This is a genomic window from Dysgonomonas sp. Marseille-P4677 (genome assembly GCF_016652235.1).
Taxonomy (GTDB): Bacteria; Bacteroidota; Bacteroidia; order Bacteroidales; family Dysgonomonadaceae; genus Dysgonomonas.
The window spans coordinates 1-57,671 of the sequence record NZ_JAEPKU010000003.1 but is presented as its reverse complement, the minus strand read 5'-3'; the positions used below and the strand labels follow the sequence as shown (position 1 = coordinate 57,671).

54 protein-coding genes (1 of these 54 running past the window's edge) are annotated in these 57,671 nt (G+C 37.3%); 18 read left to right on the top strand and 36 right to left on the bottom strand.

Annotation, left to right across the window (positions count from 1 at the left end):
• From traN to JGH11_RS20435, 13 genes are all read right to left on the bottom strand, one after another.
• Positions 1 to 784: the 5' portion of a conjugative transposon protein TraN gene (gene traN / locus JGH11_RS01635; protein ID WP_201109819.1), read on the bottom strand. 206 nt of this gene lie to the left of the window's left edge; the window shows 784 of its 990 coding nt (coding positions 1–784); it begins with the start codon at positions 782 to 784; its stop codon lies beyond the left edge, outside the window.
• Positions 785 to 831: 47 nt separating this feature from the next.
• Positions 832 to 2,184 carry a conjugative transposon protein TraM gene (traM, locus tag JGH11_RS01630; protein ID WP_201109818.1) on the bottom strand — a complete coding sequence of 451 codons (1,353 nt, stop codon included), beginning with the start codon at positions 2,182 to 2,184 and terminating at the stop codon, positions 832 to 834.
• Positions 2,185 to 2,187: 3 nt separating this feature from the next.
• On the bottom strand, positions 2,188 to 2,499 hold the full coding sequence (locus JGH11_RS01625) for a TraL conjugative transposon family protein (RefSeq protein ID WP_201109817.1): 312 nt from the start codon (positions 2,497 to 2,499) through the stop codon (positions 2,188 to 2,190).
• Between the two features lie 13 nt (positions 2,500 to 2,512).
• Positions 2,513 to 3,136 carry a conjugative transposon protein TraK gene (traK, locus tag JGH11_RS01620; RefSeq protein WP_201109816.1) on the bottom strand — a complete coding sequence of 208 codons (624 nt, stop codon included), beginning with the start codon at positions 3,134 to 3,136 and terminating at the stop codon, positions 2,513 to 2,515.
• A 54-nt stretch (positions 3,137 to 3,190) separates the two neighbouring features.
• A complete protein-coding gene (gene traJ / locus JGH11_RS01615) occupies positions 3,191 to 4,288 on the bottom strand; it encodes a conjugative transposon protein TraJ (RefSeq protein ID WP_201109815.1) in 1,098 nt (365 codons plus the stop codon).
• Between the two features lie 3 nt (positions 4,289 to 4,291).
• Complete coding sequence (locus tag JGH11_RS01610) at positions 4,292 to 4,921, bottom strand: DUF4141 domain-containing protein (protein WP_201109814.1); 630 nt, start codon at positions 4,919 to 4,921, stop codon at positions 4,292 to 4,294.
• 43 nt (positions 4,922 to 4,964) lie between these two features.
• A complete protein-coding gene (locus JGH11_RS01605) occupies positions 4,965 to 7,454 on the bottom strand; it encodes a TraG family conjugative transposon ATPase (protein WP_201109813.1) in 2,490 nt (829 codons plus the stop codon).
• A 12-nt stretch (positions 7,455 to 7,466) separates the two neighbouring features.
• A complete protein-coding gene (locus JGH11_RS01600; protein WP_201109812.1) occupies positions 7,467 to 7,787 on the bottom strand; it encodes a DUF4133 domain-containing protein in 321 nt (106 codons plus the stop codon).
• A gap of 3 nt (positions 7,788 to 7,790) precedes the next feature.
• Complete coding sequence (locus JGH11_RS01595) at positions 7,791 to 8,111, bottom strand: DUF4134 domain-containing protein (RefSeq protein ID WP_201109811.1); 321 nt, start codon at positions 8,109 to 8,111, stop codon at positions 7,791 to 7,793.
• A 204-nt stretch (positions 8,112 to 8,315) separates the two neighbouring features.
• A complete protein-coding gene (locus tag JGH11_RS01590) occupies positions 8,316 to 9,056 on the bottom strand; it encodes a hypothetical protein (protein ID WP_201109810.1) in 741 nt (246 codons plus the stop codon).
• Positions 9,049 to 9,525, bottom strand: coding sequence for a DUF3408 domain-containing protein (locus tag JGH11_RS01585; protein ID WP_201109809.1), 477 nt, complete (start codon positions 9,523 to 9,525; stop codon positions 9,049 to 9,051). The genes JGH11_RS01590 and JGH11_RS01585 overlap by 8 nt, the downstream gene beginning before the upstream one ends.
• Positions 9,526 to 9,530: 5 nt before the next feature.
• A complete protein-coding gene (locus JGH11_RS01580; protein ID WP_201109808.1) occupies positions 9,531 to 10,301 on the bottom strand; it encodes a ParA family protein in 771 nt (256 codons plus the stop codon).
• 496 nt (positions 10,302 to 10,797) lie between these two features.
• Positions 10,798 to 10,923 (bottom strand): hypothetical protein, encoded by a 126-nt coding sequence (locus tag JGH11_RS20435; protein WP_255561523.1) that lies wholly within the window; start codon positions 10,921 to 10,923, stop codon positions 10,798 to 10,800.
• Positions 10,924 to 11,339: 416 nt separating this feature from the next.
• Here JGH11_RS20435 and mobA point away from each other — a divergent pair, with 416 nt between their 5' ends.
• Genes mobA through mobC form a run of 3 tightly spaced genes read left to right on the top strand, consistent with a single transcriptional unit; the run spans position 11,340 to position 15,140 of the window.
• Entirely contained in the window at positions 11,340 to 11,774 is a 435-nt protein-coding gene (mobA, locus tag JGH11_RS01575) for a conjugal transfer protein MobA (protein ID WP_201109807.1), read from the top strand.
• A complete protein-coding gene (mobB, locus tag JGH11_RS01570) occupies positions 11,759 to 13,096 on the top strand; it encodes a conjugal transfer protein MobB (RefSeq protein ID WP_201109806.1) in 1,338 nt (445 codons plus the stop codon). Before mobA ends, mobB begins: the two co-directional genes overlap by 16 nt.
• 43 nt (positions 13,097 to 13,139) lie before the next feature.
• Positions 13,140 to 15,140, top strand: a complete 2,001-nt coding sequence (mobC, locus tag JGH11_RS01565) for a conjugal transfer protein MobC (RefSeq protein WP_201109805.1) — start codon at positions 13,140 to 13,142, stop codon at positions 15,138 to 15,140.
• A 133-nt stretch (positions 15,141 to 15,273) separates the two neighbouring features.
• Here the strand turns inward: mobC and JGH11_RS01560 are convergent, their stop codons facing one another.
• The 4 genes from JGH11_RS01560 to JGH11_RS01545 form a co-directional block, all read right to left on the bottom strand.
• Positions 15,274 to 15,624 (bottom strand): DUF2200 domain-containing protein, encoded by a 351-nt coding sequence (locus JGH11_RS01560; protein WP_201109804.1) that lies wholly within the window; start codon positions 15,622 to 15,624, stop codon positions 15,274 to 15,276.
• A 45-nt stretch (positions 15,625 to 15,669) separates the two neighbouring features.
• On the bottom strand, positions 15,670 to 16,218 hold the full coding sequence (locus tag JGH11_RS01555; RefSeq protein WP_370567549.1) for a DUF4256 domain-containing protein: 549 nt from the start codon (positions 16,216 to 16,218) through the stop codon (positions 15,670 to 15,672).
• Positions 16,219 to 16,295: 77 nt separating this feature from the next.
• Positions 16,296 to 16,727, bottom strand: a complete 432-nt coding sequence (locus JGH11_RS01550) for a VOC family protein (RefSeq protein WP_201109802.1) — start codon at positions 16,725 to 16,727, stop codon at positions 16,296 to 16,298.
• A gap of 187 nt (positions 16,728 to 16,914) precedes the next feature.
• Positions 16,915 to 17,295 (bottom strand): HU family DNA-binding protein, encoded by a 381-nt coding sequence (locus JGH11_RS01545; protein WP_201109801.1) that lies wholly within the window; start codon positions 17,293 to 17,295, stop codon positions 16,915 to 16,917.
• A gap of 240 nt (positions 17,296 to 17,535) precedes the next feature.
• On the opposite strand from JGH11_RS01545, the gene JGH11_RS01540 reads away from it, so the two are divergent.
• Positions 17,536 to 18,057, top strand: coding sequence for a very short patch repair endonuclease (locus tag JGH11_RS01540; protein WP_201109800.1), 522 nt, complete (start codon positions 17,536 to 17,538; stop codon positions 18,055 to 18,057).
• On the opposite strand, the gene JGH11_RS01535 is transcribed toward JGH11_RS01540, so the two are convergent.
• The 5 genes from JGH11_RS01535 to JGH11_RS01515 are packed head-to-tail and all read right to left on the bottom strand — an operon-like array spanning position 18,050 to position 26,932.
• On the bottom strand, positions 18,050 to 20,389 hold the full coding sequence (locus tag JGH11_RS01535; RefSeq protein WP_201109799.1) for an AIPR family protein: 2,340 nt from the start codon (positions 20,387 to 20,389) through the stop codon (positions 18,050 to 18,052). The genes JGH11_RS01540 and JGH11_RS01535 overlap by 8 nt on opposite strands.
• Positions 20,386 to 21,393 carry a PD-(D/E)XK motif protein gene (locus tag JGH11_RS01530; protein WP_201109798.1) on the bottom strand — a complete coding sequence of 336 codons (1,008 nt, stop codon included), beginning with the start codon at positions 21,391 to 21,393 and terminating at the stop codon, positions 20,386 to 20,388. The genes JGH11_RS01535 and JGH11_RS01530 overlap by 4 nt, the downstream gene beginning before the upstream one ends.
• On the bottom strand, positions 21,383 to 24,184 hold the full coding sequence (locus JGH11_RS01525) for a Z1 domain-containing protein (RefSeq protein ID WP_201109797.1): 2,802 nt from the start codon (positions 24,182 to 24,184) through the stop codon (positions 21,383 to 21,385). The genes JGH11_RS01530 and JGH11_RS01525 overlap by 11 nt, the downstream gene beginning before the upstream one ends.
• The gene (locus tag JGH11_RS01520; RefSeq protein ID WP_370567548.1) at positions 24,184 to 25,656 is read right to left on the bottom strand and encodes an ATP-binding protein; all 1,473 of its coding nucleotides are present in this window, start codon (positions 25,654 to 25,656) and stop codon (positions 24,184 to 24,186) included. The genes JGH11_RS01525 and JGH11_RS01520 overlap by 1 nt, the downstream gene beginning before the upstream one ends.
• The gene (locus JGH11_RS01515; protein WP_201109795.1) at positions 25,637 to 26,932 is read right to left on the bottom strand and encodes a DNA cytosine methyltransferase; all 1,296 of its coding nucleotides are present in this window, start codon (positions 26,930 to 26,932) and stop codon (positions 25,637 to 25,639) included. Before JGH11_RS01515 ends, JGH11_RS01520 begins: the two co-directional genes overlap by 20 nt.
• A gap of 236 nt (positions 26,933 to 27,168) precedes the next feature.
• Between JGH11_RS01515 and JGH11_RS01510 the strand changes: the two genes are divergently transcribed.
• From JGH11_RS01510 to JGH11_RS01495, 4 genes are all read left to right on the top strand, one after another.
• Positions 27,169 to 28,569: a DUF3945 domain-containing protein gene (locus JGH11_RS01510; RefSeq protein WP_201109794.1), complete on the top strand. Its 1,401-nt coding sequence runs from the start codon at positions 27,169 to 27,171 to the stop codon at positions 28,567 to 28,569.
• Positions 28,570 to 28,627: 58 nt separating this feature from the next.
• A complete protein-coding gene (locus JGH11_RS01505) occupies positions 28,628 to 30,718 on the top strand; it encodes a type IA DNA topoisomerase (protein ID WP_201109793.1) in 2,091 nt (696 codons plus the stop codon).
• Positions 30,719 to 31,064: 346 nt separating this feature from the next.
• A complete protein-coding gene (locus JGH11_RS01500) occupies positions 31,065 to 31,499 on the top strand; it encodes a DUF1896 family protein (RefSeq protein WP_201109792.1) in 435 nt (144 codons plus the stop codon).
• The gene (locus JGH11_RS01495; protein ID WP_201109791.1) at positions 31,489 to 37,140 is read left to right on the top strand and encodes a helicase-related protein; all 5,652 of its coding nucleotides are present in this window, start codon (positions 31,489 to 31,491) and stop codon (positions 37,138 to 37,140) included. The genes JGH11_RS01500 and JGH11_RS01495 overlap by 11 nt, the downstream gene beginning before the upstream one ends.
• A gap of 83 nt (positions 37,141 to 37,223) precedes the next feature.
• On the opposite strand, the gene JGH11_RS01490 is transcribed toward JGH11_RS01495, so the two are convergent.
• The 11 genes from JGH11_RS01490 to JGH11_RS01440 form a co-directional block, all read right to left on the bottom strand.
• Entirely contained in the window at positions 37,224 to 37,523 is a 300-nt protein-coding gene (locus JGH11_RS01490; RefSeq protein ID WP_201109790.1) for a helix-turn-helix domain-containing protein, read from the bottom strand.
• A gap of 191 nt (positions 37,524 to 37,714) precedes the next feature.
• Positions 37,715 to 38,254 carry a dihydrofolate reductase family protein gene (locus JGH11_RS01485; RefSeq protein ID WP_201109789.1) on the bottom strand — a complete coding sequence of 180 codons (540 nt, stop codon included), beginning with the start codon at positions 38,252 to 38,254 and terminating at the stop codon, positions 37,715 to 37,717.
• Positions 38,255 to 38,511: 257 nt separating this feature from the next.
• Positions 38,512 to 39,363 carry an RteC domain-containing protein gene (locus JGH11_RS01480; protein ID WP_201109788.1) on the bottom strand — a complete coding sequence of 284 codons (852 nt, stop codon included), beginning with the start codon at positions 39,361 to 39,363 and terminating at the stop codon, positions 38,512 to 38,514.
• Between the two features lie 190 nt (positions 39,364 to 39,553).
• Complete coding sequence (locus tag JGH11_RS01475) at positions 39,554 to 40,054, bottom strand: cyclophilin-like fold protein (RefSeq protein WP_236263822.1); 501 nt, start codon at positions 40,052 to 40,054, stop codon at positions 39,554 to 39,556.
• Between the two features lie 2 nt (positions 40,055 to 40,056).
• Positions 40,057 to 40,620, bottom strand: coding sequence for a sugar O-acetyltransferase (locus JGH11_RS01470; protein WP_201109787.1), 564 nt, complete (start codon positions 40,618 to 40,620; stop codon positions 40,057 to 40,059).
• A 4-nt stretch (positions 40,621 to 40,624) separates the two neighbouring features.
• Positions 40,625 to 41,620 carry an alpha/beta hydrolase gene (locus JGH11_RS01465; RefSeq protein WP_370567551.1) on the bottom strand — a complete coding sequence of 332 codons (996 nt, stop codon included), beginning with the start codon at positions 41,618 to 41,620 and terminating at the stop codon, positions 40,625 to 40,627.
• A 204-nt stretch (positions 41,621 to 41,824) separates the two neighbouring features.
• Positions 41,825 to 42,634, bottom strand: coding sequence for an AraC family transcriptional regulator (locus tag JGH11_RS01460; protein WP_201109785.1), 810 nt, complete (start codon positions 42,632 to 42,634; stop codon positions 41,825 to 41,827).
• A gap of 138 nt (positions 42,635 to 42,772) precedes the next feature.
• The gene (locus tag JGH11_RS01455) at positions 42,773 to 42,946 is read right to left on the bottom strand and encodes a hypothetical protein (protein ID WP_201109784.1); all 174 of its coding nucleotides are present in this window, start codon (positions 42,944 to 42,946) and stop codon (positions 42,773 to 42,775) included.
• A gap of 17 nt (positions 42,947 to 42,963) precedes the next feature.
• Entirely contained in the window at positions 42,964 to 43,758 is a 795-nt protein-coding gene (locus JGH11_RS01450; RefSeq protein WP_201109783.1) for a DUF4382 domain-containing protein, read from the bottom strand.
• Between the two features lie 259 nt (positions 43,759 to 44,017).
• On the bottom strand, positions 44,018 to 44,317 hold the full coding sequence (locus JGH11_RS01445; RefSeq protein WP_201109782.1) for a helix-turn-helix domain-containing protein: 300 nt from the start codon (positions 44,315 to 44,317) through the stop codon (positions 44,018 to 44,020).
• A gap of 8 nt (positions 44,318 to 44,325) precedes the next feature.
• Entirely contained in the window at positions 44,326 to 44,598 is a 273-nt protein-coding gene (locus JGH11_RS01440) for a helix-turn-helix domain-containing protein (protein WP_201109781.1), read from the bottom strand.
• A 561-nt stretch (positions 44,599 to 45,159) separates the two neighbouring features.
• Here JGH11_RS01440 and JGH11_RS01435 point away from each other — a divergent pair.
• Positions 45,160 to 46,380: a site-specific integrase gene (locus JGH11_RS01435; RefSeq protein WP_201109780.1), complete on the top strand. Its 1,221-nt coding sequence runs from the start codon at positions 45,160 to 45,162 to the stop codon at positions 46,378 to 46,380.
• A 64-nt stretch (positions 46,381 to 46,444) separates the two neighbouring features.
• Here JGH11_RS01435 and JGH11_RS01430 read toward each other — a convergent pair whose 3' ends face one another.
• Both JGH11_RS01430 and JGH11_RS01425 read right to left on the bottom strand, forming a co-directional pair.
• Positions 46,445 to 46,744: a helix-turn-helix domain-containing protein gene (locus tag JGH11_RS01430; RefSeq protein ID WP_201109779.1), complete on the bottom strand. Its 300-nt coding sequence runs from the start codon at positions 46,742 to 46,744 to the stop codon at positions 46,445 to 46,447.
• Between the two features lie 8 nt (positions 46,745 to 46,752).
• Complete coding sequence (locus tag JGH11_RS01425) at positions 46,753 to 47,031, bottom strand: helix-turn-helix domain-containing protein (RefSeq protein ID WP_201109778.1); 279 nt, start codon at positions 47,029 to 47,031, stop codon at positions 46,753 to 46,755.
• Between the two features lie 451 nt (positions 47,032 to 47,482).
• Between JGH11_RS01425 and JGH11_RS01420 the strand changes: the two genes are divergently transcribed.
• Entirely contained in the window at positions 47,483 to 47,989 is a 507-nt protein-coding gene (locus JGH11_RS01420; RefSeq protein WP_201109777.1) for a nitroreductase family protein, read from the top strand.
• Between the two features lie 26 nt (positions 47,990 to 48,015).
• Here JGH11_RS01420 and JGH11_RS01415 read toward each other — a convergent pair whose 3' ends face one another.
• On the bottom strand, positions 48,016 to 48,870 hold the full coding sequence (locus tag JGH11_RS01415; protein ID WP_201109776.1) for an AraC family transcriptional regulator: 855 nt from the start codon (positions 48,868 to 48,870) through the stop codon (positions 48,016 to 48,018).
• 84 nt (positions 48,871 to 48,954) lie between these two features.
• On the opposite strand from JGH11_RS01415, the gene JGH11_RS01410 reads away from it, so the two are divergent.
• The 8 genes from JGH11_RS01410 to JGH11_RS01375 form a co-directional block, all read left to right on the top strand.
• Complete coding sequence (locus JGH11_RS01410) at positions 48,955 to 49,746, top strand: PhzF family phenazine biosynthesis protein (protein WP_201109775.1); 792 nt, start codon at positions 48,955 to 48,957, stop codon at positions 49,744 to 49,746.
• Positions 49,747 to 49,822: 76 nt separating this feature from the next.
• Positions 49,823 to 50,086 (top strand): hypothetical protein, encoded by a 264-nt coding sequence (locus JGH11_RS01405; protein WP_370567547.1) that lies wholly within the window; start codon positions 49,823 to 49,825, stop codon positions 50,084 to 50,086.
• On the top strand, positions 50,061 to 50,435 hold the full coding sequence (locus tag JGH11_RS01400; protein WP_201109773.1) for a hypothetical protein: 375 nt from the start codon (positions 50,061 to 50,063) through the stop codon (positions 50,433 to 50,435). Before JGH11_RS01405 ends, JGH11_RS01400 begins: the two co-directional genes overlap by 26 nt.
• Positions 50,436 to 50,593: 158 nt before the next feature.
• On the top strand, positions 50,594 to 50,929 hold the full coding sequence (locus JGH11_RS01395; RefSeq protein WP_201109772.1) for a helix-turn-helix domain-containing protein: 336 nt from the start codon (positions 50,594 to 50,596) through the stop codon (positions 50,927 to 50,929).
• A 302-nt stretch (positions 50,930 to 51,231) separates the two neighbouring features.
• A complete protein-coding gene (locus JGH11_RS01390; protein WP_201109771.1) occupies positions 51,232 to 51,819 on the top strand; it encodes a BfmA/BtgA family mobilization protein in 588 nt (195 codons plus the stop codon).
• Between the two features lies 1 nt (position 51,820).
• On the top strand, positions 51,821 to 52,615 hold the full coding sequence (locus JGH11_RS01385) for a DUF5712 family protein (protein WP_201109770.1): 795 nt from the start codon (positions 51,821 to 51,823) through the stop codon (positions 52,613 to 52,615).
• 94 nt (positions 52,616 to 52,709) lie between these two features.
• Positions 52,710 to 56,732, top strand: coding sequence for an NACHT domain-containing NTPase (locus JGH11_RS01380; RefSeq protein WP_201109769.1), 4,023 nt, complete (start codon positions 52,710 to 52,712; stop codon positions 56,730 to 56,732).
• Between the two features lie 282 nt (positions 56,733 to 57,014).
• Positions 57,015 to 57,671, top strand: a 657-nt coding sequence (locus tag JGH11_RS01375; RefSeq protein ID WP_201109768.1) for an SIR2 family protein, incomplete at its 3' end; no start/stop codon positions are given.

Genomic DNA, 57,671 nt, shown 5'->3' with positions numbered 1-57,671 from the left:
GATAAATAACCGTTTCCTGTATTGCAGTACGCTTACTGACCTTTCTGTCTACAATTTTCATGCGTACAAAATCTATATCAAACGGAACGTTGGTTGCATTTTTAATCTGAGTATGCAGATACAACAGATTATTGTGCGAATAAATTCCTTTCAAAGAGTATTGGATACCAAAACGTTTTCCGCCGATGTGTTTGATATGGCGTTTATTGTCCTTGTAAATCGCACGGTTGATAAGGTACACGACACGGGGCGATTCATTTCCTAGTTCTTTCAGGTAGATATCAAGCGAATTGTTCGGACGATTGGTTGCAATACCATCGTGCATGAAGTCACACATCTCGACATTGAGTTTTTCCGGCTCATCCGCATACTTTACATTGAAGGTATAATAACTTCCTTCGTCCGTAATTACGGCCAGATTGGTTTCCGTTTCAAAACCTCTGATGGATGCTTTCACGCGGAGAATGTTTTCAGAATTTCCTGCTTTTCCCGCAATAATATTGTTAGAACCCAAGTCTACATAGCGGATTGATGAAGGGAAAATAACATGTACCGTTTTGTCGAAAGTTACTTCCAGTCCGTAAGGAGGAATCATTCTGTCGAAGGTTATTTTCTTTGTCAGACCTTCGTAATAATCGCCGAATGTTGGCTTCAAGACCTGTTGTAGCTCTTCCTGCATCTCTTCGGATGTTTGATGGATCGTTACAGCCGGATCATACTCAGTCTGTGCATGAACAGACAATACCGTTGTCGCCAAAGCGAGCATTAAATAAGACTTTTTCATTTTCTTGTTTTACTTTAAATTAATTTGTGGATAAATAGGTTTGATAATTAGTTTTGTTTTGGCAGAAGAAGCACTCTATAACCACCTTTCAGGTGGACTTTAACCTGTCGTATCTTCTTTTGCATATACTGGCTTACTCCTTGTATTGCTCCTTTGGTCAGATCTGCTGTTATCTGTTCCTGTGCATTGTCGGTTATCGTAAAACTTGTACCGACAGAGCTTCCCATATTGGCTGCGATTTCTTTGGCAGCCTCCAGTTCCAAAGAATTAGGAATGAATATCCCCCTTTGCCCGTCAGAATCACAGACAATGATTTCTACCGGAATAATCGTACCGCCCAGTTCTATGGCGTTTATGGAAATACCGAGCCTTTCGCCTTGCAGTGCGGCGGTACCCGTCAAAAGAGAATGGACAGGAATAACCGTGGTTCCGGCTATCATGGCTTCCGTCAACCTGATCCGTACACTCTGCCCGCTGATCAGGGTCTGGTCGTCGTGTATGACTGCTGATATGGTATTCTTTTCGTTCACCCCGATATTGGCATCCATTGTATTAAATCCCATGTTGCGAGGCTGGTTGAAGGTTGCGATAAATTCCGGATTGGAAATCTTTTGAGCCAAAGATGATACCGTCTGTTCCTGAACTTGTTTGATCACTGAGACTTGCGTTTTATCATTCCTGCCCTTATTATAAGAGGCATTGCTTTGCGTATTTCCCGCTTCAAGAGTAATCTCCTCCTGTTCTGCCGTTTGCTTTGGAGGTATTGATTGGCCTTGTCCGCCAGGCATGTATTTGGCAGCTAACTGATAGGATTTCTCCATGATAGCCAACTGGTCGTCAACAGCATCTTTTTTCACGGATTCTTCTTCCAGTTTGCGCTCTAATTCCTGAATACGCCATTCTAGAGCAAGTTGCGACTGTTCGTCCACTTCCGTGGCCGGCTCATCATAGAAGCTACTCAATGTATTGCTGATGTTCCGGTAAGAAGAAGCCGAATTCCTGACAGCATTTTCAGAAGGAGAACCGTTACGGTTGGTTTTGTCTCCCGTTATTTCTACTACATTCTCCTTTATCGTCTCCTTGTCTTCCCCAACGAGAGAAGAAAAATCTTCCAGCGATTTACGTTTGTTACTTCTGTTGAGCATTAGAGCTTCCTGTTCATAGGCTTTTTGCTTGTCGCCGATAAGCCCTGAATTGTTCGGGTCGGGTATTTCCGTATTAAAGCCTTTTCCCTGTTGATCCTTTTCCTTATCTGTCGAAGACGGGGCAAAAATCAGATACAATGCACCCAGAAAGATAATTCCGATGAGAGCGAAGAAACCGTATTTCTTCAGTTGCTGCTTCCGTTTCATCTGTTCCTGCTCTCTGGCAGGATCTGTTTTCTCATGTTCTTTTTTCATCGTTTATTGAAATTTTTGTTTGTACTGTCCTTTTCCTGTAGATGAATCCGGATAGATCGTGTCGCGCTGAACACCGGACTTCATAATGCCGACACCCTCGATATGCTGTACTTCGGGGATCTCCTTTTTCCCGTTCTTACGTCCCCAATTATATATGGTGGAGATCGTGAAATACAAATTGCCTATGGTGAAAATCAATAGCATTGACAGGATGACTGTTAGACGGGCATCGGGGGAAAGTCCTCCGCAAATCCGCCGTAGAAAATCACCGGCAGTGTACCCGATTTCTTTGAAAATATGCCTGATATATTTCATTTCCGGAGGTATATTAGCGGTCAACAGTCATGATGTCCTTATTTTCTTTTATGTCGAAATTCTCCATAAAGAAGCCGTGAGGGTTATTGTCCGAACGGGATGTGTTAAGCAACTGACAGGTAGTTATAAGGGAGCGTTCTGTCAGGTTACTTTCCCTGATTATGACTTGTCGGGCATAGGTGACAATCTGATACGGATATACATCGTAGTTACACTTAATACTGTCTACAATCACATTCTGAATGATATTTCCCGATATTATGCGATTATAATACCCTTTTTCAGCCATGTCTTTATAATAATTGAAGGCAGTTTTATCACAAAGCACCATTGCACGTTGTATATTGCTTTCTATTGCACTTTTATCGGGAGACAAGGTGAAAAACAATTCATGAAAACGTTTGACATGTTCCCGTGCTTCAACCGGACGATTTTGTGAAAGGTCTTGCGAAAGGGCAAGCATCAGTGATTTGCCTCCATCCAGCACATATATTTTCTCCCTCTGTTTTTCGGCAAAGCCGTAGGCGCACCATATGGAATATCCGGCGACTATTGCACACAGACAAAGAAATATGATACTGAAAAGCCTGATTTGCCGGAAACTTGTTTCGATATTTTTTAATGACTTAAATTCCATTATTCTTATTTGTTTCTAAAATGTTTGACTGTTATAAATGAATACCTGTAATATTTAGGGAGTCCTGGAAGAATCGGGCTGCCTTCCTGTAGAATAGTTCCGTCCCTGAGGCTGACTGCCGTTGCCTCCTCCGCTTCCGGAACTGCTATTGCCGGAACTCCCTCCGCCTTTTAATCTTCCCGTAATGTTTCCGCCTGCCGCACCTGCTCCGGCACCAGCCATTGACGCCGTTTTCGAAGCGGATTGATTGACATTTTTTCCGAAATTGCCCATTCCTCCTGCCTGAATAATCCATCCGGCAACAGTCGGAATCGTAAAGAATCCTACTATCCCAATGAGCAGGAAAACCACATACACACCGTCTGAAGCATCCAGAGAATAAGCCGGATCAGCTTGCATACGGGCAATATCACTTTCGAGCATACGGACTTGTAAGCGAGCCATTATGGAACTGAATAAATCCGATACGGGAAGCCACATATATACGCCTACATAACGGGTGAGCCACTGAATGAGCGTCGACTGGAAGCCGTCGAAGACGGATATGGCAAAGGCTATTGGTCCCAGAATGGCTAAAACTATCAAAAAGAATGTCCGTATCACATCAATTATCAGGGCTGCTGCATTAAAGAGAGTTTCCAGAAAAGAGCGAAACAGGCTTTGGAACCATTTCTTCATGTCGTAGAAAGCACGTTCAATGTACATTCCCGCCATCTCTGGTGTATCCATTATCCCGAGTTCTTCCAGCTTCTTGTCAAATTCATTCTGATCGACCAGATAGGCGGTTTCCTTATTTCGTTTTTTCTGTTCGATTTCGAGTTTGTCTTTCGTTTCTGCCAATGTTCTCATATCCAGTGTCTGCTGTCCTAAGATGCCATGTGCACCCTGTACGACGGGATTTAATATGCTGTTTATCGTTCCCAGAACCAGTGTAGGAAAGAACATTATGCAAATGCCGATGGCGAAAGGACGCAACAGGGGATATACATCAATCTGCTCTGCCCGTGCAATGCTTTGCCATACGCGGGAAGCGACATAAAGCAATGCTCCGATTCCGGCAATGCCTTTGGCGACCCCGATGAGGTCGCCGCACAAAGGCATCATGTCATTGTACAGATCACGGAGTATCTGATGGATATTGTCAAACTCCATAGATTACCAGTATCTGTCATTTTCATTTCCGTACAAATCCAGAACACGCTGGGTAGAGTTCTTTTCCTTTGCCCGAAGCAGGGATACGGAAATATTTTTATTGGTATAATATTTCACCAGATTACGAAACTCCAGCATCTTATTGTATGCCCCGTCAATAACTTCCATCCGTTCTTTGTCGGAAAGAGAGAGTGTACTGGCGTTCACAACCCCTTTGAGTTCCTGCAATATATCATCAGATTCGTTAAGCAGTTTTGTATAGCCGTTGGCTATGGCTGCCAGTTCCTCTACCGTAAAATTGTCATCGGTAAGCATCTTTTCAAAACTGTTCACATAGATATCGGTAATGTCGCCGACCATCAGGATTGTTTTCTGCACTTTTCTTGCATCCTTGACAAGATTATTTACTTTCTTGAGCGCATCGTAGTATTCCTTACCCTGATTATAAACCTTTTGAACCTCCTTGAAATTGTTTAGCATATTGTTTGCAGTACTCGATGTTTGTACAATTTCTTTGGTGGTATTGATAATCCCCTGTGCCAGATTGCCCGGATCGGCAACGACCCATTGTGCTTTGGCTTGTGTTAAGGCAAACATACAGCTTGCACATAACATGAAAATTTTTATTCTCATATCAACTTTGATCTTTAATAATAAATTACTGATTAATAAACTCTTATTCTTCCCCCTTCACGGAAAGCCGTTTAATGGCAAGTTCCAGATCTCCGCCTAACTGTTCGGCAAGACGGAAGACCTCAACTTTTTCTGTTTCTTCGGTAGTGTAGGTCAGGTATTCGCTTCGTGAAACTTCCGTTGCATATACAGCCGATTGCATTCCTCCCAGACCGATCCAGACCTCCTTGTAAAGTCTGCCCGGATCATTTGCCATATTGATGGAGAGTATTTGCCCGCGCTCTTTATCTGTCAGTCCGAGCATATTCTGGATACCATCGAATTTATTCATATACTTTCGCTGGTCAAGCAAAATCTTGCAATCGGAGTTTGTAATGATGGCTTCCTTAACAATCGGAGAATGGATTATATCGTCCACCTCCTGCGTAACGACTACAGCCTCACCAAAAAACTTACGGACAGTTTTGAACAGATATTTCAGATACATTGCCATTGAATCGGTAGCTATTGCCTTCCAGGCTTCTTCCAGCAATATCATCTTTCTGACACCTTTCAGACGGCGCATTTTGTTGATAAACACCTCCATAATAATAATCGTGATGATGGGAAAAAGCACAGGATTGTCCTTCACCTTATCAATTTCGAATACAATAAAACGCTTGTTCAGCAAATCCAGTTCCTGATCAGAGTTCAACAGGTAATCGTATTCGCCTCCCTTATAAAACGGTTCGAGGATAAAAAGGAAATTATCAATATCAAAATCCTTCTCCCTTACCTTTTTATCACTGATACTTGTACGGTATTCGCCTTTGATAAACTCGTAGAAGGTATTGAAGCAAGGCATGATACTCTTGTCATTCTTTATCAGGGTGATGTATTCGTTGACTGCATTGGACAGTGCCACACTTTCCGCTCCCGAAGGTTTTTCATGTTCCTGTTTCCAGAGGGTAAGGATCAGCGTTTTAATGCTTTCTCTTTTTTCAATATCGAACACCCCGTCTTCGGTATAAAACGGATTGAACGAGATTGGATTTTCTTCCGTATAGGTAAAGTACACTCCGTCATCTCCCTTTGTTTTATTATGAATCAGGTTGCATAAACCTTCGTAGGAATTACCTGTATCCACAAGCAAAACATGTGTTCCCTGTTCATAATACTGCCGGACAAGGTGATTCGTGAAAAAGGATTTTCCCGAACCGCTTGGCCCCAGAATAAACTTGTTTCGGTTCGTGATAATTCCTCTTTTCATTGGCAAGTCCGAAATATCCAAATGCACAGGTTTCCCGTTCCGGTCTGCCATTTTGATGCCGAAAGGAGAAAGTGAATCGCGATAGTTTGTTTCCTCAATAAAGAAACATAATGCCTGCTCCATGAAAGTATAGAAACTTTCTTCTGCCGGAAAATCGCCCTGATTGCCTGCTATCCCTGCCCAAAAGAGCGAGGGGACATCAATGGTATTATGTCGGGGCTTACATTCCATAAGAGCCAGCTGGCTTCCTACATCATTTTTAACACGCTTCAAATCTTCCTGATTATCAGCCCATGCCATAACATTTACATGGCAACGTACCGAAGTCAGTCCGAAGCTGTGTGCTTCGTTCAGGTAATCTTCAATCCATTCACGATTAATTTGGTTTGAACGGCTGTAGCGTCCGAGTGAGTGCATATTCTTCGCCTGCTTTTCAAACTTTTTTAAGTTTTCCGTATGGTCATCAATAAAAATATACTGATTCACCACATGATTGCAGGAAAGCAACACTCCGATGGGAGCTGCAAACGACAAACGGCAATCACTCCTGTCCGTTGATAGGCGTTCGTAGCGGCTGTCGGTATAAACCTTGCCCGGCAGATCATCCGTGTCACTTAATGTGTGTACGCAAAGGAAATTATCACCTATTTTCATTTCTCCTGCTCCGAGTGAAATATCTTTCAGTGAAACAGTATCTCCCATCAGGGAAAAGTATTTCTCAATAATCCCGACATCGTGTCCATCACCGGTGATCTCATCGGTTGTCAGACGTTTCAGGCTTATGAAACCCGAATCGTTCATTATCCGTTCAAACTGATCGACTGCTTCCAGAAATTTCTGAGCCGTTTCCTTATCCTGCATTTCCTTTGGCACGAGAAAACCACGGGTCAGAGCCGTGTAGTTACTTTGTTGTTTCGCTCTTTCTTTCGTTGTTTTTGTCAGAAACAAGTAACAGGTATGATTCAGAAACGGACGTTCATTAAAATGGCGTTCGTAAGATTTGCTCAGGAAACTCATGTCATCTTTATCCGTATTTGCCTTGTAGCTTTCCTCGGTAAACCAATCCTGTTTGCAAACGATGGAATAATCCGGCAGTACCTTGATTGCTTTCGCCCATGCGGAATGAATGGCCGTATATTCTTCAGTAGTTACCGAATAGACTTCGGGCAGTTCCACCGTAAAACCGACGGTTATATCTGCGTCCTTACTGATGATACAGCCATGCTCAACGGAAAGGATAGGAAACTTATTCTCCAATGTTGTTATTTTCGATGTATTTCTCATTCTTTACCCTCCTTATTTATTAATACGTGCGAAAAGTCGTTGCAACCGCCTCCTGTTACTGATATGCTGCGGATGGTTTTTCCTTGCCTGCACTTTCAAAAGTCCGTATTGTCCGTATTTGCCATTCAAGTGGAAAGTGGTCCATACGAGAACAGAACCGGAAATTGCACCAAACCCGACACATATCATTTGTGGAATGCCAATCATATAAATAACTACCGTTACCACAAAGACGGCAAGCAGGCCGCCGACGAATATAAAAAGGTATTGAGCCTTCAAACCCTTAAATTCAGCCGGACGGCCAATGCCCTTGTTGATATTAAATTCCACCATAGATTAGAGGAAGAATGAACGAAGAATTGTCGCGGTAACAATCAGGAAGATACACCCCCCGAACCAGCTGGCTGCGGTTTTACTTGTATCAGGATCGCCGGATTGAAATTTGGAATATACCTTAACCCCGCCGACAAGTCCCAGAACAGCACCAATGGCATAAATCAATTTGGTGATGGGATCGAAATAACCGGTAACCATACTTGTGGCATCATTGATACCGGCCATTCCGTTGCCTTGTGCGAAGCCACTGGCTGTTGTCAGAGCCAGTGCAACCAGTATAAAGAACTTTTTATGAACGCTGTTTTTATTTTTTTCAGACATAAAAATGCTTTTAAGTCAGGTAGCGGGGAACATCTTTTATCGTTCCCCTGCTTTCCCTGACATGGTTTAACTTTGAATTAATTTGTGGATAATTGTTAAGATGATCTGTGTTCCAACGGGGTGAATAGTCCCGACACAAGAATATCTTTCCGCGGTACATACATTAAACTCTTATTTTTTCATTTACACCTCCTTTCATATTTGTTACGAGATCTCATCAATATTGAAATTTTTATAATCCTCGGATTCATACATTTTTTGTTTTCTCGGGCTTGTTCTGATCCCTCGGTTTTGCCTCTCCGCCAGCTTCTGCTCATGCCTGTCCATAAGTTCCGTTATTCGTCTGGCATATTCGGGACGGACATCCTGCATCGACTTTACCAGTCCTGTATATTTGTTTTCTGATAAGACCTTTCCTGCCAATTCTTCGTCCTGCCCGCTACTGCCTTCCGGATTGCTTACCGTTCTTGCTGTTTTGCCCATATCGTTGAAGTCAATCCCGCTAGCTTCTTCCGGCATGCTTTTCATCCCAATGTCTTCGTCTTCCTGATTCAAATCAAGATCGGAAACATCCTCGTTTTCCTCTGGAATTTCAATACCTTCGCCTGTTTCATAATCGACGGTCTTCACCTTTGGATTTTGCGTTTCGGGGGCAAATGTATCTTCTTTTTCCTTACGATTTTCAGTTCCCGAATCCGTTGCAGTATTAGGTAGTGGTTGGCTCAGGACAAATTTGGTCTTTCCCAGGACAGATGGAAATTCCTCCTTTCTTTCGGGTTGCATCTCTTTTACTTTTCCTCCTTTATATCCTGCATTTATTTGAATCGAGATAGATATTTTCCGTTTCAACAACCTTTTCAAACAAGGATAAATGTAAAAGATCACAAGCAGTAGAATTGCCGTATAGACAATCAGGATTAATATGAGCTCATGTGTTTCAATCATCTTCATTGTTGTTTACTATGTTCTTGAAAATATCTCCTTCTTCTCTGTAATAAATGGCTTTCAGTTCGTCCATATGTTCCCTGATGTGCTGCATCATTACTGTATCAATAAATACACCGACTGTCATATTTCTATCACCAAGTTTATTGACAATCTTTGATATAAACTCGTGTACATCCTGACTGATATAGACACTTTGACGCTGCTTCAGCACTCTGGGTTTTAAGAAAGCATCAAGATATTCGCCGTTTTTCTTTCTCTTGTGGGTACGCTTCGGCACGACTTCTTTTTCTTCCTGATCACCGTATTTCCTGACAGCTTCTTCAGTCATTTCTATTTCCTGAGCAGGAAGATCAGTATTTTCTCTTTTGGGTAATGCTGAAGGTGTAGCCCTGCCGTCAAGAATACTCAAAAATTCTTTTTCGTCTATATCATCGACTTTACTTATCCCATCACTCCGTTTTGCCATATGCCTTACTGTTTAATGTTTATCAATTCTTCTATTTCATCGGCCAGTAAGTCAAGCTTGCTGCCTCTTATCAGTCTTTTATCGACCGGAAAGAGCGTAGACCTGAAAATCGGAGCAATCAGTTCGGTCATTTCATGACGATAACGTTTGGTGTCAGGCAGGAAATTTTTCATAACGGACAGTCCGAGTTCACCGATACCATCCTCATAGACCTTGTATAAATCGGATTTTTCACGGGCATCGACCATGTTCCACAAAAGGAAAAGTCCCCTTAGATGGCTCTTCCCTGTGCTTATTATCCGGTCATTAATAATACTGGCAAATTCCAGCGTAGACTGTAGTACCATCTTATCGGCTGAGATCGGAGAGAATATATAATCCAGCGATGCCAGTGTCTGAACAATTCCCTCGCTGTTCAGTGTTCCCGGAAGATCGATGAATATAATGTCCGGAATACCCCCGACATATTCGTCGATCATCCTTTTTGCAGTTTCTATGGCTTGGGGAGCCGGAGTTCGCTCAACCGGATAATTTCTTTTGCCAAGAGTCTTAAACTGGCTATACGACTTTTCTTTGTAATACGGGATCTTGCTCACAATTTCCTTATCCCTTTCCCTCATCTTGTAAATACTGTATTGCGGATAATCGCAATCAATAACGCCAACATTATACCCTTTTTCATAATGAAAGTAGCTTGCCATAAGTACCGTCAAAGCACTTTTCCCGATTCCTCCCTTTTGAGTAGAAAATGCAACCAATAGTGTTTTCTTTTCCATACCATTAAAAAATTAGTTTAATAAAACATTCCTTTATTACAGAAACAGGGATGCAGGGAAACCCTCCTTTACGTTGTTGTTCCTTTCTTTTAGTATCGGTTTCTTGCTTCGTTTCATCGCTCACTTATTTGATTTACTCTTTACGGATGTATAAAATCATAGGTGTATCCGTTTCAATCAGCATGGTTCCATATCCTTAATTCTCAAAAAACGTATTCCGTTATTTATGCAGCAGAATATGGATTGACATAAATGCAGAAAAAGAGAAATGCTCTGGTAATGAATGATTATTATGATTTTTCAAAAAAAGATTTTGATATAACAGTCCATCAGCAAAACAATAAACCAGTAAACCAACAGATCACTCATTTTTTTACAAACAACCCATACATTTCAATACTATTAAAAATTTCATTTCAGTAAGGAAGTAACTCCTGACTTCCCTGTTTCTTTGGTAAAGTAAATACATGATTTTTGTACAATGCTAACAATCAGGCTACTGTGGTACAGGTTGGCATCCTGTTGGTAGGATGTTTCTGTTTTCGGTAGTTGTTTTGGGAAAGTTGATATTCATTTTTACGTTGTATCCGGCAAAAGGTTTTGAGAAATTAAATAGAAACATCGTTTTTTGTTTTTAAACGGCAAAATACATTCTTGTTTGACTCCCCCGTTTTTTAGCCTTATTTCAAAATAAAACCTTTCTTTTTTCATATCTGTGAGTAGAAATAAGTAAAACTTTTTTCCGGTGGTAGTATTTGGCACCCGTTGGCTTATCTCTTATTTATCAACCTTATTTTCAATGGATTTAACTTTGTGCCGGAATAATTTCTTTTCAGGAACTTACTTGTACAAGCCGTAAGTTGACCCCCAAATCCGCACACGGATGTGGGTGGATTTCGATGTTCAGAAGGAACATGGCAAGGTATGTTTTAAGCAGCTTGAAATAAATTTCAGCAGCTCAAAACGCCTTGCCCCTCAAAGGAGGGGAAGAATTATTCCGGAGTCATAATTCATTAATAATTTTCAAAACAATTCCCGATGGATGAAACAAGAAAAAGGAAGGTCGGCAGGCTTCCTAAAAAAGACCCTGCCGTTTTCAGGTACACTATCAGTCTGAATACCGTACAGCATGATAAGTTTCTCTCGCTCTTCGAGCAGTCAAGGCAAACGGTAAAGGCTCATTTTATTACATCCTGTATTTTCTCACAACCTGTAAAAGTTGTACAGATTGACAAGGGAATGCAGGATTACTACATGCGGCTGACAACTTTTTACGGACAGTTTCGTGCGATAGGTACGAATTATAACCAGATAGTGAAGACGCTAAAATCCAATTTTTCGGAGAAAAAAGCACTCGCATTACTCTACAAACTGGAAAAAGTAACGATTGAACTGGTCGAATTGCAGCGGAAAATATCTGCCCAGATTGAAGATTTTGAACATAAATATTCCTCTTCATGGTTGCAAAAATAAATACGGGTAGCAACCTTTTCGGTACATTGTTGTATAACAACCGTAAGGTTGAAAACGATGTTGCCAGTATAATTCACTCCAATAAAGTGATGCAAAACAAGGATGGAAAATACAATATGTTTCTCTGCAATCAGTCCTTTGCACCTTTTCTTGCTGCCAACAGGAAGACTGAGGAACCGATTTTACATATATCACTCAATCCGCATCCCGATGATGTGTTAACAGACGAACAATTTACGGACATTGCTGATGAATACATGCAGAAAATGGGATTCGGTGACCAGCCCTATATCGTGTTCAAACACGAAGATCTGGAAAGAAAACATATTCATATAGTCAGTGTCAATGTGGATGAAACCGGACGTAAGATCAGCGACTACAATAACTATCACCGCTCCAAAAAGATAACGGAGGAACTGGAAACAAAATACAAGTTGCACCCAGCCGGAAAAATGGATTATCAGGAAGAAGTACCCCACTTAAAAAAGGTTGATTACAGTGCGGGCAATGTGAAGAAACAGATTGCTAATAACGTAAAGGCCTTGATGCAGTCCTATCGGTTTTCATCCCTGAATGAATACAGAGCCTTACTCTCCTTATACAATATTGGTGTGGAGGAAGTAAGCGGAGAGGCTCGCGGTAAACCTTATCGCGGACTGGTTTATTCTGCTCTCGATGGCGAAGGCAATAAGGCCGGTAGCCCGATCAAATCTTCCTCCATTGCCAGAAGTGTCGGGCATGCTGCGTTAGCTAAAAAGATAGCCTCTTCAGTGAAACTTGCCAAAGAAAAACAACTGACCGGACATACAAAAGCTGTCCTTGATACAGCTATCAGTAACTACCGTAACCGCGAATCTTTTGAAGCGGAATTGTTACGAAACGGAATAAGTGTTGTTTTCAGGCAAAACGAAGAAGGAAGGATTTATGGGGCAACATTCATTGACCACGAGACTCGCACAGTGGTCAATGGCTCAAAAATAGGTAAAGCTTATTCTGCCAATGTATTTCACAATCTTTTCCAGAACAGTGGTGAGAATGAAACTTTACATACTGGTCAGAGTGCAAGGAACGAAGAGAAAAATGACATTATGCTTCCTTTGCCGGAACTGAATATGGCAGCCCTGCCGGAAGCACAGGAAGATTCAGGACATCAGCTTTACAATTTTCCGGAAAACAGAGGTGACAGGCAACCTGATGATTCGGGTTTTGCCGGAATAACCTCTCTGTTGGAACAGCATGGAACCGACTTCGAAGCAGAAGCCTTTGCTCGGAAGAAAGAAGCGGAAACCAGACGCCGCAAGCGTCAGAGAAGACACCTGTAATCAATTAATCAATTAATCTATAATTATTTATTATAACTTTTTTATGCAGAACGAAGATGATTTGAGAGGACTCGCCAAAGTGATGGAATTCATGCGAGCCATTAGTATTTTGTTTGTTATTATTCACGTTTACTGGTTCTCTTACGGGTATATTCTTTCCCTGAACTTTAACCTGACGGTAGTGGATAGGATATTATTGAATTTTAACCGGACAGCAGGGCTTTTCTCCAATATGTTGTGGACGAAACTTTTTGCTTTCGTCTTTATGGGCTTGTCCTGTTTAGGAACCAAAGGAGTAAAGGAAGAAAAAATAACATGGACAAAAATATCCGCATTTGGTATTGCCGGTTTTATTCTGTTCTTCCTTAATTGGTGGATACAGGATCTGTTCCTTCCGCTGGCAGCAAATACAGCGTTGTATATTTTTACTTTGTCGTTGGGATATATCTGCATGCTGATGGCAGGACTGTGGATGAGCCGGCTTTTGAAAAACCGTATGTTCGATGACGTTTTCAATAACGAGAATGAATCATTCATGCAGGAAACCCGTTTGTTGGAGAACGAGTATTCAGTCAATCTGCCGACACGTTTTTTCTACAAAAAGAAATGGAACAATGGGTGGATAAACATTGTAAATCCCTTTCGTGCAACGATTGTATTGGGTACTCCCGGCAGTGGCAAGTCTTATGCTGTGGTAAATAATTTCATCAAGCAGCAAATCAATAAAGGGTATAGCCAGTATATTTATGATTACAAGTATCCGGACCTTTCAACGATTGCTTACAATACCCTTATAAATAACCGGAAAGCATATAAAGTGGAACCAAAATTCTTCGTTATCAACTTTGACAATCCGGCCGGAAGCCATCGCTGTAACCCGATCAATCCTGATTTTATGACCGACATATCGGATGCTTATGAAAGCGCCTACACCATAATGCTCAATCTCAATAAGACATGGATAACCAAGCAGGGAGATTTCTTTGTAGAATCTCCAATCATTTTACTTGCAGCGATTATATGGTATCTGAAAATCTATGAAGGCGGTAGATGTTGCACTTTCCCCCACGCCATCGAATTTTTGAATAAGAAGTACACCGATATTTTCCCGATTCTAACTTCGTATCGTGAGTTGGAAAATTATCTTTCACCCTTTATGGATGCATGGCTGGGCGGAGCCGCCGATCAGCTCCAAGGACAGATAGCAAGCGCTAAGATACCCTTGTCCAGAATGATCTCCCCGCAACTATACTGGGTAATGACTGGCAATGATTTTACATTGGATATCAATAATCCGAATGAGCCGAAGGTTCTGTGTGTGGGAAACAATCCTGACCGGCAGAATATTTATTCGGCAGCTTTGGGATTATACAATTCCCGTATTGTGAAACTGATTAATAAAAAAGGGATGCTAAAATCATCGGTTATTATAGATGAGCTGCCTACGATCTATTTCAAAGGTCTGGACAACCTGATTGCAACTGCCCGAAGCAATAAGGTTGCTGTTTGTCTTGGTTTTCAGGATTTCTCACAATTGAAACGCGACTATGGCGACAAAGAAGCGGCTGTTGTAATGAATACCGTAGGTAATATTTTTTCGGGTCAGGTGGTAGGAGATACTGCAAAAACCCTTTCGGAGCGTTTTGGAAAAGTTTTGCAAAAACGCCAGTCCATGACAATCAACAAACAGGATAAAAGTACTACAATCAATACTCAACTTGACTCGCTGATTCCGGCTTCGAAGATTAGCGGATTAACACAGGGAATGTTTGTGGGCGCAGTAGCTGATAATTTTGATGAACGGATAGAACAGAAGATTTTCCACTGTGAGATTGTTGTAGATAATGCGAAAGTAGCTACGGAAACTGCAAAGTATCAAAAGATACCCGAGTTTACCAATTTTATAAACGGAGACGGGGAAAATCTGATGCAACAGGAAATTGAGCGGAATTATTACCGTATAAAAGAAGAAGCACAGCAGATTGTGGACTCGGAGCTGGCGAAGCTGAAGGATGATCCGAAATTTAAGGATTTAATCAAATAGGTATGAACGAACATCCCACCTGTTAATTCAGAAGTGGGATGTTCGTCTTTTAATTACCTGACCATTAGCCATAGAAAATGGATTATATATTAAAGAAACATAATCAGACAGAAAGAATCCTTTCTTTAAATTATTATTCCCTTAAAATCTTTTCCATCGTTTTTCCCTTGGCCAATTCATCAATCAGCTTGTCCAAGTAGCGAATCTTTCGCATCAATTCATCTTCGATATTTTCTATACGATAGCCACATATTACACCTGTGATTTTTGAAGCATTCGGGTTAATTTGTGGTGCTTCCGCGAAAAAAGTTTTCAAATCACTGTTTTTGTCTATTTGCTGTTGTAAAGATTGTTTGTCATAGCCTGTCAACCAGAAGATGACGGTATCCACCTCTTCTTTAGTACGCCCCTTCTTTTCTGCTTTATTTATATATAAAGGATATACATCTGAAAAAGGTATTTTAATTACTCTTGCTTTATCCATAAAGTTGTTGCTTGTTTACTTCAACGATTCTTTTGCATACTACATTTACACCTTTAAAAAACCTCGGAATCCTCTGGCAGCATAATAAGATTCCGCACCGTTATGATACACAAATACCGTATCATAACGACGATCACAAAAGAGGGCTCCCCCAAGTTTTCTGATATTGGCAGGCGTTTGTACCCAGCTTGATGTTTTTGTATCGAAATCACCAAGTTGTTGTAACTCCCTGTATTGTGCTTCCGTGAGAAGTTCAATACCCATAGAGGCAGCCATCTCCACCGCATTGTTTTCCGGTTTGTTCTCTTTTCTTGATTCCAGTGCTTCACGATCATAACACAGGCTTCTGCGACCTTTGGGGCTTTCTGTCGAACAGTCGCAAAAAATGTATTCCCCTGTTTGGGAGTCACGGCTGATTACGTCCGGCTCGCCGCCTGTCCGCTCCATCTCACCCAACGACCATAGTTTTCCGGCATCAGCTTCCAGTCTAAATTTTACATCTGTCCATTCTATACCTTGGTGACGTTGCCTGTTTTTTTCAAAACGGTTTTGCAGTATCTCCAGTAATGTTTCGCGTTGCTCCGGCGATAGCACGTTTTTATTTACTTTCATAAGAATGAGTTTATCGGGAATACTTTATTTTTCAGTTGAGAATAGCTTTGTCGACCTTATTAACCTTTGTTGTTTGGAACCTGATAGTTTACCATCCAGCAGATTCCGAACTTATCGGTCAGCATGCCGTAGAGTTCCGCCCAAAAGGTTTTCTCCAGTGGCATTGTTATTTTGCCGCCTTCGGACAGACGTTCAAACACTTGTCGTGCTTCATCCGCACTTTCGGCATTGAGTGTCAGCCAGACGCTGTCTCCACGGGTATTTTTCATGCCCGAAGAACAATCCGCGCCCATCAGGGAAACCTCTTTGCTTATGGGAAGAATAACATGTACGACACGCTCCCTGTCTGCTTCTGCAATTTCACCTGTGCCTGGAGGAAGGTCTTTATAGCGGGTAAGGAACGCGATCTTTGCATCGAAAACCGTTTCATAAAAGGTAAATGCTTCCGCACACTCACCGTCGAAAATCAGATAAGGTTCCGCATTTTTCATAATCCATATTCTTATTAGTTCGTATTGTATTTAAACAATGTGTATTCTCATAATGTTCTTTTCCGCTAATTTATGTTTTTGGCTGGCCTTGCACAAAAAATATGGATATTTTTCTCTCTCTGTTTCTTGGTAAAGCTGGAATAAAAAACATCCCACCTGTTAATTCAGAAGTGGGATGTTTTTCTTTTTAATCCTTGACCTGTTCTAAGGAGGTAGTGGAAATTTCCTTCTTCAGTGTCGAACTCGGAGTAAAGATTATGTGTACGTTCTTTATCCGGCTGGTAGTAAAATCACTTTTGTTATCAACTCCCTCACTGCAAATAGATAAGCGCATCGTTCCCAGTTGTCCTAACTGAACACTTTTACCCATCCGCAGAAACAAGGGTAACTGTTCGACAAAATTCTGAAGTACATTGAAAATATCGCCTTGTGTGAGTGAAGAGCGAGCGGCGATTTCTCTTGCGAAAAGGTCTAATGTAATTTTACCTTCGTTCACGGCAGTCGCATAATACTTCTTAGGACTGGTCGGATTTTGCGGATGTTTCCTTGCAATTACTTTGAATCTCATAATTCCTTTTGTTTTTGGTTAATTTTTCATACTGAAGCAATTATTTTTTCTTCAGGGAGAAAATTATTTTTCTTGCTGATGGAAATTTCACTGCTTTAGGTATAGATAAATTTGTTTGGAAAAGATGGGAAATTTTTTCTTCCTCTAAAAAAGTAGAAATATAAGATTGTATATACGATGTTTTGTAATAGTTATTTAGACTATTTTTCCCTATTTTTGTCAGAGCATAACGTTCCAGTCATGGATATTTGGGATAAGAAAAAACGGTCAGAGATAATGTCTAAAATCCGGTCTAAAGACACAAAGCCGGAACTGATATTAAGAAAGGCTCTTTTTGCAAGAGGGTTCAGATATCGTGTTAATGATAAAAGATTGCCCGGTAAACCCGATATTGTTCTTCTCAAATATAAAACGATTATCTTTCTGCATGGCTGTTTTTGGCATAGGCATGAAGGTTGTAAATATGCTTATACTCCGAAAACTAATACAAAGTTCTGGATTGATAAAATAACCTCTAATACAGAAAGAGATAAAAGAAATTTGAGGAAATTAACTATTTTGGGATGGAGTGTTTTAACAGTTTGGGAATGTGAAATAAGACACAAGTACAAACACGATATTACACCGTTAGTTGATAAAATATCAGTAGCAATACAGAACAACCTCCCTCATAAAATTGCTCTGAGATTTTATGGAGAGAAAGAAAATGAAATAATATTAGTAGCAGAAGATGTTGTTGAATATAGAGAAAATCCTAAATAGGGAATCCTTTCTTTATTAGTTTTTGCATACACTTTACAATCGTTTCGTCTGCATCATAATCTCTTTCGCGCTTCTGATTAAGAATATCAAATAAAAAATCAGTTTCTTCATCCAATAAAATATTTTTATCAGTGTTGAAACTCAACATCTTTCGGACTTGTTCCAAAATGAGTGAATTTTTGTCGTCATCCGTTATTTTTACTTTTTTCATCTGCACCCATTTGCCCGTATACTTTTCAGACTCCTGCAATAACTCTTGATTTCGAGAGGCAACAATGTCAAGAATTTCAATTCCTTTCTGACATTCTTCATCTGCTAAAACTTTATTTTGTCTCAGTTTATAAGCAATATTGGATACAATATTCTGTTTGGTAATGTCAAAATAACCACTGTCTTTTCCCCATTTTCCTATTTCATTCCACAAGGCAGATGGAATAGATTTAACTGTCTCCCTGTTTTTTATTAACTCTTCTTCTGATATATTTATATCTGTATTACGTTTTAGGGGATTCTTTTCGTCTATCAAATCAGTTTTAATATCATTGATATTGTAAGCCCATGAATGACTTTTTACTTTTTCCCAACATTCCTCTTTTTTTGCCCATTCAATATAATGTGACACGGGCGAGTTTTCCAAAATAAACTGATTTACTTGTTTCATTAAATCATAAATAAAGTTAGAAAGTGAGAGTGAAACTTGCTGATTTTTCCAGATTTTGTAAAGGTCTAATTTATTATTTGTTATTATGTTGAGTAAGGAGAGGGTATACGGAACAACAACTTGCTTCATTTCACCGATACTGTCAGGCTTTTTCCCGTAACGCTTGTCGGCATTTTTAAAAAGAATACATTTTGCAATACTGTCTTCAAAATATACATTGTTAATTTTATTAATGTTATCAGGTAGATTATTTGCAATAAATTGAGCATAATTTTTTTCGTTACCACGAACAACAATATGTGGGCCAACAACTAATTTTACACCATCGTATATTTCCTGGTAAGAATTTATGTATTTTGCTAATTCAACCTTTGTAAACATTTGTCCTTTCGGATATTTTTTATCAAATGCATTTTGCAGAGATTTGGTACGGCCTTCACGGCTACGCAAGGTTTTATACTGCCCTCTAGCTCTTTCAAAAAACCAGCAAGTCTGCATATTGTTCTGACTTGTTATAGGTGACATAATATAACGCGATAGCTTTTCAAAAGTAATCAAAGCGGGATTATTAGCTGAAAAGTCTGCATCATTTACTTTATTTTGAGTATTTGCATATCGTGAAATACGGGAAACAATATCACTATATAAATCTTGCTTTTCAATAATTGAAAATTTAATCTGAACAAAAATATTTGAAATATCAGCCTTATCCTTTCGGGCAGTATTGTAAATTGAAGCGGTTGTTTGCCCTCCATTCACTATTTGCAAATTACTAATCTTATTTATGAAGTGCCCTGTTTCATCAAGTTCTATATGATCAGCAGTTGCAGCTATACCGTTATTAAAAGCCAGAAACATATGAGGTTCGTTCCTTATTGTGTCACGGATTCCCTTGTTGATTTTTCCTGTGAATTGAAGGAATGAGCGTACATTTTGCTCCAATAATCGTGCACCATAACGTTCGTATAACTTAGCCAAACAAGTACCTGGAATAATTGCAATGTACGTTTTATAGTCAAGATTTTCGGTAGTTGCTGATAAACAGGGAATTTTAAACTCTTCACCTTCAAAATTCTTAAAATCCAGTTCTATTGGAACTCTCGACTGTTCAGAGATTTTGTAAAGATAATTAATGTCGATAATTCGATAAAATACACTGTAACCATTTATAATATCACTAGGGGGAAAGTCACCTTTGTATTCCCCGTTTGTTAAAATTGTTGCATTGACACGTACAAGATTTTCTTTTAATTCTTGAAAATTTGCCAACGTATTGGCAAATTCAAAAATTGGAGAAGATTCTGCGACATCATTAACATAATCTTTTTCAACTGTTTTTTTGAAAAAATTCGTTATTCTGATTGTTGCCCTATCAATTTCTGATTTTGCTATGCTAGACATGAATTCAGAAAAGTCAAAAATAGAAATAAATAAATCAACCGTTTCGTAATTTTCAGAAACAGCGTAGGCATTTATTTTGTGTTGCCCTTTCCTGCCGATATCTTTTTCATCGTAAGCTATATCTGCATTTTCAGTTTCTCCGGCATCGGACAAAATATCAATAGCAATTCTTGTAAAAGTCTGCTCTTGTGTGTCTCCATCCTCACTGCTTGCCTGCATTGCCGCAATATCCTGCATCAATGATTGGTAATATTTTTCTATTTCATTCATAATTCTTTGATTGCTGTAAAAATTTGATTTTCTGAAATCAGATATTCGTCGCACATTGCAAGAATAATTGAATATTTTACGTCACATACTGCTTTTCTCAACTCTTTCTCCTTTATTCTTGGAAAATCAGCTTCAATTTTGTAATAATTCTCGTCTCTGGCTTGATAAAATCGGTTTTGATAAATTGCCTCGTGTTTATCCAAATAACCAGCTTCAAGCAGTTTTACTTTAAATATTGATAAAGCAGGTGTGTCATTTTCGAGATTTTTTCGAATTTCAGCAACTTTTTGACTAAGCGTTTGCCCATTGCCATTTGATACTTCGATAGAAAAATGAAATAAAAAGAGATTTTCGAACAATGTTTCATCCAATTGTCTTTCTCCGTTTATCATAACTTTTTGCGGATTGTTTGTTGAGGTGGTTTTGACTTCAACTGCCCAATTGTTGCCTTGAAAATCGCGCAGTGCCTTATCTCCTCCGACCCAGGTGAGCAATACTTTGCTTAAATTGGTATTTTGACATGAAAGAAATTTTTGCAGGAAATGCAGTTCCCCAAAAAGACCTTGTTGTTCGGCTGGAGTTAATCCAGTAGAGTTGTTTTTCTCAAATAGTGTTTTCCACTTCTCTAACTGATTGACAATTTTACGGCTAATATTCTGTTCTGTATTCAATCGAATAACCGACTGTATCAAATTTTCACAAAGTATGGCAAAAACATCTCGACTATTTGGATGTACAAGTTGTATTATCAATAAACGGGAATTGGAGAAAGTTGTATCGGCCAAATACATGACTTTCAACTCTCGCAGGTTATCAAATGGAGAAGTATCAATACGTATGTTGTTACTGAATGTAAAAGCCACGCCGTAATATCTTTCAGGGTATTGGAATGTTCCATAAATATGAAGAGATACATCGCTAGAGTAAAGCCGTTTTACAAGTCCTACATTCTTTTCCTCCTCCAATGCTTCCCATATTTCTGAGATGTGATTATTATTCGTCATAGATATTATCATTTTCGCTGTCAAATAAATCTTCTGTTTCCTTAAATTCAGCAATCTGATTTACCGTATAAGAAATCGCATTGTACTTTTCACTATTCGGAAATGAAATTGCAAAGCCTATAAACGGCTCGTCATTTTTGTGATACGTTACAGTCTCTGGAATAATGTTGCCTTGTCTGTCTTTAATATTGGCACATTCTGGATTAAGTGGATAAATCAACAAAAGTGGATTTGTTCGAGGGCGAAATTCTTGGCGAACAATTTCAGGGGCTGGATACTCCTTTTCTGACCAATTCTTTTTCACTTGTCTTGTGCGTCTCAATGCTGCGTCTAATAAATTACTGTCTAAATCAATAAATTCATCTTTTTGATTACCAACAATATGATTTTTACGAATATAATATGTGGTCCAGTTTGTATCATCGGCGCGGTTACGATCAAAGCAACCTACTTTTATACCATTCGAAAAAGTATGGATTGCTTCTGCTTTGTCTTTTTTATTCATTAAAACTACACGCCATGAGGTTAATTCATTTTTCTTGACGAGTTCCTGAATATAGCTGTTTATCAAATCCAAATCTACTTTTTTCAAACTATCTGCAACTTTGAACTTGGCAAAATAATCACAGATGTCATCGGGAGAGACGTCACGCCATAAATAATTGTTTCCTTTGCTTTCTCCTGATCCAAGCGAGGTTAGAAAATTATCTGTTGCTATGAGATTTTTTTTCTTTGATCCCTTGTCCATCGGCAGTTGATAGGTCTCTATCAGTCTACCTGCCCACGAAACCTCTATTTGCTTGGTATATCTCATTTTAGAGATAGACGTAATCTGCAATTGTCCTGGACTGTTTCTAACTTTCAATGCATAATCTTCCGGTGTTCCATTTATACTTGCCAGATAGTCAAAATCAGATCGCAATTCTTCACTTGCAATAGTAATATGTCTAAACCATTCATTCAATTCCCCACTCGTAAATAGACGGCATAAATCTACATAACCCGGTCGATAGCCAAACCATCGTCCCATTTGCATAAGTGTATCGTACATTTTTGAGGCACGTAAAAAGTAACTTACAGAAAGCCCTTCCAAGGTTAAGCCTCGTGAAAGTTTATCTCCACCGATTGCAATTACAGAAACGCCTGTTTTTTCGTTTTCATAGTATGTCAGGCAATCACCGGAGGTACCATTGATTGATTTTATTTCAACTTTTTGGACAGCCTTATAAAGTAGTGGTTTGATTTCTTCCCATGAATGAACAATTAAATTTTTATCAATTTCGCCGTGTTTTGATTGTTTAATTTCAGTTGTAACAGTTTTGTGAGATTTGTAATTGGCTGTATCGTTTTCTAGAACTCTACGAAATTCTTCCAAAATAAGGGCATCGTTTGCTTCTATCTCGTGTTTATAATAGTTAAATAAATCTTCCACCAATTCTTTAATATGGTTTTGCCACATTTGGAAACGCGAAATGTGAATCAGCATAGAATTGTGTTTTGCACCCTGACCCCGTGCTATACGGATTGCACAAGTAACAATAAAACATTTAATCGCTGTTTTCAGTGATTCAGGAATGTCTGAGAAAGACGGTTTGTCATCGTCTTTTTTGTGACCTTGCGGAACAAAAAAGTCATAATCTTTTATAGGACAAACAATTGGCAATAAATCGTTGTCTGTATCATCAGGGATTATTGATGTTCCGAAAACTTTCTCAGGCCCAATATAATTCGTAGGTGCTGGAATATTAATAATAAAATCACGTGGAAATAAGTCGTCTTCATTTTGCGGGATGAAAATATTAGCAAAAGGTGTAGCCGTATAACCAACATAAGCAGAGCGATTGAAGAGAGAGATGATACTACAGATATTTTTATTTATTGTTGTAGGATCTAACTCTTTTCTGTTGGTATTGATTGAAGCGTTATCGGCTTCATCATCAATAATCAAAAGTGATTTATTGGAAATTTTCTCGCTTGTTGCTTGCGTATGCGTATGTAACCAATTATATAAGCGTTTGAGAACGGAAGCGTTTTTCTTTACAACCAACAAAATGGGCTGAGGTGCATTGAAATTGAAACCTGCTGTATTTGTTGCTCTACTGGTAAAGTCGCCTTTTTCCAAACTTGTAGTATATGAGTTTGCAATAGCATTTTCAAATCCAGGGATTAAGCCAACACCTATTTTTGTTGTTTTATTCATCGTATAGGCTCTTTCATATTGTGTGTCAAAGCCTAAAAATCCCTCATCAATACGATTTTGAGTTTGACTGCGAAGATTATTGTGAATACCAGCCAAAACAATAATCAGATTGAATCCCGTGTCTGCTGCTTTACAGATCAATCCTGTGTAATTAGCAGTTTTACCGGATTGAACTTGCCCAACAACAAGTCCCTTTTTTGATATCTGAATTTCAGATCGTTGAGGGTTAAAAAGTTTATCGAGCACTTTGTCTGTCAATTCATCCAGCTGCAAAATAACAGTCGGAGGAAACTTCTTTTGTTTCTCTAGATATTCAGTATAGCGAGTCCAAAATGCCCATTTGGTTTTTTGATTAGCCTTGAAGTCCTTCAGCCAAGGTTCACGACGCTCCCTGCCTTCCAGAATTTGGAAAGTATCAATCTTAACACTATACATTGAAAGTAAATCATTTTTCAGTTTCACAGCATCAACGTCCGAGTAAATTATTTTGACCTTGACAATGGCTTCGTTTATTTCATCGTCTGTAACACTTGTTTTTCGGCCAATTATACTTTGGCATATCTCTATGGCTATTTGGTAATTATCACTCATTATAGTTCTTCGATTAAACCTTCGTAATTATTAAAAGGTTCTTGTGTTTTTAATAAGGCTTTTGCTTGTGCTGGTGTTTTTCCTTGTGCAATTTGATTATTGTACATTAATACAAGTACGTCTTTTATAAGGTTTGGATCTACATTGGAAAAGGGAGGAGTCTGTGTCTCTTCCCCTTGTGCCTCATTAATATAAATCGTTTTAGTCGGAATAGTTTCTTCCAGAAAATTCAACAGTTTTTCTATAGCTTGTTCAGGTTTCTCTTTTGCCAGACTTTTCAAATCTTGAATGATTAAATGCTTGCGATTAACTACAAATGACCATTTATTATCCTTTTTCTTCTCTAGCCAAAGTGGTTGAAAATCCTCTCCTGCTCTTTGTTTCAAAATTTTACCTCTATGGCGATAAACTTCGCTACCAATATTTCTAACTCTCTTTGCATAAGACCCTAACTGTTCTCTGCAAACTATGGGTGGGTATGCTTTTGACTTTTTTATGTCAATCTGCCACACAGTATCCAATTTATTTGGCAGATCAATCTGTATGCGTACTAACTTATAATGTTCTTCCTTACGGAATAATCCTAACCAATCGCCTGCTAATAATAGACGTTTACCACGATAAACATAAAAGCCCTGCATAGCGGGGTAACCGTTAATTCCTTCTGCCTTTTTGTAGGCTTGTTCGGTTGAAAAATTATTTTTGTGGGGTAAGACATAGCCTTTCATTATTGCTCCCCCGTTAATGTATTCTGTTTCTCTTATTTGAGTTTTGTTTTCATTTGTGCAAAATGGATTCCATGCTTCAATTTCGTGCTCATTCCAGAATATCTTTATTGCTTTCTCTTCGATAAACCTGTGAAAAGTCATGGCAATATGATTTTTAACTTTATCCAATGAAGCAGAAAATTTTCGTTTAGCATTTTCGTCTGTTTCTGCTGTTTGCAATGGTAAAATTCTATCTAAATCAGTCCAGACAACAAGTGTTCCTGACTGCATATTATCCAATTCATTTAGAAATTCTTCAGGCATCCATTGGATCAGTTCCCATCTCTTACTTTTAGCGACATAATCCAGATCCCATGCCCAAAAAACAGGGATATAACCTTTACGTTTGCTGAGAACTGATAGTTTACGACACTGCGAAAAAGAGGCTGTTTTCAAACCTAGACCAAAACGCCCCAAATCATTTTCAGAGCGGTCAGATAGAGGATTTTGAGTGCCAGGACGCATGGCTTGGATTAACTCATTACCGTTCATTCCATCACCATCATCTTTTATGGTAATAACAGACTTTCCTCCTCGCCAGAGACGGTTTATATGAATATTTTTTGCATTCGCAGAAATAGAATTGTCGATTATATCAGCAATAGCGGTTTCAAGACTATATCCAATAGCTCTAAATGTTTCAATCATTGAAGCTGCCTCAGGGATAGCCTCCACTTTATTAAATTTACTGTAATTCATTCTCAAACTGCTTTTGTAGTTCTAATGCAATTTTATGTGCCAAGACCACAGGAACAGCGTTGCCGATTTGTTTAAATGCCGCACTTCGACTACCTTCAAAATAATAGTCATCGGGAAAAGATTGTAGACGTGCAGCTTCGCGTACAGTTATGGAACGAACATTATCTATGGTTGGATTTAAGGTAGGATAAATGTAATAATGACCATCCATTGCAATATGGGCAACAACGGTATGACAACACCCGTATGGATCAACTACTTGAAAGCGGTTAAGAAAAGTTTCCTTGTTTTTGTGATGTTGTAAACGAGACGGGATTTTTGAGTAATCAATCCTTTTGCGATCTTTTAACCACATTTCGACTGCCATACTATAAATCTCCCGATCATTTTCGTTATTTGGACGGGCAATATGTTGAGTGGTAAAATCAAAAATACTGTTTCTAATTTCTGATTTTATTAAATACTCCATCTCTGAAAGAGGTTTTGTATATTTTACTGGTGAACATAACTGCCCCTCCCCATGCTTTCTTTCAGGCAAATCGCAAAATAAATCTTTCAGAACCTCGTGTTTATTTATCTCGGGGGTTAATTCAGGATAGTGAAATTTTGTCAAGTTCCCATTTTCGTCATGTATCTTCCAGCCAACAATAATAACTCTTTGACGATTCTGTAATACACCATGCTCAGAAGCAAGTTGGATTTTTACTTCCATTTTATAACCTGCTTGCTCTACCAATCGAGTAAGGTCTTTCAGTGGTTCACCTTTCTTTGCAGTCCGAATGCCTAAAACATTTTCAAATACAAATATTTTTGGTTGGTAGCGTTCCAGAAACTTTACATAATATAAATATAGTTCATTGCGAGGATCATCCTCTACTGCTTTACCCATTCTCGCACGGCCTGCGACAGAATATGCTTGACAAGGAGGTCCTCCAATTATTATATCGACTTGTTCTTCGCCTTTCAATTCATCTACTTCCTGAAAAATATTTTCTATTGTTTCTTCTCCAATGGTATCATGAATGACGGTGTCTATAACTTCTTGGGGAACTTGTCTCCAAAGCTTGCTTCCATCCTCCTTTTCTTGCTTCTCCTGCAAATATTTTTTATAAATATGAAGTTGATTTTGAGCTTTTAGATGATGAAAAGCAGCACGGGTTCTTAAGGTATCACAAGCATATTTATCCATTTCGATATGAGCTAAAGGTGTATACCCTGCTCTGATAAAACCTTCGGATAATCCACCTGCACCAGCAAATAAGTCTATGAAATTTAATGCCATATTTATTAGATTGTTTTACAAAAATAGAAAAATATTATGATATAAAGTTTTTTTGTTAAAAAGATATCTATAAATACAAAATTCTCCTAACAAAAGCGAATTTCCAGCTTGTATACAACCACTGAACTGCCAAACACTACCACCCATTTTCAAATCCGTATTTTAATCATTTTCCCGTCCTACTTTCGCTGTTCAGTTGCATTAACGTAGATGTAACTATAAAACAGTTATTTTATATGGATGAAAATTTGAATGACCATGAAGTATTGCTGGTCGTAGAAAAAGAAAGTAACGAGCTTAAAGCCGTTACAGGGCTAAACAGGGACGGAACCCTCAAAACGGTTAAGCCAGATGTAAAAAATGAGCCGGATTTCATAAAGCTTGACAAGCACGGTGATGTGTTGGAAAACTTCTTTGAGAACTTTATGCGTCAGGTGAAAGAGCCGACCCGCTTCCATTTTTTCAAACTGCCACTGGATAAAATGGAAAATATGGTTATCGGTTTACAGGAGTTGTTGAAGAATCCTGAAAATCCGGTTAACAAACAAATGTTGGATGAACACAGGCTTGTACCGGAGGACTTTTCTCCGAAACAGTATCAGCCGATAGATGAATCCCGTATCAATTGGGAACAGCTGAAGGGTATAGGGATCATGCGTGAACAGCTTGTCAGTACCAATTCATTGGATAAGATGCTTAACTGGCAAAAGTCTCCTGTGCTTTTCCCCATACAAGGGGACGTCGGCGGTATCCATATTCAGACAGATGCCCGCTTGTCTTTTCGTGAAAATACCGAAGGAGAGTTAAATCTTCGTATACATTCCGTTCGCCAGCAACCGGAACTGGATCAGCCTTTTTATGGGACTCTGCTTACGGAAGAAGACAAAACAAATCTTCTTAAAACAGGAAATGCAGGACGATTGATTGAGTTCAATGTCGGAGAGGATAAAACGATCAATGCTTATGTGTCGGTTGATAAACTGACCAATGAACTGGTATTGCTTAATGCCGGAAAGATAAAAATCCCCGACGAACTAAAAGGTGTAAAGCTCTCCGAACTACAGAAACAGGAACTGAGGGAAGGAAAGGGCGTGTATATTGAAAATATGATTTCCAAAAATCAGAAACCCTTCAATGCAACCGTACAGGTTAATGCTGATAAACGGGGACTGGAATTTTATTTTCCCGAAACACAACAGCAGGCACACAATCAAAATGAGAAGATTAGGCAGGGAGAAATACCGGATACTTTTCGTAAGGTCAGATTGAATAACGACCAAAAAGCAAGCCTTGAAGATGGTTATACAGTCTATGTTTCCGGAATGAAAGACAGGAATGGGCAGGATTACAGCGGGTATATGACTTTGAATAAAGCACAGGGCAAGATCGACTTTATGTTTCCCGGTCAATATAAGGAAGCCTTAAAATCAGGGCTTGTTACTCCTGATAATCGCCACAAGATACAGGTTGCCGCTAACAACGAAGGAGCAAAAACGGAAGTCAACAAGAATGTGGATGAACCGATGAAACAGGGGCAGAACCAGCCTACAGTACAACAGCATGAGAGACAGGAAAAGAAAGAAGCGGAAGATTTGAAACAGGACCATCCTGATAAATCCAAAGGGAGAAAAATGTAATCTCCTTTTTCTTTTCAATAAATCCACAAATTAATTCAAATTCAATAAAATAAACAGTATGAAAATAGCTATTATAGCAGAAAAACCGAGTGTAGCCCGTGAAATAGCGGCGATAGTAGGAGCCAACACAAAAAGGGACGGTTACATGGAAGGTAACGACTACCTTGTTACATGGGCTTTCGGACATCTGGTACAGCTCGCATTACCGGAACACTACGGAGCAAAAGGATTTATGAGGGAGCATCTACCCATTATCCCCCATGAATTTATGTTAATCCCGCGACAAATCCATGCTGAAAAAGGGTACAAAGACGACCCGTCGGCCGTCAGGCAGTTGAAAACCATAGAACAGGTTTTTGTCCAATGTGAAAAAATTATTGTTGCTACCGATGCCGGACGCGAAGGAGAATTGATATTCCGTTATATTTATGATTATCTGGCTTCGGATGTTTATTTCGAACGTCTTTGGATTTCTTCACTGACAGAAAAGGCTATCCGTGAAGGATTGATTAAACTAAGGCCGGGAACGGATTACAACAATCTCCATGCAGCGGCAGAAGCCCGAAGTTGTGCCGACTGGCTGGTTGGCATAAACGCTTCACAAGCATTGAGTGTCGCAGCAGGCAATGGTGTATATTCACTGGGCAGAGTCCAGACACCGACACTTGCGATGATATGCAGCCGTTATCTGGAAAATAAAAATTTCAAACCCGTGTCGTTCTGGCAAATGCAACTTGTAACTTCCATTGCAGGGAAAAATGTAACGGCAACAGGAAAAGACCGGTTTTTCGATAAGGCAGAGGTAACATCACTTTATAATCAGATACGCCATGCGGATAAGGTCTCAGTTGTAAAGACAGAGTGTAAAGAAACCAAACAGGAGCCGCCTCTCTTGTACGATCTGACTGCTTTACAGAAGGAGGCGAACAGCAAGCACGGTTTTTCGGCTGATAAAACCCTTTCTCTTGCTCAAAAATTGTATGAATCAAAACTCCTGACCTACCCAAGAACAGGGAGCAGATACATTTCTGATGACGTGTTTCTTGAAATAAGAGGATTGATTGATAAACTGAAAAGATACACCCGATTTGCAGCCTGTGCGGAAAAACTTTCGGGGACGAATTTAAATATCCGTTCGGTAGATGATAAAAAGGTAAGCGATCATCATGCTTTACTGATCACCGAAAATCTGCCGGACAGCTTGTCGTCAGACGAACGTATCATTTATGAAATGGTTGCAGCCCGTATGCTGGAAGCCTTTCATTCACTATGTGTTAAAGATACGACGGCTGTAACATTCGGAATTGGTGATATACAATTTGAAGTCAAAGGTTCGGTAATAAAACACAAAGGATGGCGTGAGGTGCTGAATGAAAAAAACAATGATGCAGATGACGGTGTCGAACTACCGGAAATACACGAAGGAGAAACACACTCCATATCGTCCGTAGGTTTACAAGAGAAACAGACCAAGCCCAAACCTCTTCATACGGAAAGTTCACTGCTTGGTGCGATGGAAACCGCGGGAAAGGAACTCGAAAACGAAGAACAAAGGCTTGCTCTGAAAATCTGTGGCATTGGTACTCCCGCTACTCGTGCTGCCATTATCGAAACACTTTTTACCCGTGATTATATCCGTCGTGAAAAGAAATCGTTGGTTCCTACCGAAAAAGGCCTTTCCGTATATGATATTGTCAAAGACAAACGGATTGCCGATGTGGAAATGACCGGATATTGGGAAGATGCATTCCTGAAAATTGAAAGGGGAGAGCAGCATGCCGATAACTTTTCCAAGGGTATAGAAGTATATACCCGCCAGATTACCGAAGAACTATTAAATGTTGATATATCCTTTTCAGCTAATTCTCATTCCTGTCCTAAATGCGGAAAACAAGGGCTAAGATTTCTTTCGTCCGTATGTAAATGTCCGGATGAGTCCTGCGATTTTGTGATGTTTCGTAATTGCGGAGGGAAAAAATTAAGTGATGATGTTTTTATGGAATTGCTTTCCGAGGGGAAGACACGTCTTCTCAAAGGTTTTACCGGCAAAGCAGGAAAACGCTTCGATGCTTATCTGGTTCTAAACAGCGAATGTAAAATCGCATACGAGTTTCCTGAGAGGAAAGAAAACAATAAACGGGGAAAATAAGTATCTTTACCACAGATATAAGGAGAAGCTTAAAACTGTTTTTAGTTTGGTTTTGAATTAATCTGTGGATAAGGCATCCGGGAATTGAATACCCTCGGATGCCGTTTTCATTTTCCATTGTAGTACTTCCCTGATTTTCTACAGAATTCCCCGCACGACACATTCGATTTTAGAGTCAGGAGGCATTCTGTCTTTTCTTTCCTCTAAAAACGAACAAGTCTTATTGTGGTGAATACCTGTTGCTGCTCCCTGCCGCAAGAGAAGCTCATTGCTACACTTGCGACCCAATCATAGGGAACAGCACTTTCCTTTCATTTTTTTATCCACAAATTAATTCAAACTATAAATGAAGAAAAAAGATAAACAGGAGTTATCCTATTATGGACTCCTATTACTCTCATACCTGAAAGAAAGTCATCCGGAAAGAATAGATGACAACGAGTTTATCCGGCTTCGCTCCGAATTTGCCGCAGAAGTATATGCTAATGCTATTAAAGATGGGTACTCTCATCATTCAGCTGGAGAAATGGCAATTTCCGTCTTGTATGAAGGTCTGTTGTTCTCCTGCTACGATACAATTCGCAATGTCCTGATAAATGAGTTCCCGATTATTCCGCCGGATCAGATAAATGACTTCGCAATGGAGTTGCTTATACCTTGTAAGGAAGTCTTTTCCGAATATCCGCTTGACGATTCGTTTATCAACTCTCCCGAATTTACAACACTGTACACAGAATTAGTTGGTTTCATTGATATATGGAGGGAAGAAAATGAGCTATAATAAAAAGGCTCATTTAAGAGCCAACATAGATGCAATCAAAACTATACTGAACCTTGACAGGGAAAACCGTCAGGCAACAGGAGCAGAACGGCAGATATTGCAGCAGTACAGTGGTTTTGGGGGATTAAAGTGTGTCCTTAATCCGGCTGCATCGCTTGCCGACACAGCTTCTTGGGCAAAATCAGAGATTGAACTTTTTCCCCTTGTCTCGGAGTTGCATAATGTACTTCGGGAAAACACAAACAATGAACGGGAATACCGTCAATACATAGGGAGCATCCAGAATTCCGTTCTTTCTGCATTTTATACGCCACCGGAGGTTATTGGAAGCATTAATAACGCCTTGCAGGAGAAAGGTATCATCATAGACCGGTTTCTTGATCCATCGGCAGGAACCGGAGCTTTTCCTTCTCAAATAAAACTGGCGGACGAAGCTGAAAGTATCTGTTTTGAGAAAGACCTGCTTACGGGAAAAATACTTTCCAGACTTCATCCTGAAACGAAGGTAAAGATTGAAGGCTTTGAACGTATTGAAGGACGGTACAATAACTATTTTGATGTGGTAGCCTCCAATATTCCGTTTGGAGAAATGAAAGTATTCGATCCTGAATACAGGGCAAAGAAGCAGTCTGTTTATCAGGAATCCACCAACTACATACATGATTATTTCTTTCTCAAAGCTCTTGACTCGGCAAGAGAAGGTGGTCTCGTTGCTTTTCTGACTTCGCAGGGAGTAGCCAACTCTCCTAAAGGGCTTCTGATAAGAACTTTTCTGATGTCGCAAGCCGATCTGGTATCGCTGGTCCGTCTGCCCAACAATCTTTTTATTGACAGTGCGGGTACGGAAGTGGGCAGCGACTTGATAATCCTGCAAAAGAATACCGCCAAAAAGATTTTGCCGAAACGGGAACTCAATTTTGTAAATACTCACGAAAACGAAAAAGGAGAATCTATCAATAATCTTTTCGCAGACAATAACCTCAACAGAATAGTTCATACGCGGATTTTGGAAGACACGGATATGTACGGACGACCGTCTTTTATTTATCTGCATGACGGAGGCACAGAGGGAATTGCCATTGATCTGCAAGAAATGCTTACGGAAGATTTCACTCAGAATCTGAATGCAGAGCTATATCACAGTAATTCCGTTAAAACACATATAGTTGAAACAATACCACAGACAGGAGTTTCGGCAGAAAACTTTCAGGAAACGGGTTTGTCTTTCGATGAACAAGATAAAAGCATCTTTGAACAGTATCCTCCGAATACTGAAGATTATAAAATCAGGGAAGAAAAACCTGAGCCGGAAGAGTTACTGGAAATCAATGTATCAGCTCCGGTTGTATCGCTGTATGACCTTTGGGGGTTTTCGGAAGAAGAGCGAACACAGGTTAAACCTAAACGCGGACACAAGAAAGAAACGGCAGTAAAAAGTAAGCCCATACAAACGGATCTGTTTGGTGATCCGGTAAAAGAGCAACGAGTAAGGCCGGAACAGCCTAAGACTGGTACAACTGCCCCACAGGAAAAGCCGACAAAGGAATCTGCTTATCCTGTTTCTGATGCCCGAAAAGAAGAGGCTCAAAAACAATGGGAAGAACACATGAATCCCCGACCTTATTCGGGAGAACTCAAAGTGTATCATAAAGAAGGTACTTTAGTAAAAGAAGGGAATGGGCAAATCGGTGTACTCAAGAAGCGCTATTCGGATGGAGCGGAATTTCATCCTTTGGATATTCCTCATTTTCAGAAAGGAAAACTTGAAAAGTATATTGAAATTCGTGACATCTATAACGACTTGTATGATTATGAAGCCGGGAATCTGGTTGAAGATGCAGATTTACGCAAAAAACTCAACAAATCCTATGATTCTTTTTTAAGTCTATACGGTAACCTGAACGACAAGCGTAATCTCAATACCCTGAAAATGGATGCAGGGGCAACCGCTATCTTAGCCCTTGAACGAAGCATCGACGGTAAACTTCATAAAGCGGACATTTTCGATCATCCGGTGGCATTTAATCCCAATGAATTGGTATCGGTAAATACCTCAGAAGAAGCCTTGATCGCTTCATTGAATAAGTATGGTGAGTTCCGCATGGATTATATGCTTTCGCTGCTGGAAAACAAAACTCCCGATGAGTTGATTCATGATCTTGAAGGAAGAGTGTTCTTCAATCCCATTATTCAGAATTTTGAAATACGGGATAAGTTTATTGCCGGAAACGTCGTAGAAAAGGCAGAACGGGTTGAACACTACCTGAGCAAACATCCTGATGATACCCAATCGCAAAAATCCCTTGCAGCCTTGCACGATGCCAAACCGCAGGCTATCCGTTATGAAGAGCTGGATTTTAATTTCGGAGAACGATGGATACCAATGAACGTGTACGAAAAATATGCTTCAGGTCTATTCGATACGAATGTTCAAATAGATTATTATGCATCACGGGATGACTTTAATGTATCGGCATCTAATCCTAATCTTATTATCTACGAAAAGTTTGCGGTAAAGAGTGAATCGCAATTATTTAATGGTATTCATCTGATGAAGAATGCCCTGCTGAATACAACGCCCAATATTACAAAAACCATTCAGGTACGTGACAGGGAAACAGGAGAAATAAAAAATGTAAAAGTTCCCGATGCAGAAGCCATACAGCTTGCAAACAGCAAGATTGACGAGATAAGAAGCGGCTTCCCTGAATGGCTGGATAATCAGTCACAGGAGTATAAGGATAAATTGACAGACCTTTATAACCGGAAATTTAACTGCTTTGTCCGTCCCCAATACGATGGATCGCACCAGACATTTCCCGATCTGGATTTCAAAGGTTTGGGTATACCTGATCTATACCAGTCGCAGAAGGATTGTATCTGGATGCAGAAGTTGCTTGGCGGTGGAATTGCGGATCATGAGGTAGGGGGCGGAAAGACCCTTATCATGTGTGTATCAGCTTATGAAATGAAACGCTTGGGAATTGCAAATAAACCGATGATCGTCGGGTTGAAAGCCAACGTTCATGAAATAGCCCACACATTCAGGACTGCTTATCCCAATGCTAAAATCCTTTATCCCGGCAAAGAAGATTTTACGCCGACCAACCGCCAGAAGATTTTCAATGAAATTAAAAATAATGATTGGGATTGTGTAATTCTCACTCACGATCAATTCGGGAAGATTCCCCAATCCCCTGAAATACAACAGGAGATATTTCAGGCAGAACTGGATAGCGTAGAAGAAAACCTTCGCATACTTGAAAATCAAATGGGGAAAGCTGCATCCAAGCGAATGAGGCGGGGACTGGAAATAAGAAAACAAAATCTGGAGGTAAGACTTAAAAGCCTTTCTGAACAGATAAAGGACCGGACAGATGATACCGTTGATTATAAACTGATGGGGATAGACCATTTATTCGTTGATGAGAGTCACCAGTTTAAGAACCTGATGTTTACCACACGCCATGACCGTGTGGCAGGCTTGGGAAACCCCGAAGGAAGCCAGCGGGCAATGAATATGCTTTTTGCACTTCGTACCATGCAGGAACGTAAAGGCAGAGATCTGTGTGCGACATTTCTTTCAGGAACGACCATATCCAACTCTTTGACGGAATTATACCTGTTGTTTAAATATCTGCGTCCTAAAGAACTGGAAAGACAGGAAATTAGATCGTTCGATGCGTGGGCTGCTATTTTTGCCAGAAAAACAACCGATTTTGAATTTTCCGTTACCAATCAGATCGTTGCGAAAGAAAGGTTCCGGTATTTTATCAAAGTGCCCGAATTGGCCGCCTTTTACAATGAAATTACAGATTATCGTACTGCCAGAGATATCGGAATCGACCGGCCCGAAAAAAATGAAGTTTTGCATAATATTCCACCGACACCACAGCAGGAAATTTTTATTCAAAAGTTAATGCAATTTGCGAGTACGGGAGACGCTACTATTTTAGGCAGATTACCGCTTTCTGAAAGTGAAGAAAAAGCAAAAATGCTAATTGCTACCGATTATGCCCGCAAGATGGCCTTGGACATGCGGATGATAGATCCTGCCTACGATGACCATGTGGATAACAAGGCTTCTCATTGTGCAGCTAAGGTTGCAGAATATTATAAAAAGTATGAATCGAAAAAGGGAACGCAGTTTATCTTCAGTGATCTGGGAACATACAAGCCTAACGAATGGAATCCCTACAGCGAAATAAAGCGTAAACTGGTAGAAGACCACGGGATACCCGCCCATGAGATACGGTTTATTCAGGAGGCGAAAACCGAAAAATCCAGAAAAGCGATGATTGAAGCAATGAATGAAGGGCGAATACGTGTTTTATTCGGTTCTACATCGATGTTGGGAACCGGAGTTAATGCCCAGAAAAGGGCTGTAGCTCTCCATCATTGCGATATTCCGTGGCGACCGTCGGATCTGGCTCAGCGTGATGGCAGAGCCGTCCGGAAAGGAAATGAAATTGCCAAGGAATTTGCCGGAAACAAAGTTGATATTATAATCTATGCCGTTGAAAAATCGCTTGACTCCTATAAGTTCAATCTTCTTCAAAACAAGCAAACCTTTATCAATCAACTTAAAACGAATACACTCGGTAGCAGGACGATTGATGAAGGGAGTATGGATGAGGGTAGTGGAATGAACTTTTCCGAATACGTTGCGATCCTTTCAGGTAATACCGATTTACTGGAAAAAGCCAAACTGGAAAAGAAAATCAATGCCTTGGAGTCGGAAAGGCGTTCTTTTGAGAAGGGAAAATCTTCGGCAATCTATAAACTGGATGATAGTATCCGGCAATTAGACAGTAACAATGAATTTATTTCCCGAATGACACAGGACTGGTCTGTTTTTTCTTCGCGGGTGCAAAAAGACAAGAGTGGAAATTACCTGAATCCGGTCAGCTTGGATAATTTTAATAGTGCAGACCCGAAAGCTATCGGGAAAAAACTCAACGAGATTGCTGATAATGCCCGGACTAATACAGAGTATTTCAATATTGGCGAATTATACGGGTTTAAGATTGTCGTTAAGTCGGAACCAAGTCAAAAGGAAGGTGTGCTTTTCAATGACAACCGCTTCTTTATTGTAGGGGATAGTGGTGTGAAGTATAATTACAATAATGGACATCTTGCCGTAGATCCGCTTACCGCATCCAGAAATTTTATCAATGCGTTGGACAAGATACCTTCTGTTTTAGAACAGTATCGGGAGAAGAATAAGGTTATTGAGAAAGATATTCCTATTCTGAAAGAAGTAGTTAACTCTTCGTGGAGGAAAGAGCCGGAACTCAAGGAATTGAAAACGGAATTGGCTGCATTGGAAAGAAGGATACAATTAACCCTGACTTCCAAACCTGATGTTATTGATGGAGAGATTGTAAGTGAAAAGAACGATATTAAAATACAACAAGAACAACCTGTATACGAAGAGTATTCTGAAAACTGGCAACGTCCTAAAATAGAAGTGCCTCCGGTACCGAAATACCCGAACGTACGGCCTGTTTCTATAAGTATCAAAGAAGTAATGCAGGGAATAAAAGAAAGAGAAAAGGATATTGTTTTAAATGAAATATCTTCACAACCCTCTTCAGTAGAACAGCAGCCTGTACAACAAACCAGACGTTTCAAATTATAAGCATGTCATTCCTGAATAGGAAAAAAGCCTTTGCATGATTTATGCAGAGGCTTTTTACTTCCTATCCGGTTATGGATAATTTTTTAATCCGTAAAATTGTCTCGTCCGGTATTGTCTTTCGACAAATATTCCTTGATGAACTTTTTTACATCAGACTCATAATACAAGGTTTTTTGTCCAATCTGAAAATACTTTAAAGCACCCAGACTACGGTAGCGTTGCAAGCTGCGTTTGCTTAGTTTTAGCATGAGGCATAAGTCCTGATTATCATACAGCCTCTCTCCGTTCAGAATATTCCGGGCTTTAACACATGAGAGTATTTCATCAAGTTTTCCCAATACAGAAAATACAGCTGTTTCAAATTTCGTTTCGTCTATTTCCATTGTGTCGTTTTAAAAATCCGGCGCAAAGGTCTGTTAATTAAACAGCAATATTTCCCACCTTGGGAAAAGTATTTCCAAAGAAGAATTTAACTTATTATTAATAAGCTGGAATAATCAGCAAATAAGAGATTGCGTAAAGATGAAATAATGGGAAGAAAAAATGGTTTTTTCGTAAATACAACTGAATCTGTTTATTCCGACACTTTACGATAGACTGTTTGCATTAATCCGTTTTTGAAAAGTTCTGTTTTTTCTATATACCAACTGCTGGTTGGAAAGTAAACAGGAAACAAGGAAATACCACCACCGAGAAGGATCGGAATAGTAGAAATAGTCATTTCATCTATCATGTCATGCTGTAATAGCATCTTCGTGAGTATTCCTCCGCCAAATAAAGCAATATCACCTCCCTCTTCATTTTTTATTTTGGCTATTTCTTCAATGGCGTTTTTTGTGATGTTATAAATGTCGCAATCTATTTTGATATCGATAGGTTTACGGGATATAATATATGTCGTTTTACTCTTATATGGCCATACAACATCCATACACAAAAGACTCCGGTAGGTTTGTCCTCCGATTAGTACAGCATCGATTCCGGACATGAAGTTTTTATAGCCGAAATCTGATTTTTCAGAATTGGGAAACTCTCTTAGCCAATCCAAGTCGCCATCTGATGTGGCGATATAGCCATCAATTGTAGAGGCTATATACAATTTGATTTTTTTCATGATTAGATATTCTATTATATAAAATAAAAAAGTGTGGAACTTGCATTGTTCCGGCATAGAGGTACTGGTATACCCGAAAAACGAAACAAGCAAGCCCACACCATATTTGTATATAGCATGAGCATTGCACATTTCGTCTCGTTTTTCTAAAAAATTACCAGTTTTCTATACCGAGACGCTTTGCGAACGCTGACTTTTACATGTTTTTCAAGAAGTATCTCTCACTTCTTTATAATCCTCTTCCATGCAAAGATAGTTTATTTTTTATCAGCTTGATTCATTCTGTCATTCAATAACTTTATCAATTTATCGAGGTAGGTAGTTCTGCTATCTCCCTTTCTTTCGCGTATTTCAATAAAAATGTGGTAATAATCCCCCAAATCAATATTAAAAACAATTTCAATATAATCAACAAGGTCTTTAATTGTAACATTACCATTGTTAAAACTGGCAGCTTCGATCCAGGCATATATTTGTTCTACCAATTCCGCTTTCTTACCGGTCCATGTGATCCGTATTTTAGGTAAAATCAGATAGTTTTCCATGCTGTTTGGACACTTGTCCAATTCTGCCAATTTTGAATCAACATATGCGGCGAGCATTTCATTTGCAAGTATCTTAGTTACCTTAAAATCGTAACATGTAGAGAAACTGCTGTCTTTTTCAAAATGATAGCTATCCAGAAGCAAGTGGATATCGGGCTTACCTCTAAGAAAATAGATATAGTCCAGATGTGTATTTCCTGAGCGGTAATATTGGTAAAAGTCCAAATTCATATCAAAGAAATATTTAATCCGGTTTTGTACACGTTGCAAATATGCTTTCCGGTCTTCTACACTACCGGTAGGCATCCTCATTTCAATATTGTAAACTTTACTGTGATAGACCAGCAGGCTAAATAACCGGGGTTTTGTCTCCTTAAAAAACTTTATTTCTTCCGATTTATCCTTGAAAGAATAATTATTGATGAATAATTTTAGCTCTTCAAAGGCATTTTCCAGTATAGGAATTATTAATTTGGATGTTTGCAGTGTAGTATATCCTTTCTTTTCTATTTCCTGAATGTCTCGAAGTATTTTATTCTTTAATGTTGATACATACTTTTTCATAAATTCTTTTGAATATTGCATCTATACTTCTTTTCCCACAGAATGTCTTGCCAAAACGGACAGCAATTTAGGATTCTATGATTTAACTTCAATTTGGTATAAAAAAAGCCATAGTTTTCTCTTTTCTATGGCTCATGCTCATGTATAACTATAATAATAAAAAGAGGTTAACTATTATATATTGCTGTTGCTATTCACCCAACTCAAATATAACTGTGGCATTACCTAATCCGATAGCTTCTTTTAATTTGGAAGAATCATCTATGCTGCCAATTTTAGTATAGCTGTAAGAAGTAGAAAATGTCTTATAAAAAAGGACAAGGGTTTTCGACCCGTACAGCATTATATCTCCGCTATGGATTGTGCCTGAATTGCTTGCTGCTGTCGGTAAGCTATTTGGTAAATCATAATATTTTTCGTTACGATTAAGTTCATTCATGGTTATTGTCATCGGTAACAACGATTTGAATGCCTTTGCCGTAGCATTGTCCTGTAGTGTAGCAGTAAACTTAGTCTCACCTATGGTTATTTGTAGTTTCACATTATCCTTTTTCTCCCCCGAATTATTGTCATCGTCCTGTTGTTCGGGTTGAGTAGGAGGTGCATCAGGAATAGTTTTATCATCTTCACTACATGCCGAAAGGCTCGTTATTATCATAAAAGAAAATACAATCAGCATTAACTTCTTCATAATTATTCCATTTTTATCTTTCTAATAATTTTAGCAGGATTGCCACCTACTATGGTATTATCGGGTACATCTTTTGTTACTATTGCCCCTGCTGCCACTATTGCATTCTTTCCGATAGTCACACCGGGAAGTATCACTGCTGCTGCACCTATCCAAGCGTTTTGTTTTATCAGGATTGGTTTTGTGTAAACATTATGCCTGAGTTCGGGCTGTTCTGCATGATTCTCGGTAATAATATTAACGTTCGGACCGACAAAAACACCATCTTCCAATGTAATGCCGCCTCTATCCATAAATATGCAACCACTGTTTACAAATACTTTCTTCCCGAAACGGATAAATTGCCCAAAATCAGAATAGAAAGGGGGCACTATCCATATTGTTTCATCTAATTGCTGTCCTGTCAGTTCGCTGATAATATTACGTGTCTGCTCTGGTGTATGGAAGGAGGCATTAAGTTGACCTGTTATACGCATACCTCTTAAAAGAGCTTCATACAGTTTCGGATAATCGGGGTCGGTTTCAAGGATAAGTTCCCCTTGTTTCATTTTTTCAAATATATCCATGTTTTTATTTCAAATTCTCGTTAAAAAATGACTTTAGTTTGTCGAAAGGAATCACATCCAAACGGTCGTATAAATCAACATGAACAGCGTTAGAAATAATCATCAACTCTTTCGGCTCGGAAGCAGCATTATAAGCATCTTCGCTGAAATAGCGGGAATGTGCGTTTTCTCCTGCAATCAGCAATATAGGTCTTGGCGATATTTCTTTGATATAAGTCAAAATCGGCATATTCATTAACGAAAATGAATTGGTAATAGTCCACGATCCATTTGAATTTATAGAACTTGGATGAAAACCCCGTTCGGTTTTATAGTAATCAAAATAGCTTTTTACAAATTCAGGTTCATCGCCTTTCAATTTGTCAGGGTTTGGGCATTGCCCATAGGCTGGTTTTCCATTCTCTGCATCTCTCCAACGTTGCAGGCTCACTTGTTCTAATGCTTTTGTGCGTTCATCTAACGTTACTTTGTCGAAATAACCTTTTGATGCGGCACGTGTTATGTCATACATACTTGTAGCTACGACTGCTTTAATTCGCTTGTCAACAGCAGCAGCATTTAAGGCAAAACCACCAAATCCACAAATACCGATCATGCCTATTTTGTTTCTGTCAACTTTTTTTTGTATTCCCAAAAAGTCAACTGCCGCACTTAAATCTTCTGTGTTAATATCAGGCGAAGCTACATGGCGAGGCTCACCTCCACTCTCTCCTGTATAAGATGGATCAAAAGCAAGTGCAATAAAACCACGTTCTGCCATGCTTTGAGCATAAAGCCCTGATGATTGTTCTTTTACCGCACCAAAAGGGCCACTTATTGCAAGAGCAGGTAAAAGTTCATCACTACTATTTTTCGGAGTGTACAAATCTCCAACAAGTGTAATTCCGTAACGATTTTTGAAAGTAACTTTTTGACAAATAACTTTATCGCTTACAAGAAAAGTCTTTTTGTTAATATCTTCTGCAATGCTTGCATTTTGTGCTGATACCAGATTGCTCATAACAACTACTATTAATGTGAATAAATAAAACTTTTTCATTTTCTTCTGATTTTAATTACATCTTGCAATATTACTATAGAGCAAAGTATTTGTTTTCGCTAGAAAGCTCAATGTTTTTCGCTTATAGGCTCACTCTTTTAAGCAAAAAGCCGCAAAGCAATGAGCTTTACGGCTTAAATATTTATCAGAAGAAATTATTTTCTTCTATCTGCGTGGAGAAAATCCATATTGTCTTTTGAAAGCAGCATAAAAATGAGAAAGGTTTTTAAATCCTACTTCCACATATACATCGCTTACCTTTTTATTCTCATTTTTAAGTTTATTGTACGCAATGTCCAATCTCTTGTTGATAAGCCATTTTTGAGGTGAGAGATTACTTATTTTGGCAAAATCACGTTTAAAAGTAGCAAGGCTTCTGCCTGTATAGGCTGCTATTTCTTCCATTGTCAGGTCGTCCATATAGTTCTCATTCAGAAAATCAAGAATATCAATCTTCCAAGGTTCAGTAAAATCAAATAGCACAGGAAAGAAATCCTTATCTGTATTTAATAAGCAATAGATACCTTCTTGCTCTTTCAGATTTATAATTTCACTTGCAGGCTGTACAGAAGTGTCAAAATATGGAGTTAAAGACTGGAAAAGGCTATTTATATCAGGACGTAATGGTATTTTGAATATACTCTCCTTCGGAACTTTTGCATTATTTGGAATAGCAGTTTTATCTATCCTACTATAAAAATCACGAAGGAAATTTCGTTTAAAGGTCATAGATATTCCTTTATATTGATCTGTATCAGAATACAATTTCGTCATTTTTACTCTGTGGTTGCGACGGATGAATACACATTCGCCTGACTCAATAACAGTTTTCTTATTTCCTTCTTCAACAATCAGTTTTCCTGAATATAGATAAACTAAAGTATGATCTTTGGTAGCGTGTACGCAGCTTGTATTATTATCAGAGAAGCATGATAAGAAAGTACCCGAGTAGTTTATTGTTTTTAGTGTATCCATATTGATCTGATTTGACAATCAGTAAAAATAAGGATAAAATTTCTATTATTTTCGCTGATAGGCTCATTGTTTTTTGTTAAGAAGCTCAAAAATATTTTTAGGATGATTATCTTAAATGTAATATCTATTTTATCTCAGTTATTTATTTTGTCCGGGTGCATATGGTTTTGCAGACTGACTTCCAGTAATTTTCTTTACCTGACCTGGCGGTACTTTACCTGATCCTGTAGTTTTAATGCTGATACACGAATCAAAAGAAAACAATAAAATTAAAATGAAACTTAAACTTATGCAGAATTTTGTTTTTCTCATTCTATCAACTCTTTAGGTTATTCCTTTGTTAGTGTTATATTTCCCAAATCATTTACTTGCTCTGTAACAACTGAAATTTCAGATAATTCATGGTCTTTATATCCACTCGCTTTGTCTGCTTCAAAAACTACTTTCCATGAATGGCTTGGTTGTAAACCGGATATTAGAAAGTATCCATCATTTAGACGTGGATGAGCCAACACACTATCAGTGCCTAAAATAGCCCATACGATGGCATTGGCTTCTTGTGGCAGTACGAATCCTTTAATACTTCCGCTAGTTGCATCTGTATAGGTACGTATAACAGGTTTTAATTGAAATTTACCGGAACCCGTTTCCACAATAGAACGAGTAGCGTCAAAATCAATCCAAAGTCGATAAACAATATTAGATACTAGTTCATCGTGTAAGTTTAATTTTAATCCACTTTGTTGTGCTGAAGGAGTTTCCAGTTCATAGCGTTGTCCATCTTTCACCACAGAATTTCCCTCATTCCCTAAAATTAATCTAATTTGACTAATCTTCCCGATAGGCACATCTTCATTGGCTAATAGTACATCAACTCCATTTTGTAATTCAAGTAAATTATAAATACCTGTTTTTAGCAGATTTAGTTCTATCCAGTCTGAATTTACATGTAGAGCAACAGATTGGATATTAATATTCACAGCGTCGTATTGCGCAGGTGCATCGGTTAAACGTATTTCTACGGATGTAGTTCCCTTAATATTTTCATTGTCGTTATCGCAACTTATAAAACCAAAAACCAACGTCAATAATATCCAAATAGTGAGAGAATGAATCTTTTTCATATAACTACAATCTTGAATTAGTAATTTGGGACAAAAATTCCCCTTGTTCTATAAAATAAAACATTTTTCTCTCACGGAAAGTTTTTCGTGTGATTTTTTAACAAAAAACATAATCCTGAAATCTGATAATCATTTTATTCGTTTTGTCCAGTAATTTGACTAAAGTTGTATCTCTGCCATGAATCATGAGATTTACTGTTTCCAAGAAAAACGTCCTAAGGACAAGCATGTAAGTTAGTTTGAATGAGAATTAGAGGACTCAAAATTTAGCAAAAGCTTGATTATAATTATCATTCAATAATTGCTGTATGTCTGATGTTTTATAGAGTATCTTGCCTTCCACTTTATAAAAAGGTAATAATCCCCTATCTCGATAATCCTGTAAGCAACGCTTAGAAACATGTAGTATTTTGCATAGCTCATTATTGTCTAAAAACTGTTCACCGGATAAAGATAGCTTTTGGTTCTTAATACCTTTCGTTATATAGATCTTGAGTTCTTCTATTAACGACAACAATTCTTTCATTTCAGGAGATTTACTATTCAAGATATCATTCATTTTCTTTTTTATTTTTTGTTCTTCAATTGTTCGATAAATTGTTCAATATCTGAGGCTTTATAATAGCATTTATATCCTATTTGTGAAAAAGGAATAATTCTTTTGTCTCGATAGTTTTGAAGGGTTCTTAGGGAAATACCGAGTAACAAACATACTTCCTGATTGTCTAACCATTTATTGGAAGTGCAATTTGATTGTAGCTGCCGACTTAATTCCAATACCTCTTTTACTCCGTTTTTTATAGTTTCCAAAGTCTTTGATTCAATAATAGATACCTCCATATGTTTTATTTAAATTAATATATTCAAAATTCAAACTCTCACTTTCGATTTCTGGAACAAAGAAATGTAAGATAATTCTTAAAGACAATAACTCTCAAAAAAGTGGTGTCATTTGGCAGAGGTTGTCTTTTGCTAATTTTTTTACTTATGAGCCTTTTGTTTTTCAAGAAAATAATATAGCTTTGTAGTAACAGAACCGACAAAGAAGAGTCTTGTAAATTGAAGTAAATTCTGAGTGTGTTTATAGTTGTACTTCACTGTTTAAGATTTGTAAGACATTGATATATAGGTGCGATGTAGGGAGTTTCGATTCCTGGTGGCACCACTTTTAAAAGACTTAAAATGAAGCAAATCCTTGAAAGTTAACCCTTTCAGGGATTTTTCTTTTATACCAATTTCCACTTTTTCGGCAAAATTAGGCAATAAATCGTGTGCAAAATCGTGACCAATTTAGGGTCTCGAAAAAAAGGTCACGATTTAGGTCTTAATTCTCTGATTTGCTTATTGTTGAAACTCGCTAAAAATTCAAATAATTATCTTTAAACGATTAAATTTTAGCGTATGAAACGACAAACTTTTAATGTCCTTTTTGTTATAAGAAAGACTAAACTAAAAAAATCGGGGAACACTCCAATTATGCTTCGTATTTCTATGCAAGGACAACAAGCTGAAATCCAATTAAAACGTGATGTAAACCCTGCGTTATGGAATCAGGCAAAAGAACGATGTACAGGCAAGGATATAACATCTCAGGAGATTAATCGCTACTTGGAGTCTGTTCGTCATCGTCTGTATGATATTCATCGTACAATGGAGGAAGAAGGCAGATTGATTAATCCCAATGAAATAAAAAGGAAGTTTCTTGGAGTGGACGAAGAGCATAAAATGTTCTTTCAGGTATTTCAGGAACATAATGACAAATGTCGAGAGCTGATTAGCAAAGATTATGCTAAGGTTACGATCTCTCGTTTCGATACTTGCCTAAAGTATTTTAAAGAAATGGTATTAACGAAACATAAAGTAAAGGATATTCCTCTGAGAGACGTTAATCATGCACTTATTCAAGATTACATCCATTTCTTGAAAGTTGAAAAGAATCTATCAGAAAATACATTGATTCGCTATATGAAAGTGATTAAGAAAATAACGAATATGTCTATTGCGAATGATTGGATTCAGAAGAACCCATTTGTTAATATCAAGTTTCATGAGCAAGAGGTGCACAAAGAATTCCTGACTAAAGAAGAACTGGAGATATTGAGAACAAAGGAATTTGATATTCCTCGCCTTGATTTAGTTCGTGATGTTTTTCTCTTCCAATGTTTCAGCGGATTAGCCTTTATAGATGTATCAGAGTTGAGAGAGGAACATATTGTGCCTGATAACGAGGGTAATTTGTGGATTCGCAAGAGCAGACAGAAAACAAACGTCATGTGTAATGTTCCATTATTAGATATTCCCCTGCAAAAATTGGAGAAATATAAAGATCATCCACTGTGCCAAAAGAAAGGTACTTTATTACCTGTTATGGCTAATCAAAAGATGAACTCTTATCTGAAGGAAATTGCCGATTGCTGTGGAATTAAGAAGAATCTAACCACGCACGTGGCGCGACATACGTTCTCGACTGTGGTTGCCCTCGCCAATAATGTATCGTTGGAAAATGTGGCTAAAATGCTTGGTCATACCAGTACAAAGATGACACAGCGATATGCAAAAGTCTTAGATCAAAGTATCTGGCGGGATATGCAAGGAGTAAAAAAGAAATTTGCATTAAAGTAAAAGACAAACGGCTGAGTATATCACAACACTCAGCCGTTTTTGGAAACAAAAAACACAAATCACGTTACAAAACACCCTCAGAATTATAAGACGGTCGAAACCTCTCTTCCAGCACCTTCTTTATATCCGACTCTCTAAACAAGACTTTCCCTGGCAACTGGATAAATGGCAAAATTCCGTTATTTCGGTAGTCTTGTAAAGACCGTCGGCTTATTTTTAGAATATTGCAAAGTTCTTCACTTGTCAGATAGCGTTCCCCATCGAACAGAGGTTTATGCGTTTTCATAATATATTCTATATAGGGCAAAGCATCTTTCAGAGTTTGCAGAAGCTCTTGGCTATCTTCGTTTGTATAAACTTCCATGAGTTTTATTATTTTGGTTTACCTTTTTCAATCAATGCCTTAACATCATTGATACGATAGTAGATTTTCTTTCCAATAGTAGAAAAAGCGAGTTTCCCTCTTTCACGAAGAGATTGCAGATAACGAGGCTTTACATTCAACGAACAAGCTAATTCTTTCCCTTCTATCCATTCTTGTTCGATAGATAGACTTTCAGTTGAAGGCTGATTTTTGGAAAGTTCCGCTAATCGTTCTAACTTTTGCTTGAATGAATCAAAAGATTCTCTTTCTATTCCTACGATATCCATATTATGCGATTTTTTCACAAATATAGATTTGTAAGAGATCGGTTTTTATAAATGCAATTTAGTGGCGGTAAGTGTGTTCTATTGTCTTTCTTTCATATGAACACAAAGGTATAAGCAAGAGAATAACTAAATCAAGGTCGAGCCCTTCGGGTTTGTACAAATAATCTTCCAAGTCTGCGACTAGCGTATTATTTGACAAAACCTTGCTTTTATTATTCTCTTTTTAAATGGGTTGCTTATCAGTTGTAAGAAAAAATAATATTCCAAAATAGAATAGGTAATAATTTAGAAATAAACGAACAGCTTTGCTCTGTTTAGTTCTTTCATTGTTTCTAATAACTCTACTGCATAGATGAGTTTTTATCAAAATCATACATTATAAACGAAAATAGATACAGTATTAAGTGTATTTTCATGTGTAATTTTGCTCCCAATTAATAATTGAGAAAATATGAATTTTTTAGAACTTACAAAAAAACGTAGATCAATAAGGCAATTTATATCTAAAGAAGTTGAAAAGGAAAAATTGAATTATATTTTGGAATGTGCTAGGTTTGCCCCTTCTGCTGTTAATATTCAACCTTGGCTTTTTTTTGTCGTGCAAAGTGATACAAAAAAGAGAGAGCTACAAAAAGCATATCCTAACAGGTGGATAGATTCAGCTCCCATTTACATTGTAGCTTGTGCGGACTTCGAGCAGTCATGGAAACGCTCGTATGATAATAAAGACCATGCGGACATTGACCTATCTATTGCTATTGAGCATATTTGTCTTGCTGCAACAGAACAAGGGCTTGGAGCTTGTTGGGTTTGTAATTTCGACCCGTCTATTTGTTCTCAAGCTCTAGAGCTACAAAACAGCATTTATCCTGTAGCAATAATACCTATAGGCTATTACAATACTGAACTCAAACCTTCAAATCGGAAGGCTATTGAAAAAGTTGTGAAGTTTATTTGATTGAAATGCGAAGAACAGGAAGCGTACTAGTCTATGCTTCCTTTTTTATTTTGTGCTGATCTAAAGTTACCGGGACTTATTCCCCTGTATTTTTTGAATAGTTTATATAAATGGCTTTCGTCTGTAAAACCAAATTCGTTGGCTATTTCATTAATACGCATATCACTATACAGAAGCCTGTTTTCTATCATATTTAATCTGTAGTTGATAATATATTGCTGTAATAATACGCCTGTATGTTTTTTAAAATATCGACCAAGATACAATTCGGAAATCTTAAAAGATGAAGAAATTTCTTTGGCAATCAATTTTTCAGGATTATATATATTGAAATGTATATAGTGTATAATCTCCATTATTCTTGCATCAGAATAATTATTTAGCATTTCGGGCAAAGAGAGTGTTAAATTTCGAGCAGCTATTATGATCAATGTATTTATTAATTGCCTGACAAATTCTTTATCGTATAAATCCGCTTTCTCTTTTTCGCTCAAAATAGCCTCAATAATTGGTCTTACCAGTTGAATATCTGCCTTATTTCTCAGTATACATCCACAATACTTATCAGCATTGCTCAGAATAAACTTCAATCTTTTTGCACTTTCACTTGAAAGGACATTAGCATTGATGTAGTTTTCATGGAAACGGACAATAAAGAATTCGGTTTTGGTTTCTACTTCAAAGGAATGATGGTCTTTAGGTGTGATTAAATAGAAATCTCCTTTACAATACCTAAATACATTACCATTTACATCTTGTGTACCTGTACCCGAAAGGATGTAAAGTAACTCAAAGAAAGAGTGCCCATGTTGGTCTAAAGGGCATTTATTTGTATTCAGATATACAATTTCGTAAGGTTGAAGCAGATTCATTTTTTTCATATCACAAAAATACATCATTTAGTCAAATAAATACAGTTTGTGTGATTTATAATTGTATAACTTTGACAAAAATATTTTATAATCATGAGTAAATATAAACTATATCAAGTTGATGCATTTACAGATAAGTTGTTTTCGGGTAATCCAGCTGCTGTATGCCCACTTAGTGAATGGATAGATGATGGAATAATGCAAAAAATAGCAATGGAAAATAACCTTGCCGAAACTGCATTCTACGTTAAGAAAGGTGAGCAATATGAAATAAGATGGTTCACTCCAAATATTGAAGTAGATTTATGCGGACATGCAACTTTAGCTTCGGCATTTGTTTTATTTCAATATGAGAACCACCAAGGAGAATTAATTGATTTTTATTCTCCCAGAAGTGGAGCATTGAAGGTAACAAAAAATGCCAAAGGTTTTACGTTGGATTTTCCTGTCGATGAATATCATAAAATCTCAATTTCAGAAGATATTATAAGTTGTTTTAATAGAAAGCCGATTGAGGTGTATAAAGGTAAAACTGATTATATGCTAGTTTTTGAAAATGAAACAGATATAGTCAATATTACTCCGCAATTAGAGAATATAAAAAAGCTAAACGCACGAGGTGTTATTATTACAGCAAAAGGAAAAAATGTAGATTTTGTTTCAAGATTTTTTGCTCCCCAATCAGGAATAAATGAAGACCCCGTAACAGGTTCAGCACATACTACTATGACACCATATTGGGCTGTCAAACTAAATAAAAACGACCTGTCAGCAATCCAACTATCCGATCGTAGAGGATATTTGCAATGCAGATTTTTAGAAAATAGGGTCGAAATAAGTGGACAGGCCAAACTATATCTTACAGGCGAAATTCATATTCAATAAATGAGTTTGCATTTCATTCAGCATACATGGATTTAACAATATATTATCCTTTTTATTCACTTTAAAAAATATGCAGATGAATGATTTATTAAAGATGAAGTTTTTCAGTTTGTTGTCTGAAAGCTCACAAGTAACGACCGATGAAATGAAAAGCACCTATGAAAATTTTGTAAATAAAGTAGAAAACCTGAATCAGTCTGATAGAGATTACACAACAATCTATCGAACACTATGTTTGACTCGTATCGAATTAGCATCCCTGTCAAAGCAATTCGGATACGAGCAGGGGGAAAAATGCGTTAAAAAATCTCTACTTGCAGAAAGCTATTTCTCTTATTGATTCTGAGCTAGTTTTATTAGAAACAAGATTCACCCATCCTGAGAAATTTGTAAAGGAGCAAACTTTTAAATCTGATCTTTATATTGTCCCTAAGTCGAAAGACTTGGGGATTATCGGTTTATCTGAAATCGTAGAAAGCCTTTACCTAAGTCAAAAAATACTGAATGCAGAAGGTAAGCCTGCAAGTAAAAATCAGATTGGCAATAAATTTGAATTAATATTTAATGTCTCTTTTGGAGATATTTCAAATAAGACAAGTGAAATATATAAGCGAAAACCATTTAACCGAACTAAAACCCTTGACTTTCTTCGTAATATGATAATGCGTAAGGATAAAGAAAAAAGATGAAAAATAATGTATTTATAACGCATTGGATATAAATAGATTGTAAACAACTATTAGAGGGGCAATTAACTACCCCTCTATTTTTCTGTCTCTAATTGTCGGTTCTTTGCCTTACCAATCGATTGGAATTAACAGAGGTTTAATTTCAAAAACAAAGAATTATGTACTTAGACAATAATGATTTTACTCTATGGATGGAAAAGCTATCCAAGAAACTCAGTGATATAGGCAAAGATCTGAAAACAGTAATAACTACAGGGGAAGCATTTGTCAATGATGACAAGCTACTTGACAATCAAGACTTGGCATTTCTGCTAAAAGTGAGTTATCGGACTTTGCAACGCTATCGGAACAGTGGCAAGCTCCGCTACTTTCTTGTCAGGCACAAGACTTTCTATCGCATGGCTGATGTCAAAGATTTTATCCAATCCTATGCCTCAAAGAAAGAGATTGTAATGTTCAATAAAGGCATAGAAGAAAGCAAAATCCTGAAATGATTCTGCTGTTTTTAAGCTAAGCAGAATGAAGCAAAATGGCGAGGGCTGTGCTAATCAATCGCCCTCCCAAAAGACTCCGTATTTCACATGAACAGTTTCGTCTATCGACTCTGACTGTTATGTGAAATTAAGCAAGAGGGAACTGGACTTCGTCCTGTTCTTCCTCTTGCCCTGCGGGGCAAAGCCTTCGGCTTTAGTGCTTTATGAAAAAGCACTGTAATTAGTCCGACAATTAGTTATTTTGTTTAATAGCTAATTGTCAGATGTTTAGAACAATGATTTTCCATTAAAAAGTAATTAGTATGCAAAATCAGAATAAAAAAATAGTGTTTACCACTATCTCCATAGATAAGGAATGTAGTAAATCAGTAGATAAAATATGTAAACGCTATTCACTGAAAAAGAGTGAAGCTATAAAATTAGCTTTTCTGTATTTGGATAAGGCAAATATCAATCCAAGTGAAGCTCCCGAATCTACAAAAGCAGAACTTCGGAAGATTAATAAGCGGCAAGATGATCTGATCCGTTTTATCCGACACTATGAAGAAGAACAACTCAATCCCATGATACGGACGAGTAATTCAATAGCGAGTAGATTTGATATTATTGTCAAATCAATGGAGAACATTATCCTTTCTAATCTTAAGGATAATCAGGAGGGGCAAAACAATCTGCTAAAGATGTTGAGTGAAAAATTCACAGGGCACGCAGATGCTATTAATAATCAGGCTAAACAGCTTGTAACCATACAGAAAATACAGCAGAAGGATAATCAAAAATTACTACAACTAATTAACCTGTATTCTGATTTAGCAAATTGTGGAGTAATGGAATCCAAGAAGAAAGAAAGTCTACGAATTGAAATAGCCAATCTGATAAATAGTCAATAAAATGAATATAGATTTTCCTCCACCATCAAACGGGGTATATAATAATGCAGGAAGTTGCAGACGGCTAGGGAACTATCTGGAGCACGAGGACAATGAACGGATGGAGAAAGGTATTTATACGGAAGGTTTTTTCAATCTGACAGAAGAGAACCTTTACAAATCACAAGTAGTGAAAGATATCGACAATAACAAAGCCCAACTGCTTAAAACGGATGCTAAGTTTTATGCTATCCATATAAGCCCATCGGCAAAAGAATTGCTAGCAATGGGAGCAACCGAACAGGAACAAGCCGAAGCCATGAGAAGATATGTTCGGGAGGTCTTTATTCCTGAATATGCCAAGAATTTTAATAAAGGACTATCGGCAGAGGATATTAAGTTCTATGGGAAAATACATTTTGACCGAAATAGATCGGAAAATACAGAAGGGAATATGCACTGTCATATTATTGTAAGCCGTAAAGACCAAGCGAATAAAGTCAAGCTCTCACCATTAACCAATCATAGGAACACGAAGAAAGGTGCTATCAAGGGAGGATTTGATAGAACGAACTTATTTCAGCAAGTGGAAAAGGAATTTGATAGACTCTTCGATTATAATCGTCTACTAGAAGAAAGCTTTGAATATTATAATACGATGAAGAATGGAACTATTATAGAGCAAATCAGTATGCAAGAACGGATGAATGAATTAACTAATTCACTACAACATGATGACATGAATTCTATAGTTTATTCAGTCAAGCAGAAAAAACAAGAAGATGATAAGAGACAAAATAGAGGGCTGAGGAGATGATATTTTGCTTAAAAACACTCAATTATCATCCTTAATTTCTATTCTCAGAATTAATAAATATAAATATCTTTGTTTAAATTAATTAAGAAACCATATGTCTCTATTTGCAACGATACTACCTTTTATAAAAACAGGAGCAACTTCTACTATTTCAAGGCTTGCTTCTCAGCAAATAACAAAATTAGTATTTAGCCCTAGTACTGCAAAAACATTTCAAAGAGCCTATGATAAGGCTTTGTCTCTTCACCAAAAAGGGGAAAAAGCGAAAATATTATCAGATTCTTATTCTGTCGATATTTTAGAAAGAATAGCAGAGATAGACACATTGAATACGGATGATGAGTCTAAAAGATTCCTGAAACTTCTTGCTTTTGAGTTACTGCAAAACACAGAAACCGTAGGTCTCGTTTTAAATTATAAAATTGATGCAGTCCTTCATAAATTAGAGAATATTGAAAATGAACTGAAAGATGAGACTATCTATAATCATAATTCCTTTATAGAATCTAATATTGATGTTTTTATCCCTCGCACACTGACAAGAATAAATCAAAATGAAGGGAACGGGGAAAGAGTTTTGTTTTCACATGAGCAGTATTCTTCCATAATTAATGACAATCAATATGTTGTTGTTTTAGCCAATGCAGGAATGGGGAAAAGTACATTGTTAAAGCAAATAGCGATTTACATTGCAAAAGATAAAATTTATTATCCCGTCTTTGTTAATCTAAATTCTTATTCAGCAGATCAGCCCTTAAATCAATATATTGAAATACGATATCCTCAGATAAAGAAGATCCAAAAAAATGAATTACTATTTATTCTTGATGGTTTTGATGAGATAGGTGTAGCGAGTGATGTAAAGAAAATACATGATTTAAAAGAGGTTTATAAAGAATCTAAAATTCTTTTATCAAGCAGATATAGTCATTATAAAAATACTCTAAGTGGTTTTGAGCAATACTATTTGAATGATATTAGTATTGAAGATATACATTCGTACATAAATGAAAAATACCCTATAATAGATTTATATTCTTTTATGAAAGAAGTAGGGCGAGTTGGGATTGAAAAATTAATTTATAACCCATTTTTTTTAAATATAATCATCAAATATTATATTGGAAATGAAAGTAAACTTCCAAAGAACAAACAGAGTTTGATACATGGGTTGCTAAGAGAACGGTTAATCCTTGATAAGGAACATTTCAGAGGACTTAATATTGATGATGAACTTATAATTATTGAAAATAATGCGAGAAGATTGTCTTTAATTATGGCTATGATGAGTAAAAGAGCCATTAAAGAAAAAGAGCTTCAATTTATTTTACAAAATAGAGAAGATCTTCAGAAATTAAAATCTGCTGTTCCTATAAAAAAAGATAATGATGAAATCTGGAGTTTTGAGCATGCAATATTTTTAGAGAATTTCGCGTCTGAGGCTCTTAGCTGTTTTGATGATTTTGAAGAGTTAAAGGCGTTAATAACATATAGCAATTCTGAAGTAATTATTGATGAGTGGAGTAATATTGTAGGTTATTTAGTAGGAATACTAGATATATCTTCCTCCATATATAAAGAAATGCTCAAATGGTTAATCAAACATAATCCAACTGTAATAGCTAAAATAGAGATAGATAAACTGACTATAGATGAGCGAGATAGTCTTTTGAAAAATATCTTTTTATATCATAAAGAAAAAACAACTTGGATAGGGCGAGATGTAACTAATAGCTTGAAAGAACATAAGTATTCGGAAGAAACTATAAAATTTTTATTTGAAGAAGTATGCAATTTGCATAATCATAGACGGGTTAGACTGAATGCCATAGAATTATTGGAGCATATTGATTTTTCTTGTTTAAATTATAGCCAACGAGAATTATTCACAAGAATGCTTATAAATCAGGTAGATATTTTGAAAGATGAAGATACAGAGCTATTAAGTGAATACTTAAGTCTAATACCTCCTCTTCAGTTGGGAGACCCTCAAATTGTCAATGAATTAATATCAATACTAGGGCATAGGAATTCATCTAATATAAAAATGGCTTTATGTAGTTTGATATATCAATGGCAACAATCGGATATACATATTATATACATTTTAGAAATAACGAAGTCTTTTATTTCAAATAGAGGAAATACTCGGAATGAAGATGCTGTCAAACAGTACTTTGCAACATATGACTTGGAATCAGTGATAAGAGGAATTAATAAATCAACGAATTTAGTAGCTCTCTTAAAACTATATACAGAGGCAGATTATGATAGGTCTAAAGCGAAGGATATTTTTAAGACTTTATTAAATCAAGCAGAATTATTGTTTGATGACTCATTATATCGAATTGTTCTTGAACTGTTTTATAAGAAATCTTGGTGGTTATTAGATAATTCAGCTTTTATTGAATTTATTGAACGAATGGATTTAAACAAGCGTATTTTATATGATATATTTGAGAGAGAAAGAGATGAGAAAAAAGAACATCCATACATGGATATCCTAATTAAAGATAAAGAGGATGTAGATGTTTGTTTTAAAGCATATGACGAGGGGATATGGGAGTTGTGGAAAATAGACAGTCTTTATCGTACCCTCTTATCTAATAATAAGAATCTAGCGGATTATATATTTGAACAACTCCAAGTAAGATATCAACATACACCAAAAGAGCCAAAAAATTATGATAAAGAACGAGTTCAAAGAAAACAGAAGGCTTTTGATATCCTAATTAATATTCCTCAGTTTAAAGCCGAATGTCTGAAAGTATTTGATGATAGAAGAGTAGAAACTATTTCTTACAAAGAAGTATTTGAATATAAATTCAGGGATGATGATGAGTTATCTTATGAAGATTTTGAAAATTCCTATAATCACGCTGTAGAGACACGCTTCAGAATGTGTAAGGATGATAATGGAAATATTGAAAAGCAAAATATTATTTCATATTTTGCTGATAAAAATATGGAACTTCATCAGATAGCGCATATTTATGATGTGTTAATAATAGGAGATCGTGATAAAGAAATTATTATAAGACCAAATCAACTTAAATATTTAGAAGATTGGTTTAAGAGGTATATTGACAAAACACCTTTTGCAAAAGCGTTAAGCGATTGTAGTAATAATAGCTACTCATTTGATAGAATAGCAATAATACTTATAGGTTTTTTAAAACGTTTTGATTTTGATTGCCCTATGGATAAACTATCAGAAATGACTTATCTAGCTTGGGAGTCAGATAGAGTTATTCATACTGATAATAGCTTTGTGAGTTTAGCTTATTTAGAAGAACGTATAGGAGAAGAGGAATTATCTAAACAAATTGTGAGAAATATACAAAAAGAAGAAAAAGATAGACCAGTCAAAACAATTTTAGAGAATCACTTATGCTACATAGTCGAAAAAAAGGTGAAAGAGCATTATTCACTTGTATTAAATCTACTATTAAATTCACAATTTGATAAATATGCAATAGATAGAGTTTTAAATACATGGTTTGAATCTGAAGATGATATTGATATACTAGTATGCTCTTTAGATAAGTTCCCTTTTTACAATCAATTAACTATTTGCCAGCAAGCCGTTAAGTTAGGTATGTATGAGCTCGTTTCTAAAAAAACAGAACAACTCATATATGAACTAGATAATGAAAAATATATTGAGGCTTTGAAACTTATGCTCAAAGCTAAAGATTTAAGAGGTCTTGAGATATATGTAAATAACACGCGTCTAAAAAAAATGTTTCCTACTGATAAATGGGATGCTAGAGACATCTTTATTTATGAGGATATTAAAGCATTGCCATATTATTTACAATTATTAGAATTATCATGGAAAAGGACTATTGGAAATACTGATAGTATGAAAGGGATAATAATTGAGGCTCTAAAGAACTTAGGTGTAGCATCTATCGATAATTGCAAAGAAGTTATAGAATCTATTAATATCTTCATGGTGGAAAATATTAATAGGCTTGAAGATATTACATTTTTAAATGATTTACTTGATGAATTGAACCATTTTTTATTGAGAAGTACATACCTAGCTCCAAATATTAAAGAAGCTGTTTCTATTATTGATGGGATGAATAAGGATTGGTGTTTTTTTATTTAGTATATTAAAAGACATCTTGTCTTTCTATTGAGTGAAATGATAAGTCATGATACGATATGAAGAAATTATTGGTAATAGACTGGTAAAGAAATACATTTCTGAAGTAAGGTTTGTGGTTTATACGTGATGCAATTGGTATCACAATAAATAAAGTAAATGGACTTTTGATCCAAAGCTTACAAGCTATCTTTCTTTTTAGGAGCCAGAATGACTAAAAAAACTTTAACAGACAAAATCTAATTATTCATATATTTGTGCATCATGCTTAAATTTTTAACTAATATGAAAAACTACCAATTTGATAAAGAATTACTAAATGCGATTAGAGAAGATAACTTAATCATTTTTGTAGGAGCAGGCATGTCATACAACTTGAAAAACTCTAAAAATAAAATACTTGGAGGATGGGGAAATTTGGTTACTCGGCTATTAGACAATTTAGAGGAGGAAGGTTACAAGATAACACATCTAAAAGAATTGGGGCTAAAACAAATCTATGAGCCAATTGTTCTTCTTGATTTAATTGAAAAAGACCAAGAAATTAGTAGAACAGATATAGTAAAGGCTGTAAAAGAATATTACAGTTTAGCTGATGAGAATGATTATTCTTTGCATAAAAACTTGCTAAAAATATCTCAGAAAATAATTACAACTAATTATGATGAAGCATTTGAATTTGCAGAACCAAATTTCAATAGAAACACAATCACGTTAGGAAGAGAATATGAACTCGCAAACCTGCATAGGACTAATTATCCAATGTTATTTAAATTACATGGTTGTATCAGAGAAGGAGATAAGATGATTATTCTTCCCTCTGATTACAGAAGATTATATAACGACAAAGATGAAGATTCTGAACGATTATTATTTTATTTAAAGAATTTAATTATTAATAAGACAATATTGTTTATTGGATGTGGCATGGGTGATTTTCAG

What these genes read in the sequence shown, in the direction of transcription:
- traM (WP_201109818.1), bottom strand. Translation starts at nt 2,184, where the DNA reads ATGAAAAAAGAACATGAGAAAACAGATCCTGCCAGAGAGCAGGAACAG.
- JGH11_RS01625 (WP_201109817.1), bottom strand. Translation starts at nt 2,499, where the DNA reads ATGAAATATATCAGGCATATTTTCAAAGAAATCGGGTACACTGCCGGT.
- traK (WP_201109816.1), bottom strand. Translation starts at nt 3,136, where the DNA reads ATGGAATTTAAGTCATTAAAAAATATCGAAACAAGTTTCCGGCAAATC.
- traJ (WP_201109815.1), bottom strand. Translation starts at nt 4,288, where the DNA reads ATGGAGTTTGACAATATCCATCAGATACTCCGTGATCTGTACAATGAC.
- JGH11_RS01610 (WP_201109814.1), bottom strand. Translation starts at nt 4,921, where the DNA reads ATGAGAATAAAAATTTTCATGTTATGTGCAAGCTGTATGTTTGCCTTA.
- JGH11_RS01605 (WP_201109813.1), bottom strand. Translation starts at nt 7,454, where the DNA reads ATGAGAAATACATCGAAAATAACAACATTGGAGAATAAGTTTCCTATC.
- JGH11_RS01600 (WP_201109812.1), bottom strand. Translation starts at nt 7,787, where the DNA reads ATGGTGGAATTTAATATCAACAAGGGCATTGGCCGTCCGGCTGAATTT.
- JGH11_RS01595 (WP_201109811.1), bottom strand. Translation starts at nt 8,111, where the DNA reads ATGTCTGAAAAAAATAAAAACAGCGTTCATAAAAAGTTCTTTATACTG.
- JGH11_RS01590 (WP_201109810.1), bottom strand. Translation starts at nt 9,056, where the DNA reads ATGATTGAAACACATGAGCTCATATTAATCCTGATTGTCTATACGGCA.
- JGH11_RS01585 (WP_201109809.1), bottom strand. Translation starts at nt 9,525, where the DNA reads ATGGCAAAACGGAGTGATGGGATAAGTAAAGTCGATGATATAGACGAA.
- JGH11_RS01580 (WP_201109808.1), bottom strand. Translation starts at nt 10,301, where the DNA reads ATGGAAAAGAAAACACTATTGGTTGCATTTTCTACTCAAAAGGGAGGA.
- JGH11_RS20435 (WP_255561523.1), bottom strand. Translation starts at nt 10,923, where the DNA reads ATGTTTCTATTTAATTTCTCAAAACCTTTTGCCGGATACAACGTAAAA.
- mobA (WP_201109807.1), top strand. Translation starts at nt 11,340, where the DNA reads ATGGATGAAACAAGAAAAAGGAAGGTCGGCAGGCTTCCTAAAAAAGAC.
- mobB (WP_201109806.1), top strand. Translation starts at nt 11,759, where the DNA reads ATGGTTGCAAAAATAAATACGGGTAGCAACCTTTTCGGTACATTGTTG.
- mobC (WP_201109805.1), top strand. Translation starts at nt 13,140, where the DNA reads ATGCAGAACGAAGATGATTTGAGAGGACTCGCCAAAGTGATGGAATTC.
- JGH11_RS01560 (WP_201109804.1), bottom strand. Translation starts at nt 15,624, where the DNA reads ATGGATAAAGCAAGAGTAATTAAAATACCTTTTTCAGATGTATATCCT.
- JGH11_RS01550 (WP_201109802.1), bottom strand. Translation starts at nt 16,727, where the DNA reads ATGAAAAATGCGGAACCTTATCTGATTTTCGACGGTGAGTGTGCGGAA.
- JGH11_RS01545 (WP_201109801.1), bottom strand. Translation starts at nt 17,295, where the DNA reads ATGAGATTCAAAGTAATTGCAAGGAAACATCCGCAAAATCCGACCAGT.
- JGH11_RS01540 (WP_201109800.1), top strand. Translation starts at nt 17,536, where the DNA reads ATGGATATTTGGGATAAGAAAAAACGGTCAGAGATAATGTCTAAAATC.
- JGH11_RS01535 (WP_201109799.1), bottom strand. Translation starts at nt 20,389, where the DNA reads ATGAATGAAATAGAAAAATATTACCAATCATTGATGCAGGATATTGCG.
- JGH11_RS01530 (WP_201109798.1), bottom strand. Translation starts at nt 21,393, where the DNA reads ATGACGAATAATAATCACATCTCAGAAATATGGGAAGCATTGGAGGAG.
- JGH11_RS01525 (WP_201109797.1), bottom strand. Translation starts at nt 24,184, where the DNA reads ATGAGTGATAATTACCAAATAGCCATAGAGATATGCCAAAGTATAATT.
- JGH11_RS01515 (WP_201109795.1), bottom strand. Translation starts at nt 26,932, where the DNA reads ATGGCATTAAATTTCATAGACTTATTTGCTGGTGCAGGTGGATTATCC.
- JGH11_RS01510 (WP_201109794.1), top strand. Translation starts at nt 27,169, where the DNA reads ATGGATGAAAATTTGAATGACCATGAAGTATTGCTGGTCGTAGAAAAA.
- JGH11_RS01505 (WP_201109793.1), top strand. Translation starts at nt 28,628, where the DNA reads ATGAAAATAGCTATTATAGCAGAAAAACCGAGTGTAGCCCGTGAAATA.
- JGH11_RS01500 (WP_201109792.1), top strand. Translation starts at nt 31,065, where the DNA reads ATGAAGAAAAAAGATAAACAGGAGTTATCCTATTATGGACTCCTATTA.
- JGH11_RS01495 (WP_201109791.1), top strand. Translation starts at nt 31,489, where the DNA reads ATGAGCTATAATAAAAAGGCTCATTTAAGAGCCAACATAGATGCAATC.
- JGH11_RS01490 (WP_201109790.1), bottom strand. Translation starts at nt 37,523, where the DNA reads ATGGAAATAGACGAAACGAAATTTGAAACAGCTGTATTTTCTGTATTG.
- JGH11_RS01485 (WP_201109789.1), bottom strand. Translation starts at nt 38,254, where the DNA reads ATGAAAAAAATCAAATTGTATATAGCCTCTACAATTGATGGCTATATC.
- JGH11_RS01480 (WP_201109788.1), bottom strand. Translation starts at nt 39,363, where the DNA reads ATGAAAAAGTATGTATCAACATTAAAGAATAAAATACTTCGAGACATT.
- JGH11_RS01475 (WP_236263822.1), bottom strand. Translation starts at nt 40,054, where the DNA reads ATGAAGAAGTTAATGCTGATTGTATTTTCTTTTATGATAATAACGAGC.
- JGH11_RS01470 (WP_201109787.1), bottom strand. Translation starts at nt 40,620, where the DNA reads ATGGATATATTTGAAAAAATGAAACAAGGGGAACTTATCCTTGAAACC.
- JGH11_RS01465 (WP_370567551.1), bottom strand. Translation starts at nt 41,620, where the DNA reads ATGAGCAATCTGGTATCAGCACAAAATGCAAGCATTGCAGAAGATATT.
- JGH11_RS01460 (WP_201109785.1), bottom strand. Translation starts at nt 42,634, where the DNA reads ATGGATACACTAAAAACAATAAACTACTCGGGTACTTTCTTATCATGC.
- JGH11_RS01455 (WP_201109784.1), bottom strand. Translation starts at nt 42,946, where the DNA reads ATGAGAAAAACAAAATTCTGCATAAGTTTAAGTTTCATTTTAATTTTA.
- JGH11_RS01450 (WP_201109783.1), bottom strand. Translation starts at nt 43,758, where the DNA reads ATGAAAAAGATTCATTCTCTCACTATTTGGATATTATTGACGTTGGTT.
- JGH11_RS01445 (WP_201109782.1), bottom strand. Translation starts at nt 44,317, where the DNA reads ATGAATGATATCTTGAATAGTAAATCTCCTGAAATGAAAGAATTGTTG.
- JGH11_RS01440 (WP_201109781.1), bottom strand. Translation starts at nt 44,598, where the DNA reads ATGGAGGTATCTATTATTGAATCAAAGACTTTGGAAACTATAAAAAAC.
- JGH11_RS01435 (WP_201109780.1), top strand. Translation starts at nt 45,160, where the DNA reads ATGAAACGACAAACTTTTAATGTCCTTTTTGTTATAAGAAAGACTAAA.
- JGH11_RS01430 (WP_201109779.1), bottom strand. Translation starts at nt 46,744, where the DNA reads ATGGAAGTTTATACAAACGAAGATAGCCAAGAGCTTCTGCAAACTCTG.
- JGH11_RS01425 (WP_201109778.1), bottom strand. Translation starts at nt 47,031, where the DNA reads ATGGATATCGTAGGAATAGAAAGAGAATCTTTTGATTCATTCAAGCAA.
- JGH11_RS01420 (WP_201109777.1), top strand. Translation starts at nt 47,483, where the DNA reads ATGAATTTTTTAGAACTTACAAAAAAACGTAGATCAATAAGGCAATTT.
- JGH11_RS01415 (WP_201109776.1), bottom strand. Translation starts at nt 48,870, where the DNA reads ATGAAAAAAATGAATCTGCTTCAACCTTACGAAATTGTATATCTGAAT.
- JGH11_RS01410 (WP_201109775.1), top strand. Translation starts at nt 48,955, where the DNA reads ATGAGTAAATATAAACTATATCAAGTTGATGCATTTACAGATAAGTTG.
- JGH11_RS01405 (WP_370567547.1), top strand. Translation starts at nt 49,823, where the DNA reads ATGAATGATTTATTAAAGATGAAGTTTTTCAGTTTGTTGTCTGAAAGC.
- JGH11_RS01395 (WP_201109772.1), top strand. Translation starts at nt 50,594, where the DNA reads ATGTACTTAGACAATAATGATTTTACTCTATGGATGGAAAAGCTATCC.
- JGH11_RS01390 (WP_201109771.1), top strand. Translation starts at nt 51,232, where the DNA reads ATGCAAAATCAGAATAAAAAAATAGTGTTTACCACTATCTCCATAGAT.
- JGH11_RS01385 (WP_201109770.1), top strand. Translation starts at nt 51,821, where the DNA reads ATGAATATAGATTTTCCTCCACCATCAAACGGGGTATATAATAATGCA.
- JGH11_RS01380 (WP_201109769.1), top strand. Translation starts at nt 52,710, where the DNA reads ATGTCTCTATTTGCAACGATACTACCTTTTATAAAAACAGGAGCAACT.